This is a genomic window from Psychrobacter pygoscelis (assembly GCF_004335015.1).
Lineage (GTDB): Bacteria > Pseudomonadota > Gammaproteobacteria > Pseudomonadales > Moraxellaceae > Psychrobacter > Psychrobacter pygoscelis.
In genome coordinates, this window is record NZ_RQRU01000007.1 from 1 (window position 1) to 57,671 (window position 57,671).

General features: G+C 46.0%; 41 protein-coding genes, 2 tRNA genes and 1 rRNA gene (1 of these 44 running past the window's edge). 26 read left to right on the plus strand and 18 right to left on the minus strand.

Annotated features, from left to right (window positions below):
• Positions 1-6: 6 nt before the first annotated feature.
• From rrf to EGV92_RS12385, 6 genes are all read left to right on the plus strand, one after another.
• Positions 7-120 (plus strand): 5S ribosomal RNA (gene rrf / locus EGV92_RS12360).
• Between the two features lie 757 nt (positions 121-877).
• Positions 878-1,285, plus strand: a complete 408-nt coding sequence (locus EGV92_RS12365; RefSeq protein WP_131669620.1) for an OsmC family protein — start codon at positions 878-880, stop codon at positions 1,283-1,285.
• 5 nt (positions 1,286-1,290) lie between these two features.
• On the plus strand, positions 1,291-1,749 hold the full coding sequence (locus tag EGV92_RS12370; RefSeq protein ID WP_131669621.1) for a flavodoxin family protein: 459 nt from the start codon (positions 1,291-1,293) through the stop codon (positions 1,747-1,749).
• Between the two features lie 60 nt (positions 1,750-1,809).
• Entirely contained in the window at positions 1,810-2,442 is a 633-nt protein-coding gene (locus tag EGV92_RS12375) for a DUF938 domain-containing protein (RefSeq protein WP_131669622.1), read from the plus strand.
• Between the two features lie 477 nt (positions 2,443-2,919).
• Positions 2,920-5,007, plus strand: coding sequence for a catalase (locus EGV92_RS12380; RefSeq protein WP_131669623.1), 2,088 nt, complete (start codon positions 2,920-2,922; stop codon positions 5,005-5,007).
• A gap of 277 nt (positions 5,008-5,284) precedes the next feature.
• Positions 5,285-6,031 carry an MBL fold metallo-hydrolase gene (locus tag EGV92_RS12385; protein ID WP_131669624.1) on the plus strand — a complete coding sequence of 249 codons (747 nt, stop codon included), beginning with the start codon at positions 5,285-5,287 and terminating at the stop codon, positions 6,029-6,031.
• Between the two features lie 115 nt (positions 6,032-6,146).
• Here the strand turns inward: EGV92_RS12385 and EGV92_RS12390 are convergent.
• The 7 genes from EGV92_RS12390 to leuS form a co-directional block, all read right to left on the minus strand.
• A tRNA-Lys gene (locus tag EGV92_RS12390) sits at positions 6,147-6,222 on the minus strand.
• Between the two features lie 501 nt (positions 6,223-6,723).
• Positions 6,724-6,799: transfer RNA gene (locus EGV92_RS12395), tRNA-Lys, on the minus strand.
• Between the two features lie 303 nt (positions 6,800-7,102).
• A complete protein-coding gene (locus tag EGV92_RS12400) occupies positions 7,103-9,067 on the minus strand; it encodes a MacB family efflux pump subunit (RefSeq protein WP_423227917.1) in 1,965 nt (654 codons plus the stop codon).
• A gap of 198 nt (positions 9,068-9,265) precedes the next feature.
• Positions 9,266-10,669, minus strand: coding sequence for a permuted SH3 domain-containing protein (locus tag EGV92_RS12405; RefSeq protein ID WP_131669625.1), 1,404 nt, complete (start codon positions 10,667-10,669; stop codon positions 9,266-9,268).
• A 369-nt stretch (positions 10,670-11,038) separates the two neighbouring features.
• Positions 11,039-12,094: a DNA polymerase III subunit delta gene (gene holA, locus EGV92_RS12410; protein ID WP_131669626.1), complete on the minus strand. Its 1,056-nt coding sequence runs from the start codon at positions 12,092-12,094 to the stop codon at positions 11,039-11,041.
• 3 nt (positions 12,095-12,097) lie between these two features.
• Positions 12,098-12,742: an LPS-assembly lipoprotein LptE gene (locus tag EGV92_RS12415; RefSeq protein WP_131669627.1), complete on the minus strand. Its 645-nt coding sequence runs from the start codon at positions 12,740-12,742 to the stop codon at positions 12,098-12,100.
• The gene (leuS, locus tag EGV92_RS12420) at positions 12,742-15,456 is read right to left on the minus strand and encodes a leucine--tRNA ligase (RefSeq protein WP_131669628.1); all 2,715 of its coding nucleotides are present in this window, start codon (positions 15,454-15,456) and stop codon (positions 12,742-12,744) included. The genes EGV92_RS12415 and leuS overlap by 1 nt, the downstream gene beginning before the upstream one ends.
• 185 nt (positions 15,457-15,641) lie before the next feature.
• Here leuS and EGV92_RS12425 point away from each other — a divergent pair, with 185 nt between their 5' ends.
• Positions 15,642-16,013 (plus strand): Spx/MgsR family RNA polymerase-binding regulatory protein, encoded by a 372-nt coding sequence (locus EGV92_RS12425; RefSeq protein WP_131669629.1) that lies wholly within the window; start codon positions 15,642-15,644, stop codon positions 16,011-16,013.
• Between the two features lie 349 nt (positions 16,014-16,362).
• On the opposite strand, the gene argB is transcribed toward EGV92_RS12425, so the two are convergent.
• From argB to EGV92_RS12455, 5 genes are all read right to left on the minus strand, one after another.
• A complete protein-coding gene (gene argB / locus EGV92_RS12435; protein ID WP_131669631.1) occupies positions 16,363-17,274 on the minus strand; it encodes an acetylglutamate kinase in 912 nt (303 codons plus the stop codon).
• A 37-nt stretch (positions 17,275-17,311) separates the two neighbouring features.
• Positions 17,312-18,985: a phosphomannomutase/phosphoglucomutase gene (locus EGV92_RS12440; RefSeq protein ID WP_131669632.1), complete on the minus strand. Its 1,674-nt coding sequence runs from the start codon at positions 18,983-18,985 to the stop codon at positions 17,312-17,314.
• 290 nt (positions 18,986-19,275) lie between these two features.
• Positions 19,276-19,740, minus strand: a complete 465-nt coding sequence (dut, locus tag EGV92_RS12445) for a dUTP diphosphatase (protein WP_131669633.1) — start codon at positions 19,738-19,740, stop codon at positions 19,276-19,278.
• 188 nt (positions 19,741-19,928) lie between these two features.
• Entirely contained in the window at positions 19,929-21,314 is a 1,386-nt protein-coding gene (gene mgtE / locus EGV92_RS12450; RefSeq protein WP_131669634.1) for a magnesium transporter, read from the minus strand.
• A gap of 132 nt (positions 21,315-21,446) precedes the next feature.
• The gene (locus EGV92_RS12455; RefSeq protein ID WP_131669635.1) at positions 21,447-23,477 is read right to left on the minus strand and encodes a UvrD-helicase domain-containing protein; all 2,031 of its coding nucleotides are present in this window, start codon (positions 23,475-23,477) and stop codon (positions 21,447-21,449) included.
• Between the two features lie 385 nt (positions 23,478-23,862).
• Between EGV92_RS12455 and EGV92_RS12460 the strand changes: the two genes are divergently transcribed.
• A complete protein-coding gene (locus EGV92_RS12460) occupies positions 23,863-24,498 on the plus strand; it encodes an OmpW/AlkL family protein (RefSeq protein ID WP_341352823.1) in 636 nt (211 codons plus the stop codon).
• Positions 24,499-25,386: 888 nt separating this feature from the next.
• Here the strand turns inward: EGV92_RS12460 and hemB are convergent.
• Entirely contained in the window at positions 25,387-26,391 is a 1,005-nt protein-coding gene (gene hemB / locus EGV92_RS12465) for a porphobilinogen synthase (RefSeq protein WP_131669636.1), read from the minus strand.
• Positions 26,392-26,841: 450 nt separating this feature from the next.
• Between hemB and EGV92_RS12470 the strand changes: the two genes are divergently transcribed.
• Positions 26,842-27,357, plus strand: a complete 516-nt coding sequence (locus EGV92_RS12470) for a thioesterase family protein (protein ID WP_131669728.1) — start codon at positions 26,842-26,844, stop codon at positions 27,355-27,357.
• A 124-nt stretch (positions 27,358-27,481) separates the two neighbouring features.
• Here the strand turns inward: EGV92_RS12470 and EGV92_RS12475 are convergent, their stop codons facing one another.
• From EGV92_RS12475 to EGV92_RS12490, 4 genes are all read right to left on the minus strand, one after another.
• A complete protein-coding gene (locus EGV92_RS12475; protein ID WP_242678730.1) occupies positions 27,482-29,365 on the minus strand; it encodes an efflux transporter outer membrane subunit in 1,884 nt (627 codons plus the stop codon).
• A complete protein-coding gene (locus EGV92_RS12480; RefSeq protein ID WP_131669637.1) occupies positions 29,362-32,616 on the minus strand; it encodes an efflux RND transporter permease subunit in 3,255 nt (1,084 codons plus the stop codon). Before EGV92_RS12480 ends, EGV92_RS12475 begins: the two co-directional genes overlap by 4 nt.
• Positions 32,617-32,649: 33 nt before the next feature.
• Entirely contained in the window at positions 32,650-34,074 is a 1,425-nt protein-coding gene (locus tag EGV92_RS12485; RefSeq protein WP_131669638.1) for an efflux RND transporter periplasmic adaptor subunit, read from the minus strand.
• A 1,347-nt stretch (positions 34,075-35,421) separates the two neighbouring features.
• Entirely contained in the window at positions 35,422-36,423 is a 1,002-nt protein-coding gene (locus EGV92_RS12490; protein WP_131669639.1) for a polyprenyl synthetase family protein, read from the minus strand.
• 588 nt (positions 36,424-37,011) lie between these two features.
• Between EGV92_RS12490 and rplU the strand changes: the two genes are divergently transcribed.
• The 17 genes from rplU (at position 37,012) to EGV92_RS12575 (ending at position 57,401) form a co-directional block, all read left to right on the plus strand.
• On the plus strand, positions 37,012-37,323 hold the full coding sequence (gene rplU, locus EGV92_RS12495) for a 50S ribosomal protein L21 (RefSeq protein ID WP_131669640.1): 312 nt from the start codon (positions 37,012-37,014) through the stop codon (positions 37,321-37,323).
• Between the two features lie 163 nt (positions 37,324-37,486).
• Complete coding sequence (rpmA, locus tag EGV92_RS12500; protein WP_131669641.1) at positions 37,487-37,744, plus strand: 50S ribosomal protein L27; 258 nt, start codon at positions 37,487-37,489, stop codon at positions 37,742-37,744.
• Between the two features lie 472 nt (positions 37,745-38,216).
• On the plus strand, positions 38,217-38,912 hold the full coding sequence (lolA, locus tag EGV92_RS12505) for an outer membrane lipoprotein periplasmic chaperone LolA (RefSeq protein WP_131669642.1): 696 nt from the start codon (positions 38,217-38,219) through the stop codon (positions 38,910-38,912).
• 733 nt (positions 38,913-39,645) lie between these two features.
• Positions 39,646-40,281 (plus strand): NADH-quinone oxidoreductase subunit A, encoded by a 636-nt coding sequence (ndhC, locus tag EGV92_RS12510; protein ID WP_131669643.1) that lies wholly within the window; start codon positions 39,646-39,648, stop codon positions 40,279-40,281.
• 114 nt (positions 40,282-40,395) lie between these two features.
• Positions 40,396-41,064, plus strand: a complete 669-nt coding sequence (locus tag EGV92_RS12515) for a NuoB/complex I 20 kDa subunit family protein (RefSeq protein ID WP_131669644.1) — start codon at positions 40,396-40,398, stop codon at positions 41,062-41,064.
• Positions 41,065-41,310: 246 nt separating this feature from the next.
• Positions 41,311-43,086, plus strand: coding sequence for an NADH-quinone oxidoreductase subunit C/D (gene nuoC / locus EGV92_RS12520; protein WP_131669645.1), 1,776 nt, complete (start codon positions 41,311-41,313; stop codon positions 43,084-43,086).
• A 133-nt stretch (positions 43,087-43,219) separates the two neighbouring features.
• Entirely contained in the window at positions 43,220-43,729 is a 510-nt protein-coding gene (gene nuoE / locus EGV92_RS12525; protein ID WP_207401806.1) for an NADH-quinone oxidoreductase subunit NuoE, read from the plus strand.
• Entirely contained in the window at positions 43,726-45,162 is a 1,437-nt protein-coding gene (gene nuoF / locus EGV92_RS12530) for an NADH-quinone oxidoreductase subunit NuoF (protein ID WP_131669647.1), read from the plus strand. The genes nuoE and nuoF overlap by 4 nt, the downstream gene beginning before the upstream one ends.
• A 9-nt stretch (positions 45,163-45,171) precedes the next feature.
• Positions 45,172-48,234, plus strand: coding sequence for an NADH-quinone oxidoreductase subunit NuoG (gene nuoG / locus EGV92_RS12535; RefSeq protein ID WP_131669648.1), 3,063 nt, complete (start codon positions 45,172-45,174; stop codon positions 48,232-48,234).
• A 1-nt stretch (position 48,235) separates the two neighbouring features.
• On the plus strand, positions 48,236-49,270 hold the full coding sequence (nuoH, locus tag EGV92_RS12540; protein ID WP_131669649.1) for an NADH-quinone oxidoreductase subunit NuoH: 1,035 nt from the start codon (positions 48,236-48,238) through the stop codon (positions 49,268-49,270).
• Positions 49,271-49,298: 28 nt separating this feature from the next.
• Entirely contained in the window at positions 49,299-49,847 is a 549-nt protein-coding gene (nuoI, locus tag EGV92_RS12545) for an NADH-quinone oxidoreductase subunit NuoI (protein WP_131669650.1), read from the plus strand.
• The gene (nuoJ, locus tag EGV92_RS12550) at positions 49,844-50,593 is read left to right on the plus strand and encodes an NADH-quinone oxidoreductase subunit J (protein ID WP_131669651.1); all 750 of its coding nucleotides are present in this window, start codon (positions 49,844-49,846) and stop codon (positions 50,591-50,593) included. The genes nuoI and nuoJ overlap by 4 nt, the downstream gene beginning before the upstream one ends.
• A gap of 227 nt (positions 50,594-50,820) precedes the next feature.
• Positions 50,821-51,114 (plus strand): NADH-quinone oxidoreductase subunit NuoK, encoded by a 294-nt coding sequence (gene nuoK / locus EGV92_RS12555; RefSeq protein ID WP_131669730.1) that lies wholly within the window; start codon positions 50,821-50,823, stop codon positions 51,112-51,114.
• A 4-nt stretch (positions 51,115-51,118) separates the two neighbouring features.
• The gene (gene nuoL / locus EGV92_RS12560; protein WP_131669652.1) at positions 51,119-52,993 is read left to right on the plus strand and encodes an NADH-quinone oxidoreductase subunit L; all 1,875 of its coding nucleotides are present in this window, start codon (positions 51,119-51,121) and stop codon (positions 52,991-52,993) included.
• Between the two features lies 1 nt (position 52,994).
• Positions 52,995-54,803, plus strand: coding sequence for an NADH-quinone oxidoreductase subunit M (gene nuoM, locus EGV92_RS12565; RefSeq protein ID WP_131669653.1), 1,809 nt, complete (start codon positions 52,995-52,997; stop codon positions 54,801-54,803).
• A 3-nt stretch (positions 54,804-54,806) separates the two neighbouring features.
• On the plus strand, positions 54,807-56,297 hold the full coding sequence (gene nuoN / locus EGV92_RS12570; RefSeq protein WP_131669654.1) for an NADH-quinone oxidoreductase subunit NuoN: 1,491 nt from the start codon (positions 54,807-54,809) through the stop codon (positions 56,295-56,297).
• 276 nt (positions 56,298-56,573) lie between these two features.
• The gene (locus tag EGV92_RS12575) at positions 56,574-57,401 is read left to right on the plus strand and encodes a ferredoxin--NADP reductase (RefSeq protein WP_131669655.1); all 828 of its coding nucleotides are present in this window, start codon (positions 56,574-56,576) and stop codon (positions 57,399-57,401) included.
• Between the two features lie 91 nt (positions 57,402-57,492).
• Here the strand turns inward: EGV92_RS12575 and EGV92_RS12580 are convergent, their stop codons facing one another.
• Positions 57,493-57,671, minus strand: the 3' end of a protein-coding gene (locus tag EGV92_RS12580; protein ID WP_131669656.1) for a hypothetical protein. Its footprint extends 589 nt past the window's final position; the window shows 179 of its 768 coding nt (coding positions 590-768); its start codon lies beyond the right edge, outside the window — the gene reads right to left on this strand; its stop codon occupies positions 57,493-57,495.

Genomic DNA, 57,671 nt, shown 5'->3' on the forward strand with positions numbered 1-57,671 from the left:
CCCTTTGCTGACGACAATAGCACGATGGAACCACCTGATCCCTTCCCGAACTCAGAAGTGAAACATCGTAGCGCCAATGGTAGTGTGGTTCGCCCATGTGAGAGTAGGTCATCGTCAGCTCCCTATATCGCTCCTAATACGAGCACCTAAAAGCCCCCAACGTTCATTCGTTGGGGGCTTTTCTTTGTGTGGAGAGTTTTTATCCTTACGCGTCTTTAGCCTTCATTTCTTTTTTTTTCGCTACGGGTGCAATTGGGCTTTATTGAGTAGTGCTGTCAATGAAACCTTGAGTTTGACGTAGTGGTAGATTAATGGCACTTTAATAGTCAGATAGTTTCGAGTAGCTGCGTCAGTGTACTTATGATTACGATCAGGTTTACCATTAGGTTTGGTATATTACTGGGTATCAGGGTCGAACTAAAAGAATAGGCTACCTTGATTCTTCAATGATTGGTTGTCGTCTGACCAGTTGGTAACGCGATATGCTCTCTTATTCTCTGTTTACTGTGCTGTTCCTTTGATAATATCAAATTAAGACGGCTAGGCAACAAAGCCCTCTTAGTATCTAATATGGGCATGATACTATTAATAACACTTTGCCAGCTTCTGCTTAAGGAAGAGTCTATAGCTTTGAGCTTATAAATTCGATATTCAAAGAGTTCATAGATGGTAGCTATACTTATTCCTGATAAAATATTAATTATTACATATAGTTAGTAAAACCTGATAAGGAAAAAAATAGAATATGAAAGTAGGATACAGTTTGGTAATTGAATTACCAAAGCCTCTATAAATAAAATAATGATTTTGCTATGGTAACTATAGGCGGTCGAAACAGACCGAAAATAGAATTTATAAACCACAAAGGAAGTAACAAATGACCACAGCCAAAGTAACTTATCAAGGCGAGCTACGCACTCAATCTATTCATCTACAATCAAATAGCCAGATCATCACTGATGCGCCAGTAGACAATCATGGTAAAGGTGAGGCATTTTCGCCTACGGATTTACTAGCAAGCAGTTTAGCCAGCTGTATGATGACGATTATGGGGATTAAAGCCGCTAGTATGGACTTAGATATCAGTGGTACTAGTGCTGAGGTCACTAAAGTTATGGCCGCAGAGCCACGCCGTGTCAGCGAGGTTCATGTTGATATTAAATTTGCTCAGAGCTTTGATGCGCGAACGCAAAAAGTACTCGAGCAAGCGGCGCTAACTTGTCCAGTAGCAAAAAGCATCCATCCAGACATCCAGCAGGTGGTCAATTTTCACTACGCTGAGTAGGTATCATGAAAACCTTGCTTATCATTACTCATGCGCCATCGAAGAACACTCAAAAACTGGCAGATGCAGCTTGTGGCAGCGCCCAGCACTCTGATATTGATATTAAGGTAGTGTGTAAACGACCACAAGATACCCAGCCTGCAGATATCTTGCAGGCAGACGGTGTGTTATTAGGAACCACTGAAAACTTGGGATATATGGCAGGATTAACCAAGGATTTCTTTGATCGCTGCTATTATCCAGTGTTAGAGCATAAGCAAGGTATGCCATTTGCCCTTTATATCCGCGCAGGATTTGATGGGACAGGAACTCTCCGAGCGATTCAAACCATCACTACGGGTCTGCGCTGGCAGTGGATAAACGAGGCGCTAATCTTAAAAGGGGAGTGGCAAGAGGGTTTCTGTGAGCAGGTGGAAGAGTTGGCCATGACCTTTGCAGCTGGACTTGAGGCGGGCATCTATTAATAGGGCATGTCATTAAGCTTTAACAACACTGCACTAAACTAGTAATCAGCGATGACTATTATGACTAAAGTATGGGGTAACACAGACTTGCAAGCGAAAGAAGCATTACCTTATTCGCAAGCGTGTGAAAATAATAAGCACCCGATATTGAAGGTGCTGACCAAAGAGTTTGCTCACTGTCGGCATATATTAGAGGTGGGTTCGGGAACAGGTCAACACGCGGTCTATTTTGCCACTAATTTAGCGCATTTAACGTGGCAAACCAGTGATGTTATTCACAATCATTCAGCCATCAATCAATGGCTAAACGCTTATCCCGCTGTAAATCTAAAGCCGCCTATTGAGTTGGATCTACTTAAGCCTATCCATATAGCCCAAGATTATGACGGAGTCTTTAGCGCGAATACCTTGCATATCATTGCTTGGGAGTTGGTTGAAACTTTGTTTGAACAGGTCGGTAGGATACTACCCACCGGCGGTAAATTTTGTGTCTATGGACCGTTTAACTATAATGGGAGGTTTACCAGCGTTAGCAACCAAGAATTTGATGTTCACTTGCGTCAGCGTGATCCTAACAGCGGCATTCGTGATATTGAAGCGCTTATTAAGCTAGCTAACAAGTATCAGCTGTCGTTAAAAGTCGATCATAGCATGCCGGCAAACAATCACTTATTGGTCTTTATTAAAGAATAGCTAAATTATAGCGTAGCACACCAACTAAAAAACTTTGAAAAACAGCTACTAAGTATATGGAACTATAGCTGTTAATTTGTCCCCTATGTGTGACTATTGACCTGTCTTATCGCTTATAGTCACTGCCTTATCTACAAGCCCTAGCAGCGCCTAATGGCATTGTGTCAATCTATTCAAATCTATATAAATATTAACTAAAAATAAACATCTAAGTCAGTCACTTCGCTTATGATATTAAAGATGCCTGCATTTGTTAAATGGCTCAAGTAAGTCTCTTTTTTACTCCTCAAGTGATAGCTTCTAATTCACTTAACAACGGCCATTTAGTAACAGTCATCGTCATCTTTAAAGTTTATCTAATGATGAGCAACAGCTTGTCAAATTGCTGCATACTAACAACAATGTAAGACTAAATCTTAATTAACCAGATTCACCTCAGTTCGTTCTCCCCATAAACCCACCTGCTAGGAAAATATGATGAAAGATAATATTGATCATAAAGACCCCGCCAAAAATATGAATATGACCACAGGAAGTGGTGGCGAAACCCATCAGCGCGCTGGTGATGACACAGCGACACTAACGACCCAACAAGGCGTAGCAATCTCTGATAACCAGAATTCTCTAAAAGCTGGGCCACGTGGACCTTCGCTACTAGAAGATTTTGTACTGCGTGAAAAGATCAATCATTTTGATCATGAGCGTATTCCAGAACGTATCGTCCACGCTCGCGGCTCTGCAGCCCATGGCTATTTTGAGTTAACCGAATCTTTAGAAGAGTATACTACTGCGAAAATCTTGACCGAAACCGGCAAGCAGACGCCACTATTTACTCGTTTCTCGACAGTGGCAGGTAATAAAGGCTCTAAAGATACCCCTCGTGACGTTCGCGGTTTTGCCGTGAAGATTTATACGGATGAAGGTAACTGGGACATCGTCGGTAACAATATGCCGATCTTCTTTATTCAAGATGCTATGAAGTTCCCTGATCTTGTCCATGCGGTAAAACCTGAGCCAGATCGCGGCTTTCCGCAAGCTGCCTCTGCTCATGACACCTTTTGGGATTTTGTGTCGCTCAGCCCTGAAACAATGCATAACGTCATTTGGCTCATGAGTGACCGTGCGCTACCGCGTAGCCTACGCATGATGGAAGGCTTCGGCATTCATAGCTATCGCTTGGTTAATAAAGAAGGTAAGAGTACCTTTGTACGTTTCCATTGGAAGCCAGTATTAGGCGTACAAGGAACGACTTGGGATGAAGCTGTGAAGATCTCTGGTGCAGACCCTGACTATCACCGCCGCGATCTATATGAAAATATTGACATGGGCAGTTTCCCAGAGTGGGAGTTTGGTGTTCAGTTATTTACTGAAGAAGAGGCTGAAAAGTTCCCATTTGATCACTTAGATGCTACTAAGCTGATCCCTGAAGAGCTAGTCCCTGTAAAAATTGTCGGTAAAATGGTCTTGAACCGTAACCCAGATAATTTCTTTGCAGAAACTGAGCAAGTTGCGTTCTGCCCATCGCATCTACCACCTGGTATTGACTTTAGTAATGACCCGCTACTGCAAGGTCGTCTATTTAGCTATCTAGATACGCAACTCTCACGTCTTGGCTCACCGAACTTTGCACAGATTCCTATCAATGCGCCTAAGTGTCCATTTGCTAATAATCAGCAAGATGGTCATATGCAGATGCAAGTGCCTAAGACCCGAGTCCTTTATGAGCCACAGAGCCTTGATCCAACGCGTCCTCGTGAAAGCATCAAACGTGGCTTTGAATCATTCCACGAGCAGCTGGATGACGGCGTAAAAGGTCGTGTACGTGCTGAGAGCTTTGCGGATCACTATAGTCAGCCGCGGATGTTCTACTTAAGCCAAACTGACATTGAAAAAGCGCATATCGCTAATGCCTATACCTTTGAGCTGGGTAAAGTAGATACTGCCCATGTCAGAACCCGTACGCTAAGTCATCTGCGTAATATTGACGAAGATCTTGCGAAGCGCGTTGCTGATGGCTTGGGTATGGAGCTACCAGAAGCTGCTACGCCGCAAGCTCCTGTCCAAGATTTGGATACCTCAAAAGCCATTCAGACCATTGGTATTAGTCCAAAAACCTTAAAAGGGCGTCTCATTGGTATCTTGGTCGGTAAAGACTCTAGCCGTAGCGAAGTTGAGAAGTTTGAACAAGCAGCCAAAGATGCGGGTGCTATGGTTAAGATTATCGCCCCAGGTAAAGAAGCGATATTGGATGATGGCACTCGCGTGCAGGCTGATGAGCGTCTAGCAGGTGCTCCATCAGTATTCTTTGATGCGGTAGTTAGTATTATTATGCCACCAGTAGCGAAGAAGCTCGCCAATGACAGCTCAGCGTTAGACTGGTTCAATGATGCGTTCAATCACTGCAAAGCAATTGCCTACTGCCCAGCAACAGATGAGCACATCCTAAGTAAGCTTCCAGTGAAAAAAGATGAGTTCGTCACGCCATTAAGTGAGCTTGACACCTTCATTGAAAACGCAAAAACACGACTATGGACTCGTGAGCCAGAAGTTCGTGATTTGCCATAAGTGTTATTACATTAAGTAGTTAGTTAAGAATAAAAACCCAGCCTAAGTGCTGGGTTTTTTATGGGTGCTACAATTATGGCTAAGACTATTATAGCTACTACAATAAAGATGACTTATGTCTGGTTATATAATAGGTCATATAAGCCTATGGGTCAGTATGAGGGCTTAAATATCTTCGATAGGTCGCTGATAGTGTCCATTTGCATCAATACGCTATAAAATACACTCTCAAACAAATTGTCTTGGTGAATATAGACAAGCACTAATAAGGGTACGAATGGACTTAATAAAAATAGTGGGTATAGAAGGCTATATCCAGACCACCTATCTGGCAATATATCCCAACAAGCTATTATTATTGGATTCTGGCAGCCGGGCTGATGTACCAAAGATACTGGACTATATTACCAGTACTTTAGGCCGATCGCTCAATGAGCTAAAGGTAGTTATGGTGACGCATATGCATCCAGATCATGCAGGCGGAGCAAAGCTACTAAAACAAAAGACAGGCTGTCTTATCGTCTCTGCTATGAAGTCGCGGCCTTGGTATTTTGGTCAAGAAGGTAGGAGGATGCACATGATCGATATCGGTCTGTCGCATTTTGTGGCGAGTCGCCAAGGTAAAGCATTTGAGGCTTTATGGTACGATCCTATTTTGCATCCTGATATTGCTGTTCATGAAGGCGATAAAGTACCTGGTTTTGATGGTTGGGAAGTATTAGAGACTCCTGGGCACACTGATCATGACTTATCACTGTGGCATCGACCCAGCCACTGTGTCTATACCGCAGACCTGATTTTGTGTATTAAGCAGCGCTATGTATCCCCATATCTCGTTACTTTGCCACAAGAGTATCGACGTTCTGTAGAAAAGATCAGAGGCTTGGCGCCCAAAGAGGTACTGTTCGCACATGGGGGCAGAAGTCAGCTGAGCGAGGACATATATGTAGACTTGATTAAAAAGACGCCTAAGCAGCCTCGAACTATGCTACAAACCCTTCAATACACTTTTATGCGTCAATAAAGATTGCTCTAAGGATAAAGTCTCGGTTTAAAGACCAAGAGCATAGGTTGGTCGGTTAACAAAATAAAGACCATAAAAAACCCACCATATCAAATGATAGGGTGGGTTTAGAATTTGGTGGGCCGACCGCGACTCGAACGCGGGACCAATTGATTAAAAGTCAACTGCTCTACCAACTGAGCTATCGGCCCTGAGAAGCGTTAAAAAATTGCATGCAATTTTAGCTTCGCAAGAGAAAACCTTTAAATAGGTTTTCTTAAAATCTTGTACCTAACCGATGTATCTGATGAAGTACAAGTGACATTTCCTTAAAAGGNNNNATCGGCCCTGAGAAGCGTTAAAAAATTGCATGCAATTTTAGCTTCGCAAGAGAAAACCTTTAAATAGGTTTTCTTAAAATCTTGTACCTAACCGATGTATCTGATGAAGTACAAGTGACATTTCCTTAAAAGGAAATCTCTATAACTCTGACAACATTATATCAATTATCAAAGCTATCATCTTGTTAAGTGAAGCAAATATTGTCTCCCCTTAACGTGGAGCATATTATACGCGCCATAAATAATAATGCAAGTAAGATAAGCGGCTGAATACTAAATTAATTAGTGAAACCACAATTACTTCTTAAAAATAACCATAAAGGCTAAAGAAAAACCCCACTAAATCAATTTGACTTAGTGGGGTTTAGAATTTGGTGGGCCGACCGCGACTCGAACGCGGGACCAATTGATTAAAAGTCAACTGCTCTACCAACTGAGCTATCGGCCCTGAGAAGCGTTAAAAAATTGCATGCAATTTTAGCTTCGCAAGAGAAAACCTTTAAATAGGTTTTCTTAAAATCTTGTACCTAACCGATGTATCTGATGAAGTACAAGTGACATTTCCTTAAAGGGAAATCTCTAAACTTTAATTAAAGTATTGTCTCAAATTAAAGCTTTAAGTCGCTAAAGATTTGCTGAACCCCTTAACGTGAGAGCACATTATACGCATAAAAAATAATAATGCAACCCTCAATGCTAAATTTATATATTTTTTCATAGCGATGTATCAAAAGTCTTGTCAAAATGGCGGTTAATCACGCGATAAAGCGTCGACAGGGTCGAGCCTAGCAGCATTGCGCGCTGGCAAGAAGCCAAAAATAATCCCAATAAAGGTGGAGCAAACAAAAGCAGCAACAATAGAGGCCGGAGAATAGAGTACTTTAAAATTCTCCGAATTAAGGCTATTGATACCCTCACCAATAATAAAGGCCAGTAGGACGCCAAGTCCACCGCCTAAAATACAGACCAGTATGGCCTCAATTAAAAACTGCTGCATAATGTCACTTTGCCTAGCGCCAACCGCCATGCGTACGCCAATCTCATTGGTTCGCTCAGTGACTGAGACGAGCATGATATTCATAACGCCAATCCCGCCGACGATTAAGGAGATAATCGCTATAGAGGAGACCAGCAGGGTCATGGTCGCCGTGGTGGATTCAATCGTCTTACGAATAGAGTCTGAGTTAAAGATACGGAAGTCATCGGTACCATGGCGACTCTCTATCAATTTAGAGATAGCAGACTCTGCTGCTGTCGAGGATATATTATCGTCAATTAAGGCAACAAAGCGATCAATATTGGCACTGCCTTTGATGCGCGACATCATCGTAGTGTAGGGCATATATAGGGTGGGAGCATCGCTCGTCATAGCGAAGCTGTCTTTATTTGGCGCTAGCACACCAATGACTCTACCGGGAACTTTGCCAATAAGAACCACCTCGCCGATAGGATTGGGGTTGTCCGCAAAAAAGGTCTGGCGTGCATTGTCATCGATAATAATATCTTGGGTGCGGCGGCTGATACTTTGCTCATCAAAGCCTTGACCAAGTGCCAGCGTCTCACCTGTAACCTGAAGGTAGTCTTTACCCACACCGCTAACACTAGCGGACTCTTGGACGTTACGATAGCGAACTTTGGTATTGGTATCGAGCTGCGGGCTGACGCTGACAATGTAAGGTTGGTCAGCGACGGCTTGGGCATCCTCGGGTGTGAGATTGTCATCGTTATAGCTGCGACGCGGGTCGCCCCACGGATAGCCACCTATGACGGTAATCGTATTGGTACCTAGTGAGCTGATGCTAGATAGTATCTGTTGCTGTGAGCCTTTGCCTAGACCGACAACCGCAACTACTGAGGCAATACCGATGATAATACCCAGCATGGTAAGTAGGGTGCGCATCTTATGGGCGCGCATGGCCAAAAGCGACATCTTAAAAGCTTCGATTAACCGGTCAAAAAAGGCACTGACATGGCCTTTTCTATGGGCGCTCAAGATGTTAGGCGGTAGCGTGGGCGGTACTTCTGAACCCTCACTTGTCTTGACTGAATTGTAATAATCGGCAATGATACGGCCGTCTTTAAGCTCAATGACACGCTCAGCTTGCTCGGCAATGCTAGGGTCATGGGTGACCATAATGATAGTATGCCCTTGAGCATTAAGGTCTTTTAGGATTTGCATGACGTCATCACCGGACTTACTATCGAGCGCGCCCGTCGGCTCATCAGCCAAAATAACATCGCCGCCATTCATTAGCGCTCGTGCTATAGAGACGCGCTGCTGCTGTCCTCCGGAAAGCTGACTGGGCCTATTGTCCACCTTGTCTGCAAGGCCTAAGTCGCTGAGTAGTTTCTCGGCTCGCGTGCTGCGTGCTGCATTATCCATCCCCGCATAGACTGCTGGTACAGCGACGTTGTCTCGAGCGCTAATATCGCCAAGCAAATGATAACGCTGAAAGATAAAGCCGAAATGCTCACGGCGCAGCTTGGCAAGCTCATCTGCGTCCAAGCGCTTGACGGGTTGTCCATAGATAAGATACTGCCCCGCGTTGGCTTTGTCCAAGCAGCCTAAAATATTCATTAACGTGGACTTACCCGAGCCTGATTGACCGATGATAGCCACCATCTCGCCTTGATAAATGGTTAGATCAATACCGTGTAAGACTCGAATCGTCTGCTCACCAGCAGGGAACTCTTTGATAATGCCCGTCAATTGCATGATAGGCTGAGCCGAGCTTGTCTTTACTCGCAGCTCAGGCTTGCCGCTTTCATGAAGCGAGAGGGTCATTTTCGACTGTGTGGTGACTGGCGATGCAATGCTGGTCATAGAAATCTCTTAATAAGGGTCTTAGAGCAACTCAATTTAATTATGGGGATAACGCTTTTGATATTCATCCGTCAGTTTTGGTCACTATCCTTATGAAGGTTCACCGTGGCGGCCCTCACCACTAGTGCTTTCTTCGCCAAGAATAACTACCTCACCGGCTTGCAAACCACTTAATATCTGAACATTTACGCGGTTGTCGATACCGACTTTGACGGCTCTTTCTTCAACGCTACCGTCTGCTTTTAATACTCGAACATAGCGGTTTTGGCTATTGATTGCGGCGCTATTTGCCGCATTGTTATTGCTAGTGTTGTTAACGGTTTTATTATTAGTAGTCTTCTGATCAAGATTCTTATTGGCAGTAGCTTGGCTTGAAGCCGGACTCATCGCTCCAGATTGAACGGCAGCGGACGGGACTAGCAATACGCCCTTGGCTTGGTCTATGACAATAAACACCTGCGCGGTCATATCAATGCGAAAGCGTTTGTCCGGATTCGGCACTTCGATATAGCCGACGTAATAGATAGCCGAGTCTGTGGAGCTGGTTGTGCTGATTTTCTCTGGGGCAGGCTCAATGGCAGTCAGTACGGCATCGTACTTCTGGTCGGGATTACCAATAGTGTTAAAATATACGGGCATTCCTGCTCGAACATTAATGATATCCGCCTCTGAGATTTGTGCATTGATGCGCACAGTAGAGAGGTCAGCGATGGTGACGATGGTCGGGGCAGATTGATTGGAATTGACGGTAGCGCCCTGCTCGGTAGTGACCGAGACTATCGTACCATCTATAGGCGCACGAATCGTGGTGTAGCCAAGATTTTCAGCGGCAGTATTTAGGTCTGTTTGCGACTTTTGCAGCGCGGCTTGCTCGCGGGTAATGTTTGATTGCGCAGTAATAAGAGCAGCCTTGGCATTGTCAATCGCGGCTTGGGCATTGATAACGTCAGCCTCAGCGGACTCAACTTTGGTCGCCGCAGAGTCGTACTCTTGCTGAGAGATGGCATCAATAGCAATAAGAGGCTTTAAACGTGCAAAGTCATTGCGCGCTTGTTTTAATGCCACTTGCCGGCGAGCAAGATCTGCATAGGCGCTATTAAGACTGGCTTGACGACTGCCAAATTCGGCTTTGGCACTTTGTAGCGCCGCCTCACTTTGAGCAAGAGAGGCCTGTTGATTGCTTAGATTATTCTTTTGCGTGACTTGGTCAATCTGAGCGATCAAATCGCCTTTTTTAACCTCATCACCCACACCGACAAATAATTTGGTCACTTCTCCTGAGACCTGAGCGCCGACATCGACGGTGTTTAGCGCCTTAACTTTGCCAGAAGCCATAACATTGTTTTCAATATCACCGATAGTGGCTGTCGCAGTAATATAATTTGGCGCTTCTTCTTTTGGCTTAAACTTACTGTAAGCCAGTGCTGCCAATGCCACAAGAATTAAGGTAATAAGCGCCCATTTTATAGCAGATTTTTTGCTCAGTTTGCGCATGATGTCAATCCAATCACTAATAGCTCAAAATTTAGATATAGTAAAGGCTTACTGTTAAAAAGGGAATGGTATTTAATTTGCGAAAGGTTAAGGAATTAAATCTACAAGTAGTCGGCGAGAAACAATAGTGCTATGTCTCATTTTGTCAGACCCTATCAAGCTATTCAAAAGAAAGACGCATTACTAAATAGTATAGTCAGGAAAACAAAACATGATAAAAAATTCGTAATTCATAAGGAGTTGTAAGGAGGAGATTATAAGGGGAGGTAAATAGGAGGGTGAGCTAGAGAGTTGGTAACAAAGTATATAAATTTAAGAGGTTTTTGCAGAAGCTTTATCAATTAGTAGAAATTTTAGCTGATAATGACTTTAGGTTGTCGCAAATAGCCGCTTGCCTGCCAGTATTAAAGCCGCTTGAAGTAATAACTCCCAAGCAGGCTGACGAATGACACCTTTAATGGCTTGGTCACAGCGGTAAAGGAGGTCAGGCCACTGCGCCACCTCAGCTGGGCTTTGCCGGCGGCAAGCAGCTTGATACATTGACTGTTTGCTACGCCAAATACCAATAGCGTTCGGATCTTGACCATCCATTAACTGAGCGACAAGGCGCATGTCTTTAGAGATGGTCCACAGCACTAGTGGTGTTGGCTCGTCGGTAGCGCGGAGCTGATCGATAATCTTGACCACTTGGCTGCTATTACCCGCTAGCATAGCATCGGATAAATCAAAGACACTAAACTGTGCGTTACTGACTAAAGCGGCCTGTAGGTCATCAATATCAAGAGATACGACGCCTGATTGGGCTAAGGTAGGGGCAAAAAGGTAAGACAGTCGCCAAAGAGTCTGATAGGCGCTCAAAAGATGATGCTCAGTATGAGACATTAACAGTTGCCAAGCATCAGTAGTCAATTGTAAACCAAACTGCTGAGCGCGCACTTGCAGTATCTGCTGACGCTGCTGCTCTTGGTATAGATTGCAGTCGATGACATGACCAAGCGTAGCAAATAGGCTGAACCATTTGGCCTTTTGTGCGCGTTTATCCAGCTTAGAGGTCAGCCACAATACACTATTATTATTGTTACCAGATTGAGCCTCTTGCGCAAAGCGCTCAAGCTCTGTAGAAATGCTCTTATCAGGTTTGTGGTTACCGGTCACGATAACCGCGGTGGCATCATCGAACAAGGACAAACTACCAAGCTCGCTGAGCACCTCTTGCCAAGTCTTGACGGAGGCCAAATCTACCCTAGTAATCGAATAATTTTGCTGCTGCCAGATAGCTCTCAACGCATCCAGCAGCCACTGGTTCAGCAGTGGCTCATCCCCATGGGCAAGCCACAGACCAGCGACTGAAATATCCGAGTGACCAGACTGGCTTTGTAGGCTGTTTTGGAGTTTCGGATAAGCATTTAAAAAGCTATCTTGCATAAGCTACTTAGATGCCGAATTAGGGTTAGGCGCTACTTTTGGTAGGCTTAAGGCCACGTATTGGTCTGTAATGCGCCGAGCCAAGCTCTCATAGAGCCAGTCTCTTATCTGCGCGCCTTGTTGGTCTTCAGTACTGACCGAAGCGGCATTGTACTGATAGCTGCGCTCAACTTGGATGGGGTTGGTCACTTCAGTAAGTTTGCCATCTTGGCGAATCCGGTAGGTAACATCCGCGCTAATAACTTGACGAATCTCGGTCAAGACGCCGACCAGCTGGTACTTTTTAAAGCTTACGTTGCTAACTTTAATCGCGGCATTGTATTGACCGGCAGATAGGTTGTCACCTTGACCACTCTCTATCATCGATAGGGCATCGACGACATTGACACCGACTGCCTCCAGACGCTCCACTAATGGGCGCTTGAGTAAAAAGGTAGTGCGGTCCTCATCGATCATCAGTACCGTATCGCGATGCGCTAACTGCATGGGCGTATCATAGCCGCGCAGATGAAAGCCACAACCAGTCAGCGCTGTCCCGAGTAAAGGAGCGCTAACAAGTATCGCTAGCAGTGCTCGCTTGCTAAGCGGCAGTCTGTTCAGCGCTGTCTTATTTAACGATAGGGATGATGGACAAAGAAAGTTGCGCATTAGCCAGCCACCACAATATTGACAAGTTTATTGGGCACGACGATCTCTTTTTTGATTTCGCCCGTGAGGAATTTTGCCACGCTCTCAATCTGCTTGGCCTGAGCCTTGATATCATCGCTGCTAGTACCCGGGGCAACTTCCATCTTACCGCGTACCTTACCATTGACCTGTACCACCATGGTAATGCTGTCTTGAACCAAGGCAGACTCATCAACTGTAGGGTAGCTAAGTGTTGCCGTATCGTAGCCCAACTGCTCAAGCAGCTGCTCAGAGATATGCGGGGCATAGGCTGATAGCATAATGAGTAAATTCACTAGGGCTTCGGTCTGTACCGCTAGCCCCTGCTGGCTATCAGATTCTTTATTGGGATCGAAGCTGCCCAACTCATTACCTAGCTCCATAAGACTGGAGACGGGGGTATTAAGAGCCAAGCGCTCGCCTAAATCGTTATCAATCTTGCTAATGGTCTCGTGAGTCTTACGGCGCAAGCCCTTAGCCGCTTTACTTAGCTTACTGCCATCGATGGTGCTAATGACGTCGTTTGCCACTAGTCCTTGACCTTGTAGTACTTGCAGATGCTCTTGAGTGATGCGCCAGACTTTTTTGAGGAAGTTGAACGGTCCCTTTAGCGCGTCGTCAGACCACTCTAAAGTCTGCTCTGCTGGCGCGGTAAATAGCGTATAAAGACGAACGGTATCCGCACCATATTGGTTGATAGTAAGCTGCGGGTCAACGCCGTTATTCTTTGACTTAGACATCTTCTCGATTTTACCAATCCTTACTGGCTTGCCGTCGGCCTTAAGCGTGGCGTTAATAGGCTGACCACGATCGTCAAATTCGATATCGACGTCGTGTGGGAAATAGTAGGTGGTACTGCCGTCTGCGTTTTCACGTAAGAAAGTACCAGCAAGTACCATGCCTTGGGTCATTAGCTTAGCAAACGGCTCATCCCCAGAGACCAAGCCCTCATCACGCATAAGCTTATGGAAGAAGCGCGCATAAAGCAGATGCATGACCGCATGCTCAACACCGCCCACGTACTGGTCTACGGGCAGCCATTTATTGGCCGCTGCTTTATTGACCATATCATCGGTATCGTTCGGACTGGCAAAGCGCGCGTAGTACCAGCTAGACTCTACAAAGGTGTCAAAGGTATCCGTCTCACGCTCGGCATCGCTACCGCATTTTGGACACGTTGTATTAACAAATTCCGAGATGTTTTTAAGTGGATTACCACGGCCATCAGGGACGACATCGGTGGGCAGCTTCACAGGCAAGTCAGCCTCATCGACTGGCACAGTACCGCAGTGTTCACAGTTGATCATAGGGATAGGACAGCCCCAATAACGCTGGCGCGAAACGCCCCAATCACGAAGGCGGAATTGAATTTTTTTGGACCCTAGACCTTGCGGCTCAAGTCTAGCTAGCATCGCTTCAAAGGCTTGGTCAAAGTCCATACCGTCAAACTCACCAGAGTTTACTAGCGTATTACGCTCGGTATAAGCACCGACTTTACCAGCTTCGCTAGTGTCTGCCTCATCTGAGTTATTAATGCTATCAAAGTAGCCTTCTGGGATATTAATAACTTGCTTGATTGGTAGGTCGTATTTGGTCGCAAACTCAAAGTCGCGCTCATCATGGGCAGGGACAGCCATAACCGCACCAGAGCCATAGCTCATCAATACGTAGTTAGCGACCCATACCGCAATCTTCTCGCCGGTCAAAGGATGGGTCACGGTCAGGCCAGTATCCATCCCTTTTTTCTCAGCCTTGGCAATATCTGCTTCGGCCACAGACCCTTGTTTGCATTCATTACAGAACTGGGCAATAGCTTCATTGCGCTCTGCGGCATACTGAGCAAGTGGATGCTCAGCGGCAACGGCAACGTACGTCACCCCCATCAAAGTATCAGGTCGAGTGGTAAAGACGTCTAAGGTGTTGGTCTCACCCTCTAAATCATAGGGAAAGTGCACTTCCATACCAGCACTACGACCAATCCAGTTGCGCTGCATGGTGATGACTTCTGGTGACCACTTGCCCTCCAATTGGTCAAGATCATTCAGTAGCTCGTCAGCGTAGCTGGTGATATTGAAGTAGTACATGGGGATATCGCGCTTCTCAACAAGCGCGCCACTACGCCAGCCTCTACCATCGATGACTTGCTCATTGGCGAGTACTGTGTTGTCCACTGGGTCCCAGTTGACGGTGGCAAGCTTTTTGTACACGAGGCCCTTTTTGTACAACTGCAAAAATAACCACTGCTCCCAGCGATAATACTCAGGGGTACAAGTGGCAAATTCACGCGACCAATCGATGGATAAGCCGAGTAGCTTAAGCTGCGCACGCATATTATCGATATTGGCAAACGTCCATTCAGCAGGGGGTGTTTGGTTGGCAATCGCGGCATTCTCAGCGGGCAAGCCAAAAGCATCCCAGCCCATAGGCTGCATGACTTCATAACCTTTGAGTCGATAGTAGCGGCTTAAGACATCTGATATCGTATAGTTGCGCACATGGCCCATGTGCAGCTTGCCGCTAGGATAAGGGAACATCGATAGCATATAGCGCGTGGGTTTGTCAGTCTTGTCATTGCTGACTTCGTAGCGAGCTTCAGCGTCCCACTTAGCTTGCTGAGCGCTCTCAATAGCTTGGGGGTTGTACTGCTTAGAATTGGTTTGTTTTGGTTGGTGATTGCTAGATGTTGCGTTGCTCATATTTGGCTCGAAATTAGAAATTTATAGGGGTAATAGGTAATTAAATTAGATACGCTAGGATAGCGTAAATTGGGATAAATTGCGATGGGGCAAGGGAGGGAATATAATACAAACCCTGCAGGCAAGCAGTGAAAGATTGTCCCAAATTTATACTTTTCAATCATTTTATTATTTTAGGAGTCTTAATGACCATCACCATTTACGGTATCAAATCTTGTAATAGTATGAAGAAGGCATTTAGCAAGCTTGATGAGCTTGGTGTCAGCTATGAATTTCATGACTATAAAAAGCAAGGTATAGACAATGATAGCGTTCAGCGATGGGTCGACTCGCTAGGTATAAACAAGGTGCTCAATAAGCGCGGTACTACTTGGCGAAAGCTCAGCGATGCGCAAAAAGCAGCAGCCGATAGCGATGAGTCGGTAGCAATTGAGCTGTTATTAGCAAATACCAGCATGATAAAAAGGCCGATTATAGACGGTGAAATTAAAGGCGAGCCAGTACTGTTGTGTGGTTATGATGAGGCAGAATTTGATGCGAATTTCGCGCCGCTATAAAAGCTATGTCTATCACGCTATAAGCATCAGCGCTCTGATCAAAAGCCTGAGCTTAAATTAGTCTAAGCTCAGGTCTAAATATAGCAATGACAAAATAGACTAAACTTGCGAGCCAGAAGATCAGCACATACATACGAATCTGTTCGGCGTTCCAATCTAGGGATACTAAGCCAATAAAAATGGAAGACTTCCAGCCTTCAATCCATTTTGCTCCGCCAAAGCCGATTATCCACCAACAATAAGCACTATAAATCGTAAAAAGTAAGCACCAAAGCCCTAATGCCATTGTCGTTCTCAACCTTATCTAGAAAATGTTTGTTATTAACGTCAACATCAACATTAAATCAAGTTAACTAAGTGCTGCCTCTATATCGCGGCTGATCAAAGTACCAACGCCTTCATTGGTAAAGATCTCTAATAGGGTCGCATTAGGAACGCGCCCATCGACGATTACCGCGCTTTTGACGCCACTGCGCACTGCATCAAGGGCACATTGAATCTTGGGAATCATCCCACCTGAGATAGTACCATCTTTGATCAGCGCCTCCACCTTTTTTGGTGTGAGACCAGTGACGACCTCGCCATCTTTTCCCAGAACGCCTTTAATATTGGTAAGTAACATGAGTTTCTCAGCTTGTAGGAACTCAGCGACCTTCCCGGCGACCAGATCAGCATTGATATTATAGGTGTTGCCATCATTGTCAACGCCTAGCGGCGCTATAACAGGAATGAAGTTTGAGCTAATAAGCATCATAATAACGTCTTTATTAACGTCTACTACCTCTCCGACGAAGCCTAAGTCTATTTCGCGTGGATCGCCCATGTCATCAGTCTTGCTCATCAGCAGCTTTTTGGCTTTGATTAAGTTGGCGTCTTTACCTGTCAAGCCAATAGCGCGGCCACCGTGTTTATTGATGAGACTCACGATAGATTTATTAACGCTACCGCCTAGCACCATCTCTACCACATCCATCGTCGATTTATCGGTGACACGCATGCCGTCGATGCGATCTGAGTGACGTCCCAGCTCTTTGAGCAGTTGATCCACTTGTGGACCGCCGCCATGCACCACGACGGGATGTAACCCTACAGTCTTTAGTAGCACAATGTCACGAGCGAATGAGCTTTCAAGTGCTGGGTCGGTCATGGCGTTGCCACCATATTTGACGACAATAATCTTGTCTTCAAAACGCTGAATATAGGGTAGGGCAGTGGTTAAAACTTCAGCGGTGGTTTTGGCTTCGGCAAGGTTTAGAGACATGGCGCACCCGTAATGATAGTAAAAAAGATAGGATATTTTAACCGCTTGGACGAATCTTAGCTATCTGTGAAGCAAGATCTTCATCAATATTCTTGCATAGCTCAACAAAACGCTCTTGAATAGCGCGCAGATCAGCTAAGGTGTTGCCAGCAAAGCGAACAGTGATACTGTGGCTGGTATTAGAGGGGCGAATGACGCCAAAACCATTGGCAAAATCTAAGCGAATACCATCAATACAGGTCAAGCGAGTGTTATCAGGTAGTCCGAGCTGCTTACCAGAGGTCAGTTTAGCGGCTCGACCATGTCTATAGAGCGTTTGCTGAAAGTCGCTTGGGCAGCAGCTTTGTAGCTTGTTGCAAAGCTCACTGAGCTTTTGTAACAAGCTCCCTTGAGTACTGATATAGTCAAAACGCTTTAGTGGCAAGTATACGTCGGGTGTATTGACCATTTGCGGTAGGCGAGCGATAAGATCTGCCAAGCTGTCAGATTGAGTGCTTAGCCAGTTCAATAGTCGTAGTGCTGCGTACATTGCGTCATCATGTAAGACAAAGTAACCATCATTGAATAAGAAATGCCCAGACAGCTCTCCGGCGAAGATAGCGTTACTACCACCACTTTGTAGCGCTTTACGCATGGTACTGCTGCCCGTCTTACTCATCTGCGGCTGACCACCAATACCTTGAATCAAGGTTGGAAGGTGATGTGAGCATTTCACATCGAAGATAACGGTAGGCGTAGTTGCGGCGATATTAGTGGTTACGCTAGGCTGGTTTTGAGAGGCTTTGCTGTCGACAATGGCGATTTTGGCCAATAAATACAGGAGGTGGTCTGGCTCAAGGATATGCCCGAGGTTATCGACTACCATTAGCCTGTCGCCATCACCATCAAAGCCAAACCCGACATCTGCACGGTGCGTTATGACAGCTTGTTGTAACTCTTTTAGTCGGCCAGTTTCGGTGGGATCAGGATTGCCTTTTGGGAAGTTGCCGTCAGGGGTGTTATTAAGAGTAATAACGTGAGCACACAACGTATCGAATTGAGCAAAGAATTTTTGTGCAAAAGGACTGGTGGCTCCGTTTAGGCAGTCTACAACAACGGTTAATGGTCTAGACTCTAGCGCTAGGCCAGTTGACTGGCGCTGACCTTGCTGAATCTGGTTAAGAGCGTCAGCGATACCATTAAAATAGTTTTCACCTATTAGATAGTTGGGCAAAGTCTCACAAGAGATAGGATACTGTGGAGTCGTGAAGCTATCGATATGCTGAGCGGCGTCAGAAGCTACTGTAGCGGGCGAGCGAGTATGGGCTAACTGTTGATACAACGCTTGAATATCTTCGCTACTGGGTGACTCACCTGCGATTAGCCATTTAATGCCACTTATATGACACTCAGAGTGACTCGCTGTCGCAATAATGCCGTGGCCTTCAAACTGCTGCGCCCAAAAGGCCATCATGGGGGTAGTCACCAAGCCTAACCAAATGATATTAAGACCATAGTTATTTAGAGTCTGGGCAAATTGTCGGGCAATCGCTTCACTACCGTGGCGCACATCATAGCCTAAAACCACCCTACTGGCCCCGTGCGCAATAAGCTGCTCAGCAAAAACTTGACTTAACGCTTGAACGAACTTATCGGTAAAAAGCTTACGATCACCGCGGATATCATAAGCTTTGAATAAGGGCTGCTGAGGGGAATAGGGGTGATTGGACAAAGCTTAAGACTCCTAAAATAATGCGATTTCCTAAGTTATCCTAGTCTAAATTAATAATTATATTGTTACAATTATATAGTCTAATAATCTCATAAAGTAATGAAATATTGTTCGCTAATTTAACAGAATATATTGAGTAGCTGTATTGCGTAGCTATATTAACTAGCTGTATTAAGCAACTACATTGAACAACTATGTCAATTCATCCTTATCAGCATAAATCCAGCACCCCTTAATCAGCGTTGACGTTCAAAGTTAGAAGTGTTGCCGGTTAACGATGTAAGATGATATCAATGACTGCCTGAATGACCAAAGCCGCCAGCACCGCGAGCACTGGTGTCGCTAAATTCATCAACAATATCAAAACTAGGACGCATGACAGGAACGACCATGTACTGCGCCATGCGTTCAGCAGGCTGCAAAACAAAATCGCTGTCACTGCGATTCCAGATACTCACCATCAGCTCACCTTGATAATCGGCATCAATAAGACCAACTAAGTTGCCTAGCACAATACCATGCTTATGACCGAGACCTGAGCGTGGTAAGATCAGTCCAGCGTAATTTGGGTCAGCGATATAGATAGCAATCCCAGTACCGATTAGCTGTGTCTCGCCCGCTTTGATGGTAATGGCCTCATCGATACAAGCGCGAAGATCAATACCAGCGGAGCCATCAGTGGCGCGCGTAGGCATTGGGAAGTCAGGGTGCGAGCCAATTTTAGGGTTTAAGATTTTGACCTGAACGGAATTCATAAGCTGTCCAATTAAGTTATTTGATGATTTATATACAATAGTTTAGCTGACAAGTTCGCTTAACGAAGGGTACAAAGATAGATGGCTATTAGTAAAATACAAGGAGGTTATAAAGTACTGTTATACAGGTCCTAGCATATAAGTACATATGATTTATAAAGAGTAACACAGTGAATAAATACTGCGCTTTATAAAATTAACAAACTTGCCAATCCGAGGAATGATAAAAAGCCAATAATATCAGTCACTGTCGTCAAGATGACAGAAGCCGATAATGCCGGATCAATATTCATACGTTTGAGAATTAGTGGTATAGCGATGCCAGAAGTATTGGCCACGGTCATGTTTATGGCGATAGCGCAGCCAATCACTAGGCTAATCATTAGGTCGTGGAACCAAACCTGAGCAATAGCGGCCATAATAAATGCCCAAATAATGCCATTAATAGCGCCAACCCACAGCTCTTTGTTAAAGAGCCACCAACGGTTAGAGCCACCAATCTGCCCCATAGCCAGACCACGAATTACGACAGTCAAAGTCTGACTACCAGCGATACCACCCATACTAGCGACCACCGGCATAAGCACGGCTAAGGCGACAACTTTTGATAATACGGCTTCAAACTGCCCGATGACGGCGGCAGCCAATAGCGCAGTACCTAAGTTAATGCCGAGCCACACGCTTCTACTTTTAGCACTGGTAAGAATAGGGGCAAATAGCTCTTCGTCATCGCTGACCCCTGCTAAGTGCTTCATAGTACTATCGACGTCGTCTTGAATAATCTCCATGATGTCTTCAGCATTAAGTTGCCCGACCAGCTCTCCATGCGCATTGATAATCGGGGCAAAACGAATGTCTTCTGAGCGAAAGACAGAGGCAGCATCTTGAATATCCATGCGATCATTAATGGTAACGGCAGGATCAATAAGGTCTGTGACTAAGGTTGTTTGTGGGTGTTTAATAAGATCGACCAAGCTGAGTAGCCCTAGCAGCTGCTGACTCTTATCGACAACTAATAGCTCTTGGCTCTGATCATCGAGTAAGTCTTCATCAAGGCGCAGCCAATCTTGAACTTCAGCAAGCGAGATATCATCATGAATCTGAATGATATCTGGGTCCATATAGCTACCGACTTCCCAGTCCTCATAAGTATTGAGCTGATTGACTTGCAGGCGGACGTCTTCATCTAAAGTCGCCATAACCTTGGAGCGGACACGCTCAGAGACAGTATCCAAAATCTCTGAGATATCTTGAGCATCTAGATCCTGAGTCAGTACTGAGATCTCTTTGGACGAGATATTGCGCATGAGCGGCTGACGAATCTCATCTTCGACCTCTGCCAGTACCTCACCTTTGATATCTGTCGGTACTAGCGACCAAATAAACTGCCTGTCATCGCTCGGGAAAGACTCAAGAAGGTTGGCAATCTCATACTCAGACTGCTCTGCCAAGAATTCGGTAATAGCAGTGGTATCTTGCTCAGACACCAAGGTCTGCAAGTAAATGAGCTTGTCTTCCACGCTATAGGTGGCTGAATTAGGACTAGAGTGAGGTGGCGTTTGAGCTGATGTCATTAATTATGGATCCAAGGGTATATAAGGCATAGAGTATGTCACCCAACATATAGCGGTGACAAATAAGAGATAATGAAAAGTATGATGAGCATTCAGACTAACCAGACAGTGGCTTAAGCCTGAATTTGACCGTTAGCGCTTTAACAAGGCACGAATATTGGCCAGATACTCATCTGCGACCTTTTCTGGGTCTTTTTGCGCTTGTTTTTTCTTGCGTTTAGCGGGCCAGTCCAGATGCTCTTCTGGAAGTTCTTCTAAAAATCGGCTTTCGGTCGTTGGGCGCATCTGCCCACCGGCTCGGCGTTGGGCGGCTAGGGTTAAAGTTAGCTCACGACGAGCGCGCGTGATACCCACGTACATAAGGCGGCGTTCCTCTTCTACCGTCTCGGACATTATCGAGTTGCGATGCGGCAATAGCTCTTCTTCTAACCCCATAATATAGACGTTGTTGAACTCCAAGCCTTTTGCCGCGTGCAGGGTCATCAGGTTGACCTTATTGGTATTCTCTTCTTCTTGCTGCTGCTCAAGCATGTCAAGGAGTACCAGCTTTCGGATAACGGCTTCGATATTGCGGTCTTCATCTTCTTCAGCGCGATTGATTAGCGACTGAATACTACTATAGAGCATCTCAATATTGTCGATCCGATTCTTCTCTTGTTGCGGGGTCTTAGCTTCGCTTTTAACGACGTCGATATAGCCGGTTTCATCTACCATCTGACGGACGATAGGCATGGGGTCTGGCTGCTGATCAAGCTCCCGAGTATAGTGCTCAATAAACTCGCCAAACTCTTTTAACGTACCGTGCGCTTTACTAGGCAGTACATGGCTAAGGCCACCGTGGGTACAAGAGGCAAGTAGAGAGATATTATGCTCTTGAGCAAATAGGCCGAGTTTTTCTAATGTCGCAGGCCCCATGCCACGTTTAGGCGTATTGATAATACGTAAGAAGGCACTGTCATCTTCTGGGTTTAAGATCAGACGCAGATAGCCCATGATATCTTTAATTTCGCTACGGGCAAAGAATGATTGACCACCAGATAGCTTATAAGGTACTTGCAATTGACGCAGCTGCGCCTCTAACATTCGTGCCTGAAAGTTACTGCGGTAGAGGACAGCGTAGTCTTCCCAATCATTGCCGTAGCGTAGCTTATGAGTCACGATCTCTTTGGCGACGCGCTCGGCCTCATCATCATCGTTGCGGCAATTAATAATACGGATTTTCTCGCCTTCGCCTTTATCTGACCACAGCGCTTTTTCAAATAAGTGCTCGTTGTTTCTAATGACCATGTTCGCTGCGTTCAAGATGCGACTGGTCGAACGGTAGTTTTGCTCAAGTTTGACCACCTTAAGCTTGGGGTAGTCCTCTTTAAGCAGCGCCATATTTTCTGGTTTGGCCCCGCGCCAAGCGTAGATTGACTGATCGTCATCACCCACGACGGTGAAGCGCCCCTGAACACCGACCACCAGCTTGATAAGCTCGTACTGGGCAGTATTGGTATCTTGATATTCATCGACCAGCAAGTAGCGAATGCGGTTTTGCCACTTGTCACGCAGTTGGGTATTGTCGCGCAGTATCTTGGCAGGCAACACGATTAGATCGTCAAAGTCCACCGCATTGTAAGCACGTAAGTTACGCTCATATAGGGCGTATAACGTCGCAAATATCATGTCTTCTGGATCTTCTAGAGTCTCCATGGCTTTGTCTGGCTCAACGAGATCATTTTTCCAATCCGATATCATTTTGATGGCTTTGCCGACCAGCTCGCGGCTTTCAGCGCCCGATAGATTGTCGCGCATCATCAGCTCCATCAATAGTCGCTTACTGTCATCGGCGTCCATGATAGAGAAGTTGCCCTTAAGCGGCGTGTGCAATAACTCATAGCGCAAAAACTGCAAACCAAACTGGTGAAAAGTCGAGACGGTTAGGCCTCGCGTCTTTTCGCTCGGCAGCAGCTTACTCACTCGAGCCTTCATCTCGCGTGCGGCTTTATTGGTAAAGGTTACCGCTGTGATACGCTCAGCTGGCATATCGCATTGCTCAATAAGGTAGGCGATCTTTTGGGTGATGACCGAGGTTTTACCAGAGCCTGCACCTGCCAAGACGAGAAGGGGACCTGACACATAAGTCATGGCCTCTTGTTGTTTGGGGTTTAATTGGCTCATGGCGCTACCTTTTTATGATAAAAGCTATTAATAAAAATCATGGCTTATTATAGGGGGTGCTAGGTAAATAACAACCGTCTAAGCACAGATAAAGTCATCAAGGCTATAACCATAGTGAGAATTATTTTGACTGATGGGTAGACAAAAGCCATCGGCAAAACCTTACTAATTATGTGGCTTTTTACTATAATGAAAGTCGTGGGTAAGGTTGCTGCAATAAAGCCGTAAGATGCCACGAGGTTATTATTGAGCTGTTCTATATTTCGTAGTTATTCCCAAGCGTCACGCTATAAAGAGCGAAGTGATTTTAAAGAACTTTACCATACCCTAATGCTGTTCTCTTTAGAGCAGTGCTGTTATTTCATAGTGAAGAATTGAGGATATTATGATGAAACGTCAAGCACTACTACTCGCTGCGGCGACTGCTTGTTCAGCGACTTTTATGGCTCCTGCACTGGCAGCACCAGCTGGCTCATGGACCGTAGGTGTCGGAGCAGGTTACGTGATGCCAGCAGATGATAATGGCAAATTGGCTAACGATACTTTAAGCGTTGATGTGGATGAAGATGTTCGTCCAACAGTTACTGGAGAGTATTTCTTTGCAGATAATGTCGGTGTTGAAGTATTAGCAGCCTTACCTTTTCATCATGACATCTCGCTAAAAAATGCTGAAGGCGCGACTATTGATGCTAAAACTCAGCATCTACCACCAACAGTATCTTTGCAATATCATTTTGATAATGTAAACACGATGGTTAAGCCATTCGTCGGTATTGGTGCTAACTACACCACCTTCTTTAAAGAGCGTATCTACCTGAATGACGCTGATTTAAAAATCAAAGATAGCTTTGGCGTGGCAGGTCATGTTGGTGTAGATTTCCCAATCGCTGAGCGTGATGCAGTCCGTGTCGATGCTCGTTATATCGATATCGAGCCTGATGTCGAGCTAAATGGTAACAAGATTGGTACTGCTGAAATCAACCCATGGGTATTTGGTGTGTCTTATATCAAGAGCTTCTAGTTTAATAGTCAGCTTCGATATATTAAAAAGCCAGCAATTGCTGGCTTTTTTATTGATTTTAATACACCCTCTAAATGGCGTCATTGCAAAATTTAGTTTGTCTGGGCGGTAATAGTGCTATCGCCCAACCCATAATGCTAAACGAATGCTCACCAGAGTTGTCGATACCTTTGTTTGTTAGGTAAGACTGTCAGCTTATACGCACGGTAGCGTTTGCGGTCGTGAAGGACTAAAAAGTGTAAGAAGGCACTGCTAAAGATAATACTACTCAAGGTAATGAGCAAATTCACAATCATGACTGCTGTTTAATGGAACACAACGGCGGGTCGATGATTAATTTTCTAAATAAAAGTACGACAATTGATAAAAAGACAATATCAATAATAATCACCATATAATTGCGCGTAGTGGCAAGACTGATCCAGCCTTTAGTTGATACCCACCAACGCATGATTGGCAGCAGCACACAAGTATCAGCACACACCAACGTAGATAGTAACTAATAAGCTGTAAAGCAAGCTTGGTGTTAGCACCTTTAAGGTCTGCGGCATGGTCGTTATTTAGCAGGTTGCGCCATTCCCTGTCGCCTGATCTGTATCAGTCTCATATACCGTCATGACCATTACTGGTAGCCCAATTCTAGTATCAAAGCAAATAACGGCGCCAGTTAAGGCGAGAACAAATATAAAAAAGTCTCAAATACCCTCATCAAAAAGTCAGCTCACCACATAAGCTATCTTTGTCCAACTCATCAAATAGATAACCATTTATATCGATTTATCATAAAAATCGCTGTCTTAATTGATATTAAGACAGCGATTAAACAGCCATAAGTTAGTTTAGAGTCGTCTGAGTATTAGCAAACTATTTAAAGGTTGATGTTAACTCTTAAGCATTCAGCTGACGAGCCGCTTCTAACGCAAAATATGTCAATATGCCGTCGGCACCAGCGCGGCGGAAGCCAATCAATGACTCTAAGATAACAGCGTCAGTGAGCCAACCGTTTTGAATCGCCGCCATGTGCATGGCATATTCGCCAGACACCTGATAAGCAAAGGTTGGTACACCAAAGGTATTCTTGACTTCGCGAATGAGGTCAAGATAAGGCTGGCCGGGTTTGACCATTACCATATCAGCACCTTCTTGAATATCCATAGCGACTTCGTGCAAGGCTTCGGCGCGATTGCCAAAGTCCATCTGATACTGTTTTTTATGTCCACCTTTTAGGTTGCCTGCACTACCGACGGCATCACGAAAAGGACCGTAATAGGCAGAGGCATATTTGGCCGAGTAAGCCATAATAGCAGTATTAACGAAGCCTTCTGACTCAAGCGCCTGACGCATAGCGAGGATACGACCATCCATCATGTCACTTGGAGAGATGATGTCCGCCCCAGCACGAGCATGGGCTAAGCACTGCTGAACTAAGATATCGACGGTATCATCATTGATGACGTAGCCGGTATCGTCTAGGACACCGTCTTGACCGTGAGAGGTGTAAGGATCAAGTGCCACATCAGTCATTACTACCATTTCAGGGACAGCATCTTTGACGGCTTTGACCGTGCGGCAGGCTAGACCATCGGCATCATAAGCAGCCTTGCCATCAGGGGTCTTTAAGCTGGCATCAAGGACGGGGAAGATATCGATAGTGGTGACGCCCTCACTCAGCAAGGCTTTTGCATACTCAATCAATAAGTCGATAGATAGTCGCTCGACACCAGGCATACTAGCAACGGCTTGGCGCTGATTGCTCCCTTCGATGACAAAGACCGGGGCAATCAGATGCTTGGGGTGTAGCTCAGCTTCGCGAATCATAGCGCGGACATTGTCGTTGTAGCGTAAACGGCGTAGACGAGTGTTAGGGTAGGTACGATTAAAGGTGTAAGTCATAGGTGATATCCTATAAAGCTAAATTTTAGAATAAGATGCTAGCAGATGAATGAAACAGATGGGACATTTTTATAATAAAACCAACCCAATAATAACGATTGATAGTGAATGACTTGTTGTTAACAACTACAGTTTAAGGGTATCAAATACCTTAATAGGTCAAATACTTTAATAGGTAAGGTCTATTAAGGTATTTAATACTAGGTTTTTTTGAGTATTCCAACAGGCCTCAACCCAGCTTATCAGTACTCAACCAGACTTATGTATGCTGAGATGAAAATAAAACAGTAGGCTGTGTTAAAATTACGCCTTGTATTATAACTCAAGGAAGAATGTATGACGATTCACGATTCCTTTTCAAAGGCGACGCTCCATTCTGAAGAGAATGTCAGTACCCCAAATGAGACTGACAATCAGCATTATGAAGATGAAAATGAGCACTCAGCTCTTATGAATGAGGAAGAATTCACTCAATTCGCTATTGAAGAAGAAAAAACACACTCTGGCAAGGATGAGCATCAATTACGCTTTGATCAAGTGGGTAAGCGACTGGTTAGGGCATTTAATAATAGTCCCTACCTTAAACTTAATAAGATGGAAATGCGCTTTGATGGGGAGCAGATTCGTTGCTACCTAGATGCTAGAGAGGATCTGATTGGCAATGTCAATTTTAGTATTCTCCACGGCGGGGTAGCAGCGACTATGCTAGATAGCGTCGGCGGTATCGTAGCGATGCTCGAAATTTATCGCCGCAATCAAGGTAGCTTGATGAATCAGTTCAAAAAAATCAGCCGTTTAGCCACTGTAGACTTGCGCATTGACTATCTGTCTCCTGGCCGTGGTAAGCAGTTTATTGCTAGTGGCGAAGTCGTGCGCTTGGGGCGTAAAGGCGCGACAGTGCAGATGAAAATGGTCAATGATGAAGGTAGGACTATCGCTATGGGAGTTGCTAGCTTTGCCTTTTAACGCTGCTTAGTACGCTAATAAAAACTCTACGTTGCAGTAGAGGTTATTTTGACCACCCCTAGCAGCTAAAAGCCTAAGCCGATATCATCGGCTTGGGCTTTTTTAATGGCGCTAGGATATGGGGCTACGGTTGATTATTGGTTTTTGGTTGATTACTGGTATTTGGGACAGCATCTGGCGTCACTGGCAGCTCCTCCACAGGCACATCTTCAGCATAGATGCCTACGGCAGCATCGGCATTGCCGTCGTTATCGATATCGACAATATCAGTCGGCTTAAAGCCAGTAACCTCAGCGGGTTGCTCTTGAATGATGGCGGCCACTTCTTGCGGCGTAGCAATTCGGGCAGAGCCTGCCGCATCAATAGCGCGCTCAGCTTTTGCCTCTGGAGAGCGTGCTGGTAGGTTAACAAGATCGACGATATTACTGTGCTCTGACACAGGGATAACAGTGCCCTCGACCAAGTTAGCACCGCCGCCCAATACTTGATATAGCTCAACTTGGCTAATTACTTTAGCTTGCTCAAGCTCCAAGATGCTCTGCTGCGCTGCAAACTTCGAGCGCTCAGCGTCTAAGACATCTAGATAATTGGACAAGCCCGCTCTAAAGCGTGCTTGTGCAATCTGGTAGGTCTGATCAAAATTGTCTTGAAGCTTATATTGCGAGTCAAGTTGTAAGTCTAAGGTTGCACGATTGGCAAGCACATCGGCGACTTCTTTAAAAGCGGTCTGGATAGACTTCTCATAGCGATTGAGTGCCTGCTCTTGTTCTACTTTAGCCACTTCATAGTTGGCATCTAGCTGACCGGCATCAAAAATAGGCACGCTAATAGAGGGGCCAAATGACCAACCCACTGCGCTATTTTTGAATAAGTTCTCCAGATCGCTACTGGCCGCACCAACGCGGCCTGTCAGACTAATAGAGGGAAAATAAGCCGCACGTGCGACATCAATATTGGCACCGGCCGCTTTAAGTAAGTACTCTGCTTGTAGCACATCAGGGCGATAGCGCAGCAGCTCGCTTGGAAGTCCAACATTGAAAGCACCTTGAATATTAGTAATGTTAGACACCGCGGTTTGCGGTATCAGCTGCTGTGGTACTGGGGCGCCAATGAGGTACTGAAGGGCAGTCAGCGCTTTATCGATATTTTGCTGAGCGCGGTAAACGGCAATCTTAGCATTCTCAAGTGATGCCTCGGCTTGCAGGGTAGGGAGCTTAGGATCAATCCCTGCCTCAAAGCGCTTTTGCGCGATGAATAATGACTGCGCGCGGCTGTCTACGGTGGCCCGGGCCAGCGCCAGCTGTGCCATGCTATAGCTTAAGTTGGTATAGCTTTGTGCAATATTACTAATTAAGCTAATCTGAGCTGAATCCTTCGCGGCAGAAGTTGCCAGATAGTTCTGTAGAGCTTGGTCTTTTAGGCTGGATATCTTACCCCAAAAGTCAAACTCGTAACTGGCCATACCTAGATTGACGCTATAGCCGCTACTTGGATTTTTATCTATCGCATTATTGGCAGAGCGTTCATAACCAGCGCTACCATTAATCGTCGGTACATCGCGAATATCAGCGATTTGATATTGAGCTCGCGCTCTTTTAATCGCTAATACTGCATTCTCTAAGTCTTTATTATTCTTAAGACCTAACGCTATTAGCGCCTTGAGACGATCATCACTGTAAAACTCCTGCCAACGCGCAGCCGCAATACTAGGCATCTGCGGCGTACTAACGGTATCTTTGTCACTGACTTGATAAGGCTGATTGATAGGCACATTTGGCTGGGCCAATACTGGCTGAGAGTCTACCTTTGGGATTGTTTGGCATGCGGCCATACTTATGGACAATGTTGACAGCACCACTAGCTTACCGTAGCGCTGACTCTTAGATAGCCGTGAGGACATCTTAATATAAGACTGCTCGCTCGATAGTGGCTCTATGCGTCCCTTACGTCCTAAATATGACGGTGTCAGTTTAGATATTGGTTTGGCAAATTTTAATCGAAAACTCATTTTATATTATCTCCAAAGCTGACAGGCTGATGTCCGTCAGGGGAAGCTGGATAAGTCTGACCTATGGTATCACCTTTTTTCAAAGTGTCATTACTCAAATCAACACCTGAATCATGAGGGCCACTACCACCAGGACCCTCTTTAATTGGAAATAGGCTGCGTACCCAAATATAGAACATGGGGATAAAGAATATCCCTAAGAAGGTGGCGCTAAGCACACCACCGAGGACGCTAGTACCGATAGCATTCTGGCTACCTGAGCCGGCGCCAGTAGCGATAAATAGTGGCACTACACCAATACCGAAGGCAAGCGACGTCATAATAATAGGGCGTAGACGCTGGCGAGCCGCTGTCATGACGGCCTCTTTTAAGCTATTGCCGTCTTCTTGATGCTCTTTGGCAAATTCAATAATCAAGATAGCATTTTTGGCGGATAGACCTACGACGGTGAGCAGCCCAACTTGTAGATAGATATCATTGGCAAAGCCGCGCAGTAAGGTCAGGATAGCCGCTCCTAAAACACCAAGTGGAATGACTAGCAACACTGAAAAAGGTATCGACCAACTCTCATAGAGCGCAGCTAAGCACAAGAATACTACTAAAATAGATACCGCATAGAGTAGGGGCGCTTGGTCGCCAGACTTCTGCTCTTCTAATGACATGCCGGTCCACTCAAAGGTCACGCCATCAGGCAGCTGGGCGACCAGCTGCTCCATGGTACTCATGGCTTCACCTGTACTAAGACCGGGGGCTGCGCTACCTTGAATATTCATTGACGGTAGACTGTTATAACGGGTTAGTCTTGGTGAGCCAGATTGCCATTCGCTACTTGAGAAGGCGTCAAATGAGATCATCTCGCCGTTGTCATTACGCACATACCATTTGCCAATATCGCTTGGGTTGGTGCGGCTGCTAGGCTCACCCTGTATAAAGACCCGCTTAATCCGGCCGCGATCGACGAAGTCATTGATATACGCTGAGCCCCAAGCGGTCGATAGTACCCCATTGATGGCTGGCATCGATAGCCCATAAGCGGCAGCTTGCTCTTGGTTGATATTGACCTTAAGCTGCGGCGCATCTTCTTGACCATTGGGGCGAACACCTGTGACCTGCTCGCTTTGCGAAGCCATACCCAGCAGCTGGTTTCGCGCTGCCAATAAGCCTTCGTGACCTATATTGCCTGCATCTTGTAGCATCAAATCAAAGCCGCTAGCATTACCGAGCTCGGTGATGGCGGGTGGAACAATAGCGAAGACTTGTGCCTCATTTAACTGAGTAAAGAAGTAGCCATTGGCCCGCTTAGCGACAGACTGTGCTGTGTTATCAGCACCTGGTCTATCGTCCCAATCTGTCAAGCGTACAAACGCTAGCCCCATGTTTTGACCTTGACCGGCAAAGCTGAATCCAGCCACAGTAAATACCGAGGCGATATTATCAGACTCTTGAGAATTATAAAAATTGCTCACCTTGTCCAAAACGGCCTGAGTCTCATTAAGTGTAGACCCCGCAGGCAGCTGAACCAAGGTAAACATAATCCCTTGGTCTTCTTCAGGTAAAAAGGAGCTAGGAATCCGCAAAAAGATAGCCGCCATAATACCAATAATAGCGGCGTAGCCGATAAGATATAACCACTTAAAGCGAATGCTATTACCAACGAAACGCTCATAAGCAAGACTTAATCTACTAAAGGTGCGGTTAAACCAACCAAAGAAGCCTTTTTGATCGCTGCTCTTGTCATGTGATTTACCGCGTTTTAGCAGGGTCACACATAGAGCAGGAGTGAAAACCAAAGCTACCACAGCAGAAAGTACCATGCTCGTAATAAGCGTGATAGAGAATTGACGATAGATAACGCCAGTAGAGCCGCCAAAGAAAGCCATCGGTACGAATACCGCTGACAATATCAAGGCAATACCAATGACGATTTTACTAATCTCGCCCATCGACTGAATGGTTGCGTCTTTGACCGAAATGCTGGGGTTCTCTTCTAATATGCGCTCTACGTTTTCGACCACAACGATGGCGTCATCGACCAAAAGTCCAATGGCTAATACCATAGCGAACATGGTCAGTACATTAATACTAAAGCCGGCGATATAAAGTATGGCAAAGGTACCCAAGAGTACCACTGGTACAGCTAGGGTAGGAATAATCGTCGCTCGCCAGTTCTGCAAAAAGATAAACATGACGATAAAGACCAGTACAATAGCCTCAAGTAGGGTATGCACAACTTGCTCAATGGACAACCTAACAAAGGGGGTGGTGTCATAAGGGACGACGGATACTAAGCCGGTCGGGAAGTTTTGCTCCAGCTGTGCCATACGATTGGCGACCAGCTCGCGAGTGTCTAGTGCATTGGAGCCAGGTGCAAGAGAGATACCAAGACCAGCGGCCTCTTGACCATTGTAAAGTGAGATAACGCTATAGTTCTCACTGCCAATCGCCACATCAGCAACATCGCCTAAGCGGACTTGAGCGCCTGAACTGTCGGTTTTTAGCAAGATATCTTTGAATTCTTCTGGTGTTTTAAGATAGCTCTGTACGGTGACGGTAGCATTGATCACTTGCTCATCCGTAGCCGCAGGGGCTTGTCCGAGCTGGCCTGCTGATACCTGAGCATTCTGTGCGCGCACGGCTGCGACCACATCACTTGGCATCAGGTTATAGCTTCGTAAGCGAGCAGGGTCGAGCCAGATGCGCATGGCATAAGATGAGCCAAATACTTGAACGTCACCGACCCCTTCCACGCGGCTTAGCTGATCGACGACGTTAGAATTAATATAGTCGGCAATATCTGCTCGATCCATACTGCCATCTTCAGAGATAAAGGCTTGAACCATCAAAAAGCTGCTTGAGGCCTTATTGACATTGACCCCTTGACGTTGAACTTCTTGTGGTAATGAGCTCATCGCTGCTTGAAGCTTGTTTTGCACCTGTACCTGAGCGGTATCACCATCCGTACCATTTTCAAAGGTCAAGGTGATGGCAGCACCGCCATTTGATGAGCTAGATGACGACATGTACATTAAGCCATCGAGCCCTTTCATGCGCTGCTCGATAATCTGCACCACAGAGTTTTCTACTGTCTGTGCATTGGCACCAGGATAGCTGGCACTGACCGTAATAGTAGGCGGTGCAATACGCGGATATTGCTCAATCGGTAGGTTGATGACCGAGATGATCCCTACCAACATGATTAAGATAGCGATCACCCAAGCAAAAATAGGGCGATTGATAAAAAAACGTGACATAGTAAATCCCTAGGTCTTGCTATTGCTGTTGGGTTAGTTGGCCGCTGTGTTCTGATCAGCAGCGTCGCTATCTGCTGCCGATGCCGCGTTGGCTGCTTGCATCGGTGTCTTTGGTGCTGATTTGTTATTATTCGGCGTAGTAGAGGCAGTAGCTGGCGTATTGCTACTATTTGAGTTAGGGGTCTCAACAGGCTTTGCGACCACTTCTTGCTCTGGCTGAACCTTAGAGCCACCGGTTATCACTACTTTTTCACCGGATTTTAGACCAGCTGTAATGATCCACTTGCCTTGGTAAGTGCCGTCGATGGTGACGGGTCGAACTTGGATCTTATTATTGCTATCGACGATATAGACTTGGGTCTCACCTTTTGGGCTACGAATAATAGCGCTTTGTGGTAGTAATACTGCATTGCTAATGACACTTTGAATTAATCGAGCTGAGACATACATGCCGGGCAATAGCAGGTTTTGCTCATTAGGGAATACCGCCCGGAGAGTCACCGCACCAGTAGATTCATCAACCTTGGCTTCAGCGAGTGCTAGCTTGCCGCGAGCAGGATAGGTCGAGCCGTCTTCTAGTACCAGCTCTACCGTATTGCCACCAGGCTGCGCCTCGCCACTGGCCAGCTGTTGGCGCAGCTTTAGTAAGTCAGAAGAAGACTGGCTAATATCGACATAAATAGGACTTAACTGTGAGATAGTCACTAATGGTGTCGCTTGTGAGGCATTCACTAAGGCACCCGCAGTGACCTCAGAGCGTGAGGTTTGACCACTAATTGGCGCACGGACAATAGTACGACTGAGGTCTAGTTGGCTCGACTTCAGCCCAGATTGCGCAGCCGAAATATTGGCTTTAGCACTCTCTATCCCTGCTTTGGACTGGGCAATATTAGCCTGAGCGCTTTGTACTGCGGCCTGAGCTGTACGTAAGGCGGTAACGGCTTGGTCAAACTGCTGCTGGGAGATGGCGTTAATCTCGACTAAGCCTTTGAGGCGATTGACATCGGACTCAGCTTGCATGAGCGTAGCTTGGCGGCTATTTAGCTCTGCGACGGCATTGTTATAGTTAGCCTGAGAGGTCACTAAGCTTGCTTCAGCTTGGGCGACTGCAGCCTGACCACTCTCGATAGAGGAGTTATAGTTGTCGGTATTAATACGATATAGTGCCTGACCTTTTTTGACAGGTGAGCCTTCACGAAAGAGCACCTCATCGATAATGCCGCTAACTTGTGGCCGTACATCGGCTGTCTGATAGGCTGTAGTACGTCCAGAGAAAGTCTGAACTTGGGGCACGGTCTGAAAGGTAACAGGTGCGACATTGACAACCGCAGGTGGCATTTGCTGTGCAGCTGCAGCGCCGGCTTCAGCAGACTCATCCTGCTTATCACAGCCGGTGAGTGTCAGTGCAGAGCCAGATAAGGTGGCTGCGATCATCAGCGCAAGATAGGGATGCTTCATTCATGTCCTCGGCGATATAGTAATTAATAAGTCAGACTTAGTTAGCAAATAAGGTGGTACTGACTCACAAGTTAAGTAATATAGATTATCAAAAGTTAATGATAGTACGGTTTAGTATCAGGCATTGGCTGTTCAGTACGCTACTCTCGTCTCTATTAGAATGGTTTAAGATCAGCCCCAATGACTTTGACACAGAACAGTAAGGGTGACTAACAAAGCAGAGCATGTACGGTAAAAGTCCATTTTTAGTAGTTTAGGGAGCTTGTAGCGTTTAGCAGTCTTGACGGTATCTTAGTCATAAAATTTTATGAGGCTCGATTAGCCCTTAGCTAGTCAGCCGGTAGCTATTTTATAAAAGCACCTTGGTATAAGTATCAATTTTATTGAGCCTAACTGTTTATAAAGTCACGGTCTTTGCTTTTTTCTTTATAAAGTATCATTGTTTATAAAGTATAAGTCGCGCACTATTAATACTAGCTCGGCCGGTCTGAACTGGCGAATTAATAATCGTTAAGCTATAAACTATAAGGGTATGCGCCATCCTACCTTCGGACGATACAGCTCATCAAAGTGGCTATTATAAACTATAGGGTATACCCCCTAGTCAACCCTATAATGAAGAATAATGTTGGTAAGCTGCCCCCTTGCCAAGCTGCGAACAAGTCTAATTTGCTATAGCAGTAAGTAGCTGCTCTTTTATTATGACTTTAATTCTATATAGAAACTGATGACAACCTTACGTTAAGAATTGTTAACCTTACTATCCCTATAAGCATCTGAATCATGAAAATGGCGCTTTAAGAGGGCAGTTTTATGAGAGGACTGAGTCGCTAAGTTAAGGGCAGCTCATATAATAATTTCAGTCTAGAAATAATACAGGGACATGGGGTGAGTTCTTTGTGGTTGCTGCCAGTATCGCCGCCGTAAGCCAGACAAATATTAGATAAGGGCGTATGAGTATCCAATCCTCATAAGCGGTTAGAAATTAAAAAAGAAGCAATTGCATTAAACAGCGACATCACGAAAATAAAGGGTAGAAAACCAGCAACAGGAATAGCGCAAAGGGCGCTACTTACATAAGTAAGATCTTAATTTAAATCGAAACGTGTAGTCAGTTAAGCTATATTTTCAATTACTTTCAATTAACGCTAGGGGCGTAGGGCAGGTTTATGGTTAGGTAGATTCAGGTTATAGGGGCGCGACAGGTTATACTGCCTAAAGTATTTGTCACTTTTGGCCAGTACATTGTTACCCGTCACGCACATAACCTGTGAATATTACCGCCGCTTAACCATGGTCATCAGCATAGCGTAAGTGATAAATAGCTAACCAGATGATTGTAGAGACTTAGACCAGCCGCGCAGTAGCAAGCTCAGTTAGCTGATATAAGCCATCGCGGTAGCGATTGTCAGGTAGTTTTGCCAATGCGTTTTGTGCCAGTTCGGTCTCACTTAAAGCGCGAGAGCGGCAATAGTCTAGTGAACCAGAGCGCCGGACCAATTCGATGAGCTTATCTGCTTGATCTGTTTTGCCCGTCTGCACTGCGATACGCAGCTTATCAAAACTCTGTTTATCGGTATCTTTTAATAGCTCTAAGGCTTTAATCGTCGGTAGGGTAGGCTTACCTTCAGCTAGGTCGTCACCGAGGTTTTTGCCCATAGTCTCGCTATCGCCACTGTAGTCAAGGATATCGTCGATGATTTGAAAGGCATTACCAAAGTGCTGACCAAAGTCGGATAACGCTTCAAGGTATTGAGGCTGCTCTTGTAAGATTGCAGCGCCTTGAGTGGCCATCATAAATAGCCTTGAGGTCTTGCCGTCGATAATACGCAGATAATCCGCTTCTGTGGCACTGGGGTTATGCTGGTGCTGTAGCTGCAGCACCTCACCCTCAGCGATATCACAAGTACCGTCTGAGAATAGCTTAAGTAGAGGTAGACTGCCAAAGCCTACCAACAGATTGAAGGCACGAGCAATAAGATAGTCACCGACCAACACTGCTGTTGCGTTGTTCCAGGTGGCATTGGCTGTAGGCTTGCCACGGCGCAGCCCTGACTCATCGATGACGTCGTCATGAACCAAGGTAGCTGTGTGCAGCATCTCAGTGATGGCGGCTAAGTGCATGGCGGCTTCAGATGGCGCATCATTGAGCATCCGTGAGCACAGTAAGGTAATAAGTGGGCGCATGCGCTTACCACCAGCATTGATCACATGCTGGGAGACACTCATCACCAGCTGGACTTTGGAGTTTAAGCTGCCGAATACTTGCTCATCCATAATGGCAAAGTCATCAGCAACGATAGATTGAATGTCGGCATAGGTGGTCTGAGTGGATATTATTGACGTCATGGATAGCTACTTTGTAATTATAAAAACAAAAAGGAATAAGTCTGGATAATTGAATCAATAGACAAGGCTGAATTTTGACAATAAAGTGCGCAGATAACAAGTGTAAATCGTGACAAAGTTACTTGAGTTAACAAGTAATGCCCTTAACCACAGCATTAGCTGTCAATCTTTACTATGTACTTCATAAGTAGAGGTAATAGGACAATGGCTGTTATTTAACGCAATCGCGCCGCTTAAGTGTTAAACCACTTTTAATTTACTATAGAAGAGTTAGAGAAGAAGAATTAGAGATAATTTATACCGTCGCAGTCATAGCCTAACTGCTCACCAGTCAGTTTTTACCAGCCGCCCGTTTAGCGTCATTGTGACATCTCTTTAGAGGTTTGGGTGTAGTGGTTTAGATATAGTGGTTTGAGTGCCGTTGCTGAGCTATAGTCCTCAGCCACATGTGGCTCTTACACGTAAAATTACTTGCAAATAAAGCAAAAAACACGTAAAATTCCGCCTTTAATTTTTCCCTGTCGTGTTCGTTGTCGAAGTGTTGTCATTATGGCAGCCACGGCACACGGGTTAAACGGAGCTAGGCATATGTACGCAGTAATTAAAAGTGGTGGTAAACAGCACCGAGTTAGCACTGATGAGCTATTAAAAGTTGAGCTTTTAAAAGCTGAAAAGGGCGAAACAATTAAGATTGAAGACGTCCTAATGGTCGTCGATGGTGATGATGTCAAAATTGGTCAGCCTATCGTAGAAGGAGCCAGTGTTGAAGCTGAAGTGGTCGATCATGGCCGCGGCGAAAAGATTCGCATCATCAAACACAAGCGCCGTAAGCATTACCATAAAGAGCAAGGTCACCGCCAGTGGTACACCTTGTTAAAAATCAAAGCCATTAACGCTTAAGATTTAAGCTTAACTATAGCTTGGTTAGGTAGTGTGGCTTTATTATTTTAGATAAGCTAGAGTACTAACTATAGCGAATGAATAAGCATTAAGTACATTGTAATAAGCAAATTGGCTAGATAAATATGTCGCAACCGCGATAAATTAACAAGGAGATTTTCTCATGGCACATAAAAAAGCCGCAGGTTCAACTCGAAACGGTCGTGATTCAAACCCTAAAATGCTTGGTGTAAAAGTATTTGGTGGTCAAGACGTCGTAGCGGGTAACATCATCGTTCGTCAGCGTGGTACTGAGTTCCATCCAGGCGAAGGCGTTGGTATGGGTCGTGACCATACTTTATTTGCTCTAAACGACGGTGTCGTTAAATTTGCTACTAAAGGTAAATTTAACCGCCGCTACGTTATGGTCGAAAGCGCTTAATTTATTAGGCTCTTTTTATTCGTTATATTTTGCACCTAAGCTGCAGTCGAACGAATAGATCTGAACCCTATTATCCTCGTGATAATGGGGTTTTTTGTTGGCGATGAATACTAATGCATATTAGCTTGTCTAATTTATAGGGTAAGTTTTTTATTGAAGTTAGCGCGTTCAGACACAAGTTACAAGTGTCTATAAACCGAGAAGGAATCAGTAGGGTTCATTGCAATTATGGACTAGGCGCGTAATAAAATAACTGGCACACTGTTATCAACATTTATTACTACCAGACATTACCTATCAATCACTGCTTTTATATTTTATACACAGATAGCAGATATATGTAGATTGATGAAAGTGATTAAATGATTATGAATCATAGGGACTAATTACAGTCACTAGTTAATAGTTATCAATAGGCGTCAAGCATAGCTGAGTCTGGTGAGTATTATTTTTGCAATAAGAGGAAGGACTTATGACAACCCTAAAGATCAAGAATAATTTCGTGCGCGGTGCTTTAATAGGCGGCTTGATTACCTCAATGAGTGTCGCTGTGCCTATGGTAGCTATGACTCAGACAGCTAGCGCAAAGGCCGCTGATAACCTGACGGCTGCCAAGCGATTGAATAAACTGCTTACTAATACCAAAAGTATGACTGCTAGCTTTACACAAAATACTAAGGGTGCAAGTAGCGGGCAATTAAGCTCAGGTAATGGTAATTTTTCTGGGGTAATGAGCGTCCAGCGGCCTAATAACTTTCGCTGGGAGACCAAGTCGCCCTCAGAGCAGTTAATCGTCGCTAACGGTAGCTCACTTTGGATCTATGATAAAGATCTAGAGCAAGCTACCAAACAAAATGTAGACGCCCAGATTGGTAATACCCCTGCTTTACTATTGTCAGGTGATCCTAATAAGATCGATCAAAACTTTAAAATCACTCAGCCGCACGGTAATAAAAACTATTACGTACTGTATCCGAAGTCAGATAATGCCAGCTTTAAGAGTCTCTCAATTAGCTTTAGTGGTGGCAAACCGGTAATGATGGTGTTGAATGACTCACTCGGTCAGACAACTTCTATCAAGTTTAATAATATTAAGCTTAACCCAAGTATAAGCGCGAGCCAATTTAAGTTTACTCCGCCCAAAGGGGTTGACGTTATCAATCAATAAGCCCTGAGCTTAGATTCTAATAATGGTGCTAACGGGCTTTTAGAATATTGTATATTTTAGAATACTGTATGATTGTAAGCCATTAGTGAATAGCTATTAGCTGGAAGGGTTCAGACAGCAAGTGTCTGCATTAGAGCTGATTTAGTTATCCTACTTTAAGCTTGAACACTTATAGCCAAAAAACCTGAGCTTAGGCTCAGGTTTTTTTATGCATAACTTGCTGATTTATATTAGTAATACCGGTACGTAATTGTTATGGCTAGCCATTCGGTTATAGGGAGAGTTAACAAATAATTAAGTGCTAAGGGTGTAAAGAAGATGACCGATTAATTCAGTTTTAAACTGGCATTTAAAAGTCAAAATGCGTATAGTAGGCAGTCAATTTAAGCCAGTTATCACACCGAATCTTTAGACCGTTAATTCTGAGATTAAGCCGACCAAGTGTAGCACTTAACAGGTATTATTTGCTTGGTTTCAGAGGCCTTAGACGTATTACTGATTGGGGAGAGAAGATGACCAGCGCTATAGTTATGGTGGTATAATGCTCATAAGAGCGCTAGCCTCTAACTCGTCTATTAGCCTCTCTATACTCTCTTCGTCGAAGTAGTTATCTCATCTTACGCCACGCGGTCGGTGACATTTGCCGTCAGTCTGCAGACGGTAGCTAATTGGTATCGACTATTCATCGTACCGTGATAGACATCCAGCATTTGGGTGAGGAGCACATATCTTTATGTCTGCCTTCAATTGGTCAGCACTTGCTTTTTTATTGGCTGCCGTCGCCTTAGTCGTATTTATGCTAACGGTGCCTCGTCTACTGGGCGGGCGCTCAAAAGGGTCACAAAAAGAAGAAGTCTTTGAGTCAGGCGTTGTCGGAGCAGGCAGTGCTCGAATTCGTATGTCTGCAAAGTTCTACTTAGTGGCCATCTTCTTTGTCATATTTGATTTAGAGGCTTTATATCTATATGCCTATGCTGTCTCAGTACGTGAGACCGGGTGGGCAGGATTCATCGTAGCGACTGTATTTGTTGTGGATTTATTGATTGGCTTGGTCTATGCGCTAAGCTTAGGCGCATTGAACTGGGCACCAGTAGATAAACTACGTAAAAACCGCGCTCGGGCAGTGTCCGCGCCGGCGAATTTTAATTTGGCGGATATCACTAAGTTCGATGGGATTGATGAATTGCGCACTGACCCTACAGGTAAAGTACCTGCTCAATCGTCGGGGCAGATTAATGTGTCCAATGACATTGAAGCCAACCGTCAGCATCTGCGTAATATCGATCACATCAATAGCACAGGTAATGTGACCTCAGTGGACTTTAAAAGTGCTAAGACCTCATCGGTGCCTCCTAAGCCGCCCAGCTAGTAGCATTGGTAGCTTAAAGTAGTACGTGCCACACCGAGTTAGCAAAGACGCCTATCTTTTCAGAAGGCGTTTATAATGATAGTAGTCCAGCACCCAATCCAAAGGTGGTAAGTTATGAAGTATACGTTGACCAAAGCCAATCCCGATGCGGAGACTTATCCAGCTCAGACTCGTCAGACTGTCAACGACCCTATTGAAGATGAAGTGAATAAAAACGTCTTTATGGGCCGTTTAGAAGAGATGGTGAACGCGTCAGCTAACTGGGGGCGCAAGCATTCATTATGGCCTTTTAACTTTGGTACCTCATGCTGCTACGTTGAGTATGCGACCACTTTGACAGCGGTTCATGATTTATCCCGATTTGGTGCAGAAGTTATCCGTGCCTCGCCGCGTCAAGCCGATGTGATGATTGTCGCGGGAACCTGCTTTATCAAGATGGCACCCGTTATCCAACGTCTCTACGAGCAGATGCTCGAGCCTAAGTGGGTTATCTCGATGGGCTCTTGTGCCAACTCTGGTGGCATGTATGATATCTATTCAGTTGTACAAGGCGTCGATAAAATCATCCCAGTTGATGTCTATGTGCCAGGCTGCCCGCCGCGTCCTGAGGCGCTGATTCAAGGACTTATGCTGCTACAAGACTCTATCAGTAAAGAGCGTCGGCCTTTAGGTATCCATGTCAATGATCAAGGTATCTATCAGCCACAGATGCTGCCTGAACGTGACCGCAAACAGGCAGATCGAATCGCTGTCAAAAATCTACGCAGCCCAGACAGTATTTAGTCTTCAAGAGGTTAAGTAGTATTTTGTAATACAGATTAGATAAAATTGAGATTAATTAGCTAGACAACCATCAGCAGTGTAGTAGACGACCGTTATTCGACGAACCGTTAAGAGTTACATTGCTAGAGTTGTCATCGCCATTACTGAACGCTCTATTGTCGTCAATGTTCATGACCGTCATCACAATCAATGACTGACGTCAGGGTTAATAATTGTCGTCAAGATTAATGAAGGAAGAAGCCATTCATGGTCACGGTAGTTGAAAATAAAGATCCCGCAATCAGCCAGATCCCTGCAGTGATTAAAGAGCTTGGGCATCGCTATTCAGGTAAGTTTGTTCAGCAGCCGACTTGCGATGGTATTCCGACAGTCTGGGTCGCCCGTCAAGATTTACTTGATATCTTGATGTACCTTCGTACCCTACCAAAGCCTTATGTGATGCTGCTCGACCTGTCTGCGATGGATGAGCGGCTACGTCAGCACCGAGATGGCCTGCCTGATAGCGACTTTACCGTGTTTTACCATCTTATGTCGTTAGAGCGAAATAGCGATATTCGCCTTAAAGTAGCGTTAAGCGAAGATGATCTAAGTGTGCCCACTGCCACCAATATTTGGCCCAATGCCAACTGGTATGAGCGTGAAGTCTGGGATATGTTTGGTATTGTCTTTGATGGTCATCCCCATTTAACCCGCATACTATTGCCGAAGTACTGGGAAGGTCACCCCCTAAGAAAAGAGTATCATGCTCGTGCTACCGAATTTACTCCTTATTTCTTGAATGCTGCCAAACAACAGTTTGAACAAGAAAATCTACGATTCGTCCCTGAAGAGTGGGGCATGAAGCGCTCGGGCCGTGATGAGGACTTTATGTTCTTAAACTTAGGGCCAAACCATCCATCAGCTCACGGTGCGTTTCGCTTAGTGCTACAGCTCGATGGTGAAGAGATTATCGATTGTATCCCTGATATTGGCTACCATCACCGCGGGGCAGAAAAGATGGCTGAGCGCCAGACTTGGCACTCCTATATCCCTTATACCGATCGTATCGACTATCTTGGCGGTGTTATGAATGAGCTGCCTTATGTGATGGCAGTCGAGCAGTTAGCAGGCATCACCGTACCACCGCGAGCGCAGACCATTCGTGTGATGATGAGCGAGTTCTTCCGAATCACCAATAATTTGTTGTACTTTGGTACCTTTATTCAAGATGCAGGCGGTATGACGCCAGTATTCTATATGTTTACTGATCGGCAAAAGGCTTATGACGTCATCGAAGCGGTCACAGGCTACCGTATGCATCCGGCATGGTTCCGCATTGGCGGTACAGCGGCAGACTTACCACGTGGCTGGCATCGCTTGGTACGCGAGTTTTTGGACTGGATGCCTAAGCGTCTCGACGAGTATGTCAAAGCTGCTATGAAAAATAGTGTCTTACAAGGGCGTACGCAAAATGTAGCTCAGTATAATGCCAAGCAAGCTTTGGCTTGGGGCGTCACTGGTGCGGGGCTTCGTGCTACTGGCGTGGAGTTCGATCTGCGTAAAGCCCGTCCTTATATGGGCTATGAGAATTTCGACTTTGAAGTGCCAGTATTCCATAATGGCGATGCTTATGACCGCTGTATGGTCAAAATTGAAGAGATTCGTCAGTCGCTACGAATCATTCGTCAGTGCTTAGACAATATGCCGCAAGGTCCATATAAGGCGGATCACCCTCTTGCTGTTCCGCCACCAAAAGATCGCACCTTAAATGATATTGAGACCTTGATTAATCACTTTATCTCGGTATCTTGGGGGCCAGTAATGCCTGCGGGTGAAGCATCTATGATGGTGGAGGCGACAAAAGGCATTAATAGCTACTATATTACCTCAGACCGATCCACCATGAGCTACCGGACTCGAATTCGTACGCCAACATTCGCGCATCTCCAGCAGATGCCGTCTGTTATCAATGGCTCATTGGTATCAGATGCTATTATTTATTTGGCTTCTATTGATATTGTCATGGCCGATACGGATCGCTAAATTTAACAAGATAGTGGTCAAAAAGATTGACTATAGTGGTACAAGACGACTTGTAGATATTCATTATTATTACCAGCAATGCCGATTAAGGCTACGCCCGTAAGTAAAGCCTGCTAGTAAAGAGAGAGCCATGATTAAGATTGTTTCTGACAAAGCGCCCACGGTAGATATTCACAGTATATTGACGACTGATGAGATAGCGGCGATTCATGAGTTTATGAATCATTACCCGCAGTCCCGCGCCGCTTCATTAGATGCCCTAAAAATCGTGCAAAAACGTAACGGCTGGGTGAATGATGCGCAGGTCAATGCCATCGCTAATATCTTAGATGTGCCTGTTACGGATATCGAAGGGGTAGCGACTTTCTTTAACCGGATATATCGCTCACCAGTTGGTCGTCACGTCATCTTAATCTGTGATTCAGTGGCCTGCTACTTAACTGGCTACGAAGCGCTCAGTGCTGAGCTAAAGCGGCAGCTGGGTATCAACTACGGTCAGACCACAACTGATGGCCGCTTTACCTTATTACCAATCTGCTGCTTGGGCAATTGTGACAAGGGACCGGCCGTATTAATAGATGAAGATACCTATGGCCCAGTGACCCCTGATGAAGTCGCACAGCTACTGGAGTTATACCCATGAGTTTATCGTTATCTGAGCAGTTAGAAGCCCGCCGTCAAGGCCGCGCTCCTAGTCAATTGAATTCGCAGCGTGTGCCTATCTATGGCGATAAGGCCTCAGCGACTAGTGAGACACGACCTCTGACTTGGCGACTGGCACATCATGATGCAGTGCTGGATCTGGCCACTTATCAGTCTTTAAAAGGATTTGAGGGGCTAAAAGTTGCTCTAAATCAGTCCGCTAAGGAGACCTTGGGCACGATTAAAGATGCTGTGGTCAAAGGCCGTGGCGGTGCAGGCTTCCCAGCGGGACTGAAATGGACCTTTATGTCGCCACCAGATGGCGGCCCACGCTATCTTATTTGTAATGCAGATGAGATGGAGCCGGGTACTTTTAAAGATCGCCTACTGATGGAGCGTCTACCCTTTCAACTTATCGAAGGGATGCTCATCTCCGCTTATGCCATTGGGGCAAACGCTGGGTATATCTTTATCCGCGGTGAGTATATTCTCGCTGCTGAGCGCTTGAATGCTGCTCTGGATGAGCTGCGCGAGCATAACCTTCTTGGCGATAATATCTTAGGGTCGGACTTTAGCTTTGATCTGCATGTTCATACGGGTGCTGGCCGCTATATTTGCGGTGAAGAGACCGCATTGATTAACTGCCTTGAGGGTCGCCGAGCCAATCCGCGAACCAAGCCACCATTCCCGCAAGTATCGGGCGCTTGGGGGAGACCAACGGTGGTGAATAACGTTGAGACGTTAAATAATATGCCAGCGATTATGCTTCACGGTAGTGACTGGTATAAGTCGTTGCCAAAAGCGCGAGGCAAATCTGAGACACCAGGTACTAAGATCTTCGGCTGCTCAGGACTGGTTAATGACCCTGGGCTATGGGAGTTACCATTTGGCTATACTGCCCGTGAGATTATTGAAGACTTTGCAGGCGGTATGAAAGAAGGTCGTAAGCTAAAAGCATGGCTGCCAGGCGGCGCCTCGACTGACTTTTTGACCAGTGAGCATCTGGATGTGGTCATGGACTTTGATAGCATTCAAGGCGCGGGTAGCCGGATGGGAACGGGGCTTATCATGGTCGTCGATGAGTCACAAGACATGGTGACACTACAGCAAAATTTACAGATATTCTTCCAGCGCGAGTCTTGCGGCTGGTGCACGCCTTGCCGCGACGGGCTACCATGGGGCGTCAAAATACTTGATGCTATTAACAATGGTCAGGGCCAGCTTGGTGACGTTGAGAAACTAGAAGGCTTAACTCGAGATCTCTGGCTTGGTAAGACGTTTTGTGCTCATGCGCCCGGTGCTATGGAGCCGCTAATGAGCGCGCTAAAGTACTTTAGACCTGAATTTGACCAAAAGATTGAGCGAGCCATTGGCGTAGACGTCATTGATGCCGCCCAGCAACACAATCCAGCCCAAACCCAAGTAGCGAAATAGGAGAGCGGCATGGCAGTCATACATATAGATGGCAAAAGCGTCGAAGTCGATGGCGCGGACAATCTGCTTCAGGCTTGTTTGTCACTAGGCATTGACGTTCCTTATTTTTGCTACCATCCTGCATTAGGGTCGGTCGGCTCATGTCGCCAATGTGCGGTCAAGCAGTACAACAATAAAGAGGATTATGAGGCCGGAAAAGGCCGCTTGGTCATGTCTTGTATGGTCGCGCCAACCGATGATATGTATATCTCAGTGGATGATAAAGAGGCCAAAGCCTTTCGTCAGTCGATCGTCGAATTCTTAATGACCAACCACCCCCATGACTGCCCAACCTGTGAAGAGGGCGGTCACTGTCATCTACAAGACATGACCTACATGTCAGGGCATAGTCGTCGTCGATACCGTTTCACTAAGCGTACCCATCACAACCAATATCTAGGGCCGTTTATCGCCCATGAGATGAACCGCTGTATTGCGTGTTATCGCTGCGTTCGCTTCTATAAAGACTATGCCGGAGGCGAGGACCTAGGCGTTTATGCGTCGAACAATCGCGTCTATTTTGGCCGAGATAGCGATGGGCAGTTTGAAAGTGAGTTCTCAGGCAACTTAACTGAGGTCTGCCCGACAGGTGTGTTTACTGATAGCACCCACTCTGAGCGCTATAACCGTAAATGGGATATGCAGTACGCGCCGAGTATCTGTCACGGCTGCTCAGCAGGCTGTAATATCTCACCAGGTGAGCGTTATGGTGAGCTGCGCCGAATAGAGAACCGCTATAATGGCGAGGTCAATGGCTATTTCTTGTGTGATCGTGGCCGTTTTGGCTATGGTTATGTCAACCGTGACGATCGTCCTGTGCAAGCTCTTGAGCGCATCAACGACAAGCACGTCAAGATCAATCTAGACTACGCCCTAGAGGAGTCTGTCAAGCGCATCAAGGGTAAAACGCTTATTGGCATTGGCTCACCCAGAGCCAGCCTTGAGACCAACTTTGCACTCAAAAACCTAGTCGGCTTTGACAACTTCTCTACAGGTCTGAACCACCAGCAGCAAGCGCTAGTAAATAAGACGATTGAGGTGCTAAGTACTGAGGGCATTTATAACCCGAGCTTGGATGATATCGAGAGTCATGATGCCGTATTGATCTTAGGTGAGGACATTACTCAGACTTCATCTCGTGTGGCACTGTCAGTGCGTCAAGCAGCAAAGAATAAAGCCCTTAAAATGGCCGCTGCATTGAAGACGCAAGAGTGGCTAGCAGAACCCGTCCAGCGTATTGGTCAAAAACAATACAGCCCGGTCTACGTGGTAGACGTCGTACAGACCAAGCTTGATGATATAAGTAAGGTCAGCTGTGTCGCAACTCCTGAAGATATTGTGAGCTTAGGCTTCGCAGTTGCCTCTGCGCTTAATGAGCTGCCAAATGATTTAGACGAGATTGAGCAAAGCGCCGATGCGTACGATCACTCATCAGAGCAATCTCAGCGAAACGCTGATGATCCAATGACTCAGTTGGCGCAGCAAATTGCTTGTGACTTACTCTTAGCGGATAAGCCATTAGTTGTCTCTGGTTGTAGCCTATCTTCAATTGCCTTACTAGAGGCCGCGGCGCAGGTGACTCAGTCTCTGACCCAAAAGCGGCAGGCTATTAAGGAGGCAGAGCGTCAGCGTGTTGAAGAGCACAACAAAAAGGTCGAAATGGCTGAGCAGCGTAGCAAAACTGACCAACCAGATGAAGACAAAGAGCTGGCCGCTAAGCCTGAAAAATCGCAAACGGACACTGATAAAGAAGCCCAAGATAATGTAGAGCGTGAGCCGGCCGAGAAGCTTGAGCTAAAAGAAGTCAATAAAGACTATATAGCGCAAGCCAGTATCTATCTGACTGTTCCTGATGCCAATAGCATCGGTGTCTGTATGCTAGGCGGCAAATCCGTAGAAGAGATATTGGCCCAAGATTTCGATGTGGTTATTGTGGCGGAGAATCAGCTGACCGATGCCATTAGTGTCGAAAAGCTATCGCAACTGCTTAATAATAAAACCGTCATCGCCGTTGATCATCAGTTACTAGATTGGCATCGTTATGTCGATATCGTCCTTCCTGCCGCCAGCTTTGCTGAAGCTGACGGTACTTTAATCTCAGCAGAAGGCCGCGCTCAGCGCTTCTTCCAAGTTTATGACAATACTTATTACCATCCTCTAAGCTGCATTAAAGAAGGTTGGCGCTGGCTTCATGCAGTACATAGCTACATAGAGGAGACTGATATTGACTGGACTCAATTAGATGATGTCATTAATGCCCTAATTGAGACGCATCCAAAGCTTGCGGCCATAAGAGATGCGTCGCCGAGTGCTGACTACCGCATAAGTGGTCTGAAGATCGCTCGTGAGCCGCGGCGCTACTCGGGACGTACGGCGATGCGTGCGCCACTGTCCGTCCATGAGCCCATGCAGCCTAAAGATTTAGATACCGCCTTGACCTTTTCAATGGAAGGCTACAGCGGTGATAAGACACCAAGCGCGATGATTCCATTTGCCCAAGCACCAGGCTGGAACTCCCCGCAAGCGTGGAATAAGTATCAAGATAAGGTCGGCGGTCATCTCAAAAATGGCGACCCTGGCGTGCGAATATTTGACCAATTACCGCGCTTACCTAGCCGTCAATATATCGCGCCGCTGCCTACATCGTCGACTACTGACTTACAGCAAGGACAAGCTAAGCTCGTGCCTATTTATAATATATTTGCCAGCTCGCCTATGGCTGTTAGAAGCCCAGTCGTCGCAGCACAATTGCCAGAGCCAGCTTGGCTTGTCGGTGCAGATGATGCAGCTAATTGGTCTTTATTAGAAGGGGAGTATCTACAGATAGAGACTGATGGTCAGCAGATGACCTTGCCTGTGATGGTGGTGCCTTATTTGGCAGAGGGCTGTATTGGCTACCCTGTCGGTCAGGTGAATATAGTGCATCCTATGCTACCTGCGACTGTGCACAAAGTCGATGCGCCGCCAGCAAAAGTAAGCGCGGAAACACATGGCCATGATGACGGCGCTGCCACCAGCGCGCAGGAGGTATAATATGCAAGTGACTCGTATTATTCCTGATGTGCCAAGCTTTTTGGCAAATACCTTAAGCTACGAAGCTTGGACCATATTATTTATGGTCGTGCAGTCAATATTTATATTTTTGGTCATCGTTATCGTTGCTGCCTTAATGATTATTTATGAGCGTCGAATGTTGGCGTTGTGGCAGGACCGTTACGGTCCGAACCGTGTGGGACCATTTGGCTCGTTGCAGCTGGTCGCGGATATGCTCAAAATCTTCTTCAAGGAAGATTGGACCCCTAAGTTTACCGATAAGTTCATTTTCACCCTAGCGCCTGCGGTCGCTATGTTCACCGCATTGGCTTCCTTTACCATTATTCCTATCTCGCCAACCATGGGCGTAGCGGATTGGAATATCGGTATATTGTTTTTCTTCGCTATGGCGGGAATAGCCGTCTATGCGGTGATGTTTGGTGGTTGGGCATCAGCGAATAAATATTCACTACTAGGTGGTCTACGCTCTGCCGCGCAGACAATCAGCTACGAAGTATTCTTGGGCCTATCTTTAATGGGCGTCGTAGCGATGACTGGGTCATTTAACCTGCGCGAGATCGTCGAGTCGCAAGTGCATGGCTGGTATATTATTCCGCAGTTTTTAGGCTTTTTGACCTTTGTGGTTGCTGGCGTCGCAGTTACCCACAGACACCCCTTTGATCAGCCAGAAGCTGAGCAAGAGCTGGCCGAAGGTTACCATGTAGAATATTCTGGCATGAAGTTTGGGATGTTTTTTATTGGTGAGTACGTCAATGTGGTCCTAATCTCTGCCTTGATGACTTGCCTATTCTTCGGCGGCTGGCTCGCGCCCTTTAATCTCAATATTCCATTTGTGCCGCCAGCCTTCTGGTTTATGATCAAAACCCTATTTTTTATGACCATGTTTATCTTAGCGCGTGGATCGCTTATGCGGCCACGATATGATCAAGTAATGAATTTTGGCTGGAAGATTTGTTTGCCAGTGACACTATTTAACTTACTGGCTACCGCCGCTGTCATCTTGATGCTTCAATAAGCCTGCGCTGCTAAGGAGAAGACCTGTTATGTTTACTGCCTTAAAAAAGACCGTCGTTGGCATATTCACCATCGTACGCTCAATGTGGATGGTCAATAGCCACGCGCTCAGACCACGCGATACCATCTTGTATCCTGAGCAGCCAGTGCCCGTGCCGCCACGCTTTCGTGGTCGTATCGTATTGACTCGTGACCCTGATGGGGATGAGCGCTGCGTCGCGTGCAACCTTTGCGCCGTAGCCTGTCCTGTCGCCTGTATTTCGCTACAAAAAGCAGAGCGCGATGATGGCCGCTGGTATCCTGAGTTTTTTCGGATTAATTTTTCGCGCTGTATCTTTTGCGGTATGTGCGAAGAAGCTTGCCCAACGACAGCGATTCAGCTGACGCCTGATTTTGAGCTGGGCGAATATGTTCGGCAAAATCTTGTCTATGAAAAAGAGCATTTATTAATATCTGGGCCGGGCAAATATCCAGACTATAACTATTACCGAGTGACTGGCATGGCTATTGCTGAAAAGCCTAAAGGTGCAGCCCAAAATGAGGCAGAGCCTGTGGATCTAAGGAGCTTGTTGCCATGATGGAGTTATTTACTAGTGGTATCGACCACAGCGCGCAAATTGGCTTTTATGCCTTAGCAGCAGTAGCGATTATCGCTAGCCTGCGCGTGATTACTCATGCCAATCCAGTACATGCCATATTATCGATGATTGTGTCGTTATTATCGGTCGCAGGTATCTTCTTTATTCTAGGCGCTCCCTTTGCTGGTGCTCTAGAAATCATTGTCTATGCCGGCGCTATCTTAGTACTTTTTGTCTTTGTGATAATGATGCTTAATTTAGGCATAGCCAATGAGGCGCGAGAGAAAAGCTGGCTGTCTTCCAAGGTGTGGGCAGTACCAACAGGCCTGACGGCAATTATTGCTACCGTCCTTTTTGCCATGATTGGTCTTGGCAGTCCAGCACCACATGGCGGTGCTGCTCAGGCACTTCCGGCTTTAATTGGTGCTAGTACGGTCTCTGCTAAAGCCGTGGGCACGTCATTATTTAGTACCTACCTTATGTTGGTCGAAGTGGCGGCTTTATTATTGCTTGCTGCTCTCGTTGCTGCCTATCATTTGGGTAAAAAAGCGCTTGATGATGAGAATGTCAGTCATAGCAGTCAGCTGCTCAACTCGCAAATTAATAGTAACAATAGGGGCGATAGCGATGATGTTACCAGCTCCACCAAAGAGTCGCTGAAAAAAAGTGACTCTTATGAATATCAGCCAATAGATGCCAAAGACTATGTCGGTGTTCAGCGCGTTGTGAATAAGGAGATAGACTAATGGCCCAGACCGTAACGACAGCAGAAGTTGAGTCTGCACCATTTTCACATATGGTCAATCAGGGTACTAGTGTGCAAGCTGCGTCTAGTACCGCTTATAGTGAGCCTGTACAGTCTTCTGATGCTGAACGATTAGCCGATGGCAATTTAGCGAGCTTACAGTCGCATGAGGCTGTCACGGTAGTGCCAGCTGTACAAGATGGCGCTGCAGTGTTAGCACCGATTCCTATGAGTCACGGGCTGATATTGGCGGGTCTATTATTCGCCATTGGTCTTTGCGGAGTTATGGTGCGTCGTAACTTCTTATTTATGCTCATGAGTCTAGAGATTATGATGAATGCCGCTGCCCTTGCCTTTATTGTAGGGGGTAGCCGCTGGGTTAATCCTGATGGTCAGATTATGTTTATCTTTATCTTAACCCTAGCCGCCGCAGAGGCCGCGATTGGTCTGGCTATTTTATTGCAGTTTTATCATAAGCGCGGACATCTCGATGTCGATAGCGCCAATGAGATGAAAGGATGATGACATGAGCTTATTACCATTAACCTTTATTTTTCCGCTCATTGGCTTTTTGATATTAGCCTTTATGCGTGACCGCTTGAGTGAGCAGGCCGCCACCTTTGTCGGTGTCGGTAGTATGGGGCTATCGGCGCTATGTGCTTTTGTCGCCTCTTACACTTATCTGATGACTTATGATGCGGGTTCGGTGGTCAATTTACCACTGTGGACTTGGCTTCAGGTTGGCGACTTTGCGCCAAGATTTGGTCTTAGCTTTGATGGATTGGCGTTAACGATGACCGGGGTGATTACCGGTGTGGGCTTTTTGATTCATCTATTTGCTTCTTGGTATATGAAAGGTGAGACAGGCTTTGCACGCTTTTTTAGCTACATGAATCTATTCGTCGCTAGTATGCTGCTGCTGGTTTTGGCTGATAACTTATTGCTGTTATATCTCGGCTGGGAAGGCGTGGGTATTTGCTCTTATTTACTCATTGGTTTTTATTTCCACGACCGAGCCAATGGCCGCGCGGCGATGAAGGCTTTTACCGTGACACGGGTAGGGGATGTTTTTTTAGCTTTTGGCTTGTTTTTATTATTCCGCGAATTCGCCACTTTAAATATTCAACAGATCATTACTCAAGCGCCGCAGATGTTTGAGGTGAATAATCCAACACTTATCCTTGCGACCACTATGCTTGTTGGTGGTGCCATGGGTAAGTCAGCGCAGTTGCCACTGCATACTTGGCTTGCTGATGCGATGGCGGGACCTACGCCTGTGTCGGCACTGATCCACGCTGCTACCATGGTGACCGCTGGGGTTTATCTAATAGCGCGAATGCATCCTTTATTTGAGCTGACACCAGGTATTTTATTATATTGGGTCGGCGCAGTAGGGGCGTTAACACTAGTAGTCGCTGGATTCTGCGCGCTGGCACAGACTGATATCAAGCGTATCTTGGCCTATTCAACAATGAGCCAGATTGGCTACATGTTCTTAGCGCTAGGCGTTGGTGCTTGGCATGGGGCAATCTTTCATTTAATGACTCATGCTTTTTTTAAAGCCTTGCTGTTCTTATCGTCAGGTGCGGTGATTTTAGCGGTTCATCATGAGCAAAACATCTTTAAGATGGGCGGGTTACGCCATAAGATTCCACTAGTGTTCTGGTGCTTTATTATTGGTGGCGGTGCGCTAGCGGCTATTCCTTGGGTGACGGTCGGTTTTTACTCTAAAGAAGCGATTCTTTGGGAGACTTATGCCACCGGTCATCAGGTGCTGTTCTATATGGGTGTATTCGGTGCGTTTTTGACGGCGCTATATACTTTCCGCATGATTTGGTTCACGTTCTTTGGCGAAGAGAAGACCCATGCCCATAAGCTATCTGGGGTGTCCTATTGGCTGCCACTGAGTGTATTGTTGGTGCTATCGACAGCAGTAGGTGCGCTTATTGTACCGCCGCTACATGGCGTCTTGCCTGAAAGCGTTGGTCATCTGATGGAGCTATCTGGCGACGCGCACGGTAAGCACACCGCAGAGCTGATCGCCATGGGCGCTATGGCTGCAGGTCTAGTGCTGGCGTTCTTATTATATGTACTGAATAAAGGCCGAGTGCTGACTAGCTTTAAACAATCGAGCATTGGTGGTGCACTCTATCATTGGTGCTATCACGGTCTCGGCTTTGATGCATTGTATGACCTTATCTTCGTCAAGCCCTTCTTAATGATAGGTCGACTGCTAAAATCTGACCCGGTGGATAAGACATGGAATATATTGCCAATGATGGTATCAATAGGCAACAAGGCACTGTCTGCCACGCAAACAGGGTCACTTCGAGGCTATGCTGCAAGCTTTGGCTTGGGTATGGCAGTACTGCTCGTACTGGTAATGATGACGGTGGTGTAAGATGACAGAGTTTCAACAAGTATGGCAACTGCCCGCCTTAATTGCTGTGCCCTTTATTGCAGGCTTATTATGCTGGCTGGTAGAGAAGCTTAATACTCGCTTGCCGCGTTGGATTGCCCTCATTGGTATGATAATTACCTTTGGTTTGACGATTCAGCTATGGCAGGCTGGTACTTTTGCTGGAATGAGCGAGCAAGTGATCGCTCCGACAGCTGCGACGCCTTGGATGGCTGAGTATATGCTGCCATGGATACCTAGCTTTGGTATCAGCTTTCATTTGGCTATGGATGGTATGTCGCTATTGATGGTCGCTTTGACTGCCTTATTAGGTATTATGGCAGTTGGCTGCTCGTGGAATGAAATTCAGCGCCGAGTTGGCTTTTTTCATCTTAATTTACTATGGAGTCTTGGCGGCGTCATTGGGGTATTTTTGGCCATTGATATGTTCTTATTCTTCTTCTTTTGGGAGATGATGCTGGTCCCTATCTACTTCTTGATTGCTATTTGGGGTCACGATGCTATAGGCGGTAAGACTAAAGAATACGCGGCAACCAAGTTCTTTATCTATACTCAGGCCTCGGGTCTTATCATGTTGGTCGGAATCTTAATTCTGGTCATCCTTAACTTTTTTCAGACCGGACAAGCCAGTTTTAACTACGAAGATTTATTACAGACCCAGCTTGGTGATTGGGAATATCCATTGATGTTGTGCTTTTTTATCGGCTTCGCGGTCAAGCTGCCTATTATGCCTTTTCACGGCTGGCTGCCTGATGCCCATGCTCAGGCGCCGACCGCAGGTTCGGTGGATTTGGCCGGTATTCTTATTAAAACGGCGGCTTATGGCTTAATTCGATTCGTCCTGCCGTTATTTCCCAACGCCTCCCAAGACTTTGCCCCGATTGCGATGACTCTAGGGACGATTGGTATCTTTTATGGCGCATGGCTGGCCTTTATGCAGACCGATGTTAAGCGGTTATTGGCTTACACCAGTGTCTCGCATATGGGCTTTGTGGTACTGGCTATCTATGCCGGAACGCTGCTCAGTCTACAAGGGCTAATGATCCAGATGTTGGCACATGGCCTCAGCTCTGCTGCGTTATTTATCATGGCAGGTCAGCTATATGAGCGTATGCATACTCGTGATCTGCGCTTGATGGGCGGCATGTGGGGCGAGTTTCGTTATTATGCGCCGATGCTAATGTTCTTCTGCGCAGCGCTACTGGGGATCCCTGGTACTGGTAACTTCATTGGAGAGTTCTTGATATTAATGGGGGCTTTTGCCCAGTACCCGCTATTTGTCATTTTAGCGACCACCAGCTTGGTGGTAGCAGGGCTGTATTCGCTTATCCTGATTCATAAAGCGCTATTTGGTGACAACGATGTTAAGCAAATCGCTGCCAATCAAGCACGTGCTCATGCGCGGCATGAAGCGCAACGTGAAAAGCATGATTCAGGAGCGCTGCATCCTAGTGCAGCTCAGCAGGTAGCTGGTACAGAATTTAAGCTTAATAGCGCCTATCGATCGCGTCATTCCTCTCATGAGGTGGCCGCAATGAATACGGCATCGACTGCGCCGAATGCTACGTTAATCACTGAGCCGGCCCCTACTGTCCGTGTCCGTGATTTGGGCAAACGTGAGCTGTCTTTATTACTTGTTTTAGCTGCTGGATTGGTATGGCTTGGTCTTTATCCGCAGCATGTGCTGGATACATCAAGTCAAGCCATGCAGTGGATTAATAATGCTTATGTCTATAGTGAAGTCTCACAATTAGAGCAGACGCAATCTCTTGGTGCGATGGAGGCACGTTAAGTCATGAGTGAATTAATGATGAATGATTTGATGAGGCTTGCGCCTTTTGCACCGATACTCGCAGTGGTGATGACTATCTTATTTGTGATGCTGGCTATTGCCTCTAGACGCTCACATTTTATCACCGGCACCATTAGTGTCATCGGGTTAAATGTCGGTCTAGGCATATTGTTGGCACAAATGTGGGGGTTTGGAGAGTTGCAGTTGACCCCTGCGCAGATGGTGGTCGCTAGCGAACAGCTATTCGTCATCGACCACTTCGCCCAGTTTAATATGATGGTAGTGCTGGTTGCAGCATTAGCTTGTTGCACACTGTCTTATGCTTATCTATCGACGCTAAAAGACAATAAAGATGAGCTGTATTTGCTGATGCTATTGTCTACGGCCGGTGCGATGTTTATGGTATCCGCGCAGCATATGGCGTCATTCTTTATGAGTCTTGAGCTGCTATCAGTACCGCTATATGGCATGCTGGCGTATACCTTTATGCGAGAGCGCTCTTTGGAGTCGGGACTGAAGTATTTGGTACTGTCAGCGACCGCTTCTGCCACTCTACTAATGGGTATGGCACTTATCTATGCTGAGACTGGTACGCTGCATTTTAGAGAGATTAGTACGGTGTTACCGGCGTTATTTGCCTCGCCGTTGGTGATCGCTGGGTCGGCGCTGATGATATTTGCTGTCGCCTTTAAACTGTCTGCCGCGCCCTTCCATGCTTGGACACCTGACGTCTATGAAGGTGCACCAGCACCAGTTGCGACGTTTTTGGCCTCTGTTAGTAAAGTCGCCATGATGGCTTTGGTAGTTCGTTTCCTAATTGGTTCTGAATTATTGGCATTAGCGTCTGTGCAGCTGTTACTGATGGTCATCGCTGCCTTATCTATCTTAGTGGGTAACTTATTGGCAGTGCGTCAGACCAATCTCAAGCGACTGCTCGGCTATTCATCTATAGCGCATATGGGCTACGTGCTGATTGCACTTGTCAGTATCGGCGCTGAAGCACAAAGAACGGCTTCCTTGTACATGGCAGTCTATGCGATGACTTCAATTGGGGCGTTTGGGGTAGTGACGTTGATGTCTAGCCCATATCGCGCTAGTGGTGAAGCAGGTGAGCTTATACACTATCATGGGCTATTTTGGCGTCGTCCAGTATTGACTGCTGTCATGACCATTATGATGTTATCACTGGCTGGTATTCCGTTAACTGCAGGCTTTATTAGTAAGCTCTTTGCCGTACTGGCAGCCGTTCAGGGTCAGCAGTGGTTCCTCGCAGCGATGATTATCATTGGTAGTGCTATTGGCTTATACTATTATCTACGCGTTATGCTGACGTTGTTCAAACGACCTAAGAAGTTTATCGAGTATGATGCGACTTGGCATTGGGGCATTGGTGCTGGTGGTATCATGATTATGGCAGTGACACTGCTGGTGGTGTACTTTGGTATCTTGCCAAACAGTCTTATCGAGTGGACCTCGTTTGCACTAATTTGGTAGTTAAGTAAGCCTATAGCAATCATGACGTTTATAGGATTGTTAATCAGGTATTAGTATCTTAATTTATAAGCTTAATCAGCCCCACGTTATGTTACGCTTGGGGCTGTTTTTATGAATAAGACAAGGGCGAGCTTGGCGTATAGCACTCAGGTCTTGATATTATGGTTGCTTTATACCTAGTTTGAGGCGATTTTAGCCGTCAATTACCTTAATATTTATATATTCAACAGGCCCTATTATCTTTAGACATGCTATCAATATTTAAGAAGAGTAGTTATGAGTGATTCGATTCAACCTGTCAAAGTATTGAGCAAGACCACGTGGACACCGACGTTATTTAGCTTTACGGTGACGCGGCCGGAGAGCTTTAAGTTTACGGCCGGTCAATTTGTACGATTGGGTGTTAACCCTAGTAAGCTAATGGTCTATAAAAATAAAGAAAGACAAGTTGATGATTCAGATAATCCCGTCAATGAAGATATCTTTCGTGCCTATTCGATTGTCTCATCGCCCTTTGATGAAGAGCTGGAGTTCTTCTCAATTGTCATTCCTGATGGGGCATTCACTTCACAGCTACAGCATTTACAAGTGGGGGATGAGCTACTATTAAAGACCACGCCATTTGGCTTCTTGACCCTAGCCAGGTATCAAAAACCGCTACCTAAAGACTTATGGTTACTGGCGACCGGCACGGGATTAGCCCCATTTTTATCTATGCTGCAAGACTTGCAAACTTGGCAAGATTACGACAATATTATCTTAGCTTATAGCGCTCGAACTAAGTCAGAGCTGGCCTACGTTGAGCGTATTCAGCAGATTACTGAGGACTTCACCAGCTTGGTGGACAATCCAGCTAAGTTTACTTTTGTGCCTATTGTCACTCGTGAGTCTGTCGAGGGGGCATTAACTGAACGCTTGCCTAAATTGCTCCTTGACGGCACATTACAGCGTCATGTGGGGCTGGAGCTAGACCCTGAAAGTACGCACATTATGCTGTGTGGTAATCCAGATATGGTAGAGGACACCAAAGAAGCGCTTAAGTCTCTAGGACTAACGATGAATCGGCGCGGTGAAGGCAATATTGCGGTGGAGAACTATTGGTAGCATATACCACTGTTTCTTTTTAGCAAGAGTCTTAGCAAGGGCAACCTGTGCCAACCCTTCCTTCGAAATAGGAAGGGGGCGTAATACTGAATTAGGCTTCTTGGCTTGGGTCAGTGGCATCGCTGACGGGATTGATGGGGCCTTTCATTAGCTCAGGCTCTGGGTCATCTTTATCGCTTAAGATATTGTCGCCTTCACTGACTGAGATAAGATCACGGTAGTTAACTTGCGTCTTTAAGATAAGCTGCTCTTCTTCAACTTTACCGTAGT

What these genes read in the sequence shown, in the direction of transcription:
- EGV92_RS12365 (WP_131669620.1), top strand. Translation starts at nt 878, where the DNA reads ATGACCACAGCCAAAGTAACTTATCAAGGCGAGCTACGCACTCAATCT.
- EGV92_RS12370 (WP_131669621.1), top strand. Translation starts at nt 1,291, where the DNA reads ATGAAAACCTTGCTTATCATTACTCATGCGCCATCGAAGAACACTCAA.
- EGV92_RS12375 (WP_131669622.1), top strand. Translation starts at nt 1,810, where the DNA reads ATGACTAAAGTATGGGGTAACACAGACTTGCAAGCGAAAGAAGCATTA.
- EGV92_RS12380 (WP_131669623.1), top strand. Translation starts at nt 2,920, where the DNA reads ATGAAAGATAATATTGATCATAAAGACCCCGCCAAAAATATGAATATG.
- EGV92_RS12385 (WP_131669624.1), top strand. Translation starts at nt 5,285, where the DNA reads ATGGACTTAATAAAAATAGTGGGTATAGAAGGCTATATCCAGACCACC.
- EGV92_RS12400 (WP_423227917.1), bottom strand. Translation starts at nt 9,067, where the DNA reads ATGCAATTGACGGGCATTATCAAAGAGTTCCCTGCTGGTGAGCAGACG.
- EGV92_RS12405 (WP_131669625.1), bottom strand. Translation starts at nt 10,669, where the DNA reads ATGCGCAAACTGAGCAAAAAATCTGCTATAAAATGGGCGCTTATTACC.
- holA (WP_131669626.1), bottom strand. Translation starts at nt 12,094, where the DNA reads ATGCAAGATAGCTTTTTAAATGCTTATCCGAAACTCCAAAACAGCCTA.
- EGV92_RS12415 (WP_131669627.1), bottom strand. Translation starts at nt 12,742, where the DNA reads ATGCGCAACTTTCTTTGTCCATCATCCCTATCGTTAAATAAGACAGCG.
- leuS (WP_131669628.1), bottom strand. Translation starts at nt 15,456, where the DNA reads ATGAGCAACGCAACATCTAGCAATCACCAACCAAAACAAACCAATTCT.
- EGV92_RS12425 (WP_131669629.1), top strand. Translation starts at nt 15,642, where the DNA reads ATGACCATCACCATTTACGGTATCAAATCTTGTAATAGTATGAAGAAG.
- argB (WP_131669631.1), bottom strand. Translation starts at nt 17,274, where the DNA reads ATGTCTCTAAACCTTGCCGAAGCCAAAACCACCGCTGAAGTTTTAACC.
- dut (WP_131669633.1), bottom strand. Translation starts at nt 19,740, where the DNA reads ATGAATTCCGTTCAGGTCAAAATCTTAAACCCTAAAATTGGCTCGCAC.
- mgtE (WP_131669634.1), bottom strand. Translation starts at nt 21,314, where the DNA reads ATGACATCAGCTCAAACGCCACCTCACTCTAGTCCTAATTCAGCCACC.
- EGV92_RS12455 (WP_131669635.1), bottom strand. Translation starts at nt 23,477, where the DNA reads ATGAGCCAATTAAACCCCAAACAACAAGAGGCCATGACTTATGTGTCA.
- EGV92_RS12460 (WP_341352823.1), top strand. Translation starts at nt 23,863, where the DNA reads ATGATGAAACGTCAAGCACTACTACTCGCTGCGGCGACTGCTTGTTCA.
- hemB (WP_131669636.1), bottom strand. Translation starts at nt 26,391, where the DNA reads ATGACTTACACCTTTAATCGTACCTACCCTAACACTCGTCTACGCCGT.
- EGV92_RS12470 (WP_131669728.1), top strand. Translation starts at nt 26,842, where the DNA reads ATGAATGAGGAAGAATTCACTCAATTCGCTATTGAAGAAGAAAAAACA.
- EGV92_RS12475 (WP_242678730.1), bottom strand. Translation starts at nt 29,365, where the DNA reads ATGAGTTTTCGATTAAAATTTGCCAAACCAATATCTAAACTGACACCG.
- EGV92_RS12480 (WP_131669637.1), bottom strand. Translation starts at nt 32,616, where the DNA reads ATGTCACGTTTTTTTATCAATCGCCCTATTTTTGCTTGGGTGATCGCT.
- EGV92_RS12485 (WP_131669638.1), bottom strand. Translation starts at nt 34,074, where the DNA reads ATGAAGCATCCCTATCTTGCGCTGATGATCGCAGCCACCTTATCTGGC.
- EGV92_RS12490 (WP_131669639.1), bottom strand. Translation starts at nt 36,423, where the DNA reads ATGACGTCAATAATATCCACTCAGACCACCTATGCCGACATTCAATCT.
- rplU (WP_131669640.1), top strand. Translation starts at nt 37,012, where the DNA reads ATGTACGCAGTAATTAAAAGTGGTGGTAAACAGCACCGAGTTAGCACT.
- rpmA (WP_131669641.1), top strand. Translation starts at nt 37,487, where the DNA reads ATGGCACATAAAAAAGCCGCAGGTTCAACTCGAAACGGTCGTGATTCA.
- lolA (WP_131669642.1), top strand. Translation starts at nt 38,217, where the DNA reads ATGACAACCCTAAAGATCAAGAATAATTTCGTGCGCGGTGCTTTAATA.
- ndhC (WP_131669643.1), top strand. Translation starts at nt 39,646, where the DNA reads ATGTCTGCCTTCAATTGGTCAGCACTTGCTTTTTTATTGGCTGCCGTC.
- EGV92_RS12515 (WP_131669644.1), top strand. Translation starts at nt 40,396, where the DNA reads ATGAAGTATACGTTGACCAAAGCCAATCCCGATGCGGAGACTTATCCA.
- nuoC (WP_131669645.1), top strand. Translation starts at nt 41,311, where the DNA reads ATGGTCACGGTAGTTGAAAATAAAGATCCCGCAATCAGCCAGATCCCT.
- nuoF (WP_131669647.1), top strand. Translation starts at nt 43,726, where the DNA reads ATGAGTTTATCGTTATCTGAGCAGTTAGAAGCCCGCCGTCAAGGCCGC.
- nuoG (WP_131669648.1), top strand. Translation starts at nt 45,172, where the DNA reads ATGGCAGTCATACATATAGATGGCAAAAGCGTCGAAGTCGATGGCGCG.
- nuoH (WP_131669649.1), top strand. Translation starts at nt 48,236, where the DNA reads ATGCAAGTGACTCGTATTATTCCTGATGTGCCAAGCTTTTTGGCAAAT.
- nuoI (WP_131669650.1), top strand. Translation starts at nt 49,299, where the DNA reads ATGTTTACTGCCTTAAAAAAGACCGTCGTTGGCATATTCACCATCGTA.
- nuoJ (WP_131669651.1), top strand. Translation starts at nt 49,844, where the DNA reads ATGATGGAGTTATTTACTAGTGGTATCGACCACAGCGCGCAAATTGGC.
- nuoK (WP_131669730.1), top strand. Translation starts at nt 50,821, where the DNA reads ATGAGTCACGGGCTGATATTGGCGGGTCTATTATTCGCCATTGGTCTT.
- nuoL (WP_131669652.1), top strand. Translation starts at nt 51,119, where the DNA reads ATGAGCTTATTACCATTAACCTTTATTTTTCCGCTCATTGGCTTTTTG.
- nuoM (WP_131669653.1), top strand. Translation starts at nt 52,995, where the DNA reads ATGACAGAGTTTCAACAAGTATGGCAACTGCCCGCCTTAATTGCTGTG.
- nuoN (WP_131669654.1), top strand. Translation starts at nt 54,807, where the DNA reads ATGAGTGAATTAATGATGAATGATTTGATGAGGCTTGCGCCTTTTGCA.
- EGV92_RS12575 (WP_131669655.1), top strand. Translation starts at nt 56,574, where the DNA reads ATGAGTGATTCGATTCAACCTGTCAAAGTATTGAGCAAGACCACGTGG.